The organism is Geitlerinema sp. CS-897 (genome assembly GCF_028368005.1).
In the GTDB taxonomy this organism is placed as follows: Bacteria; Cyanobacteriota; Cyanobacteriia; order Cyanobacteriales; family Geitlerinemataceae; genus Baaleninema; species Baaleninema simplex.
The window spans coordinates 1-51,786 of sequence record NZ_JAQNCQ010000294.1; the positions used below are offsets into that span (position 1 = coordinate 1).

39 protein-coding genes, 1 tRNA gene and 1 pseudogene are annotated in these 51,786 nt (G+C 52.8%); 19 read left to right on the forward strand and 22 right to left on the reverse strand.

The window, feature by feature from the left end; translation table 11 throughout:
- Positions 1-138: 138 nt before the first annotated feature.
- Positions 139-336, reverse strand: coding sequence for a hypothetical protein (locus POG22_RS18405; protein ID WP_017663244.1), 198 nt, complete (start codon positions 334-336; stop codon positions 139-141).
- 371 nt (positions 337-707) lie between these two features.
- Between POG22_RS18405 and glyA the strand changes: the two genes are divergently transcribed.
- Positions 708-1,991, forward strand: coding sequence for a serine hydroxymethyltransferase (glyA, locus tag POG22_RS18410; protein WP_063719586.1), 1,284 nt, complete (start codon positions 708-710; stop codon positions 1,989-1,991).
- A gap of 172 nt (positions 1,992-2,163) precedes the next feature.
- Entirely contained in the window at positions 2,164-3,225 is a 1,062-nt protein-coding gene (locus tag POG22_RS18415) for a glycosyltransferase family 4 protein (RefSeq protein ID WP_063719587.1), read from the forward strand.
- Between the two features lie 9 nt (positions 3,226-3,234).
- On the opposite strand, the gene POG22_RS18420 is transcribed toward POG22_RS18415, so the two are convergent.
- From POG22_RS18420 to POG22_RS18435, 4 genes are all read right to left on the reverse strand, one after another.
- Positions 3,235-3,306: transfer RNA gene (locus POG22_RS18420), tRNA-Cys, on the reverse strand.
- Positions 3,307-3,347: 41 nt separating this feature from the next.
- Entirely contained in the window at positions 3,348-4,358 is a 1,011-nt protein-coding gene (gene cofG, locus POG22_RS18425; RefSeq protein WP_498906745.1) for a 7,8-didemethyl-8-hydroxy-5-deazariboflavin synthase subunit CofG, read from the reverse strand.
- Between the two features lie 63 nt (positions 4,359-4,421).
- Positions 4,422-5,489, reverse strand: coding sequence for a CAF17-like 4Fe-4S cluster assembly/insertion protein YgfZ (gene ygfZ / locus POG22_RS18430; RefSeq protein WP_498906746.1), 1,068 nt, complete (start codon positions 5,487-5,489; stop codon positions 4,422-4,424).
- Between the two features lie 126 nt (positions 5,490-5,615).
- Entirely contained in the window at positions 5,616-8,978 is a 3,363-nt protein-coding gene (locus POG22_RS18435) for a HEAT repeat domain-containing protein (protein WP_498906747.1), read from the reverse strand.
- Positions 8,979-9,007: 29 nt separating this feature from the next.
- On the opposite strand from POG22_RS18435, the gene POG22_RS18440 reads away from it, so the two are divergent.
- Positions 9,008-9,136 carry a hypothetical protein gene (locus tag POG22_RS18440; RefSeq protein WP_498906748.1) on the forward strand — a complete coding sequence of 43 codons (129 nt, stop codon included), beginning with the start codon at positions 9,008-9,010 and terminating at the stop codon, positions 9,134-9,136.
- 103 nt (positions 9,137-9,239) lie between these two features.
- On the opposite strand, the gene POG22_RS18445 is transcribed toward POG22_RS18440, so the two are convergent.
- The 4 genes from POG22_RS18445 to POG22_RS18460 form a co-directional block, all read right to left on the reverse strand.
- Positions 9,240-9,611: a hypothetical protein gene (locus tag POG22_RS18445; RefSeq protein ID WP_063719591.1), complete on the reverse strand. Its 372-nt coding sequence runs from the start codon at positions 9,609-9,611 to the stop codon at positions 9,240-9,242.
- A 268-nt stretch (positions 9,612-9,879) separates the two neighbouring features.
- Positions 9,880-10,680: a hypothetical protein gene (locus tag POG22_RS18450; protein WP_498906749.1), complete on the reverse strand. Its 801-nt coding sequence runs from the start codon at positions 10,678-10,680 to the stop codon at positions 9,880-9,882.
- A 256-nt stretch (positions 10,681-10,936) separates the two neighbouring features.
- The gene (gene argH / locus POG22_RS18455; RefSeq protein WP_498906750.1) at positions 10,937-12,334 is read right to left on the reverse strand and encodes an argininosuccinate lyase; all 1,398 of its coding nucleotides are present in this window, start codon (positions 12,332-12,334) and stop codon (positions 10,937-10,939) included.
- Positions 12,335-12,406: 72 nt separating this feature from the next.
- Entirely contained in the window at positions 12,407-13,822 is a 1,416-nt protein-coding gene (locus POG22_RS18460; RefSeq protein WP_498906751.1) for a PP2C family protein-serine/threonine phosphatase, read from the reverse strand.
- A 334-nt stretch (positions 13,823-14,156) separates the two neighbouring features.
- Here POG22_RS18460 and speB point away from each other — a divergent pair, with 334 nt between their 5' ends.
- The 5 genes from speB to POG22_RS18485 all read left to right on the forward strand — a co-directional run bounded on the left by speB (position 14,157) and on the right by POG22_RS18485 (position 18,382).
- Positions 14,157-15,131 carry an agmatinase gene (gene speB / locus POG22_RS18465; protein ID WP_498906764.1) on the forward strand — a complete coding sequence of 325 codons (975 nt, stop codon included), beginning with the start codon at positions 14,157-14,159 and terminating at the stop codon, positions 15,129-15,131.
- A 10-nt stretch (positions 15,132-15,141) separates the two neighbouring features.
- A complete protein-coding gene (locus tag POG22_RS18470) occupies positions 15,142-15,687 on the forward strand; it encodes a thioredoxin family protein (RefSeq protein WP_498906752.1) in 546 nt (181 codons plus the stop codon).
- A 193-nt stretch (positions 15,688-15,880) separates the two neighbouring features.
- Positions 15,881-16,609: a uridine monophosphate kinase gene (gene pyrH / locus POG22_RS18475; RefSeq protein ID WP_498906753.1), complete on the forward strand. Its 729-nt coding sequence runs from the start codon at positions 15,881-15,883 to the stop codon at positions 16,607-16,609.
- Positions 16,599-17,144, forward strand: coding sequence for a ribosome recycling factor (frr, locus tag POG22_RS18480; protein WP_498906754.1), 546 nt, complete (start codon positions 16,599-16,601; stop codon positions 17,142-17,144). Before pyrH ends, frr begins: the two co-directional genes overlap by 11 nt.
- 110 nt (positions 17,145-17,254) lie before the next feature.
- Positions 17,255-18,382, forward strand: coding sequence for a geranylgeranyl reductase family protein (locus POG22_RS18485; RefSeq protein ID WP_498906755.1), 1,128 nt, complete (start codon positions 17,255-17,257; stop codon positions 18,380-18,382).
- Positions 18,383-18,459: 77 nt separating this feature from the next.
- Here POG22_RS18485 and POG22_RS18490 read toward each other — a convergent pair whose 3' ends face one another.
- The 3 genes from POG22_RS18490 to POG22_RS18500 form a co-directional block, all read right to left on the reverse strand.
- Entirely contained in the window at positions 18,460-19,098 is a 639-nt protein-coding gene (locus POG22_RS18490; protein ID WP_017663259.1) for an L-threonylcarbamoyladenylate synthase, read from the reverse strand.
- A 177-nt stretch (positions 19,099-19,275) separates the two neighbouring features.
- Complete coding sequence (locus POG22_RS18495) at positions 19,276-20,349, reverse strand: chemotaxis protein CheW (RefSeq protein ID WP_063716041.1); 1,074 nt, start codon at positions 20,347-20,349, stop codon at positions 19,276-19,278.
- A 21-nt stretch (positions 20,350-20,370) separates the two neighbouring features.
- Positions 20,371-21,942, reverse strand: coding sequence for a CheR family methyltransferase (locus POG22_RS18500; RefSeq protein ID WP_063716040.1), 1,572 nt, complete (start codon positions 21,940-21,942; stop codon positions 20,371-20,373).
- 238 nt (positions 21,943-22,180) lie between these two features.
- Between POG22_RS18500 and POG22_RS18505 the strand changes: the two genes are divergently transcribed.
- Positions 22,181-22,816, forward strand: coding sequence for a chorismate lyase (locus POG22_RS18505; protein ID WP_063716039.1), 636 nt, complete (start codon positions 22,181-22,183; stop codon positions 22,814-22,816).
- Here POG22_RS18505 and POG22_RS18510 read toward each other — a convergent pair.
- The 6 genes and pseudogenes from POG22_RS18510 to POG22_RS18535 form a co-directional block, all read right to left on the reverse strand.
- Positions 22,813-23,388 carry a DUF924 family protein gene (locus tag POG22_RS18510; RefSeq protein ID WP_063716038.1) on the reverse strand — a complete coding sequence of 192 codons (576 nt, stop codon included), beginning with the start codon at positions 23,386-23,388 and terminating at the stop codon, positions 22,813-22,815. The genes POG22_RS18505 and POG22_RS18510 overlap by 4 nt on opposite strands.
- Positions 23,389-23,709: 321 nt before the next feature.
- The gene (gene cheB / locus POG22_RS18515) at positions 23,710-24,747 is read right to left on the reverse strand and encodes a chemotaxis-specific protein-glutamate methyltransferase CheB (RefSeq protein WP_063716037.1); all 1,038 of its coding nucleotides are present in this window, start codon (positions 24,745-24,747) and stop codon (positions 23,710-23,712) included.
- A gap of 172 nt (positions 24,748-24,919) precedes the next feature.
- A complete protein-coding gene (locus tag POG22_RS18520; RefSeq protein WP_498906765.1) occupies positions 24,920-27,628 on the reverse strand; it encodes a hybrid sensor histidine kinase/response regulator in 2,709 nt (902 codons plus the stop codon).
- Between the two features lie 171 nt (positions 27,629-27,799).
- A pseudogene (locus POG22_RS18525) lies at positions 27,800-28,570 on the reverse strand (Hpt domain-containing protein); the annotation flags it as partial.
- 303 nt (positions 28,571-28,873) lie between these two features.
- A complete protein-coding gene (locus POG22_RS18530; RefSeq protein WP_063716036.1) occupies positions 28,874-29,941 on the reverse strand; it encodes a coiled-coil domain-containing protein in 1,068 nt (355 codons plus the stop codon).
- A 240-nt stretch (positions 29,942-30,181) separates the two neighbouring features.
- Positions 30,182-31,156 (reverse strand): coiled-coil domain-containing protein, encoded by a 975-nt coding sequence (locus tag POG22_RS18535; protein WP_063716035.1) that lies wholly within the window; start codon positions 31,154-31,156, stop codon positions 30,182-30,184.
- Between the two features lie 278 nt (positions 31,157-31,434).
- On the opposite strand from POG22_RS18535, the gene POG22_RS18540 reads away from it, so the two are divergent.
- The 3 genes from POG22_RS18540 to msrA are packed head-to-tail and all read left to right on the forward strand — an operon-like array spanning position 31,435 to position 33,088.
- Positions 31,435-31,782: a helix-turn-helix domain-containing protein gene (locus POG22_RS18540; RefSeq protein ID WP_063716034.1), complete on the forward strand. Its 348-nt coding sequence runs from the start codon at positions 31,435-31,437 to the stop codon at positions 31,780-31,782.
- Positions 31,783-31,839: 57 nt separating this feature from the next.
- Positions 31,840-32,613, forward strand: a complete 774-nt coding sequence (locus POG22_RS18545) for a sulfite exporter TauE/SafE family protein (protein ID WP_063716033.1) — start codon at positions 31,840-31,842, stop codon at positions 32,611-32,613.
- A gap of 7 nt (positions 32,614-32,620) precedes the next feature.
- Complete coding sequence (msrA, locus tag POG22_RS18550) at positions 32,621-33,088, forward strand: peptide-methionine (S)-S-oxide reductase MsrA (RefSeq protein ID WP_498906756.1); 468 nt, start codon at positions 32,621-32,623, stop codon at positions 33,086-33,088.
- A gap of 244 nt (positions 33,089-33,332) precedes the next feature.
- Here the strand turns inward: msrA and POG22_RS18555 are convergent, their stop codons facing one another.
- Both POG22_RS18555 and POG22_RS18560 read right to left on the reverse strand, forming a co-directional pair.
- Positions 33,333-36,176, reverse strand: coding sequence for a DUF4347 domain-containing protein (locus POG22_RS18555; RefSeq protein WP_498906757.1), 2,844 nt, complete (start codon positions 36,174-36,176; stop codon positions 33,333-33,335).
- A 59-nt stretch (positions 36,177-36,235) separates the two neighbouring features.
- Positions 36,236-36,430 (reverse strand): hypothetical protein, encoded by a 195-nt coding sequence (locus tag POG22_RS18560; protein ID WP_017663188.1) that lies wholly within the window; start codon positions 36,428-36,430, stop codon positions 36,236-36,238.
- Positions 36,431-36,553: 123 nt separating this feature from the next.
- On the opposite strand from POG22_RS18560, the gene POG22_RS18565 reads away from it, so the two are divergent.
- Entirely contained in the window at positions 36,554-38,410 is a 1,857-nt protein-coding gene (locus tag POG22_RS18565) for an ABC transporter ATP-binding protein (RefSeq protein WP_498906758.1), read from the forward strand.
- 337 nt (positions 38,411-38,747) lie between these two features.
- On the opposite strand, the gene POG22_RS18570 is transcribed toward POG22_RS18565, so the two are convergent.
- Both POG22_RS18570 and POG22_RS18575 read right to left on the reverse strand, forming a co-directional pair.
- Complete coding sequence (locus POG22_RS18570; protein ID WP_063716030.1) at positions 38,748-39,227, reverse strand: tellurite resistance TerB family protein; 480 nt, start codon at positions 39,225-39,227, stop codon at positions 38,748-38,750.
- 458 nt (positions 39,228-39,685) lie between these two features.
- Positions 39,686-41,395, reverse strand: a complete 1,710-nt coding sequence (locus POG22_RS18575; RefSeq protein WP_498906759.1) for a CAP domain-containing protein — start codon at positions 41,393-41,395, stop codon at positions 39,686-39,688.
- A gap of 740 nt (positions 41,396-42,135) precedes the next feature.
- Between POG22_RS18575 and POG22_RS18580 the strand changes: the two genes are divergently transcribed.
- From POG22_RS18580 to POG22_RS18605, 6 genes are all read left to right on the forward strand, one after another.
- Positions 42,136-43,116: a metal ABC transporter solute-binding protein, Zn/Mn family gene (locus tag POG22_RS18580; RefSeq protein WP_498906760.1), complete on the forward strand. Its 981-nt coding sequence runs from the start codon at positions 42,136-42,138 to the stop codon at positions 43,114-43,116.
- A 237-nt stretch (positions 43,117-43,353) separates the two neighbouring features.
- Positions 43,354-44,148 carry a metal ABC transporter ATP-binding protein gene (locus POG22_RS18585; protein ID WP_063719723.1) on the forward strand — a complete coding sequence of 265 codons (795 nt, stop codon included), beginning with the start codon at positions 43,354-43,356 and terminating at the stop codon, positions 44,146-44,148.
- 610 nt (positions 44,149-44,758) lie between these two features.
- Positions 44,759-50,047, forward strand: a complete 5,289-nt coding sequence (locus tag POG22_RS18590; protein ID WP_498906761.1) for a PAS domain S-box protein — start codon at positions 44,759-44,761, stop codon at positions 50,045-50,047.
- 111 nt (positions 50,048-50,158) lie between these two features.
- Entirely contained in the window at positions 50,159-50,293 is a 135-nt protein-coding gene (locus POG22_RS18595) for a hypothetical protein (protein ID WP_498906762.1), read from the forward strand.
- A 103-nt stretch (positions 50,294-50,396) separates the two neighbouring features.
- Positions 50,397-51,494 carry an ATP-binding response regulator gene (locus POG22_RS18600; RefSeq protein ID WP_063719725.1) on the forward strand — a complete coding sequence of 366 codons (1,098 nt, stop codon included), beginning with the start codon at positions 50,397-50,399 and terminating at the stop codon, positions 51,492-51,494.
- 108 nt (positions 51,495-51,602) lie between these two features.
- A partial coding sequence (locus POG22_RS18605) for a hypothetical protein (RefSeq protein WP_498906763.1) occupies positions 51,603-51,786 on the forward strand: 184 nt, incomplete at its 3' end.

A 51,786-nucleotide genomic window follows, 5' to 3' on the forward strand; every position in this document is an offset into this window, starting at 1 on the left:
AGCTTCCCCATTAAATCGGCCATCGCCGACGAAAATGCAAGGTTTTTGAGCGTCTCGATGGGAAAACCTTGCACTAGCGGGTCAAAAAAATCCTCAAAACCCTTTCCGGGTCTGCATTTCAGTTTTATACAGCAAGCCCTAGTTAATATTGGCGATCGAAAATCCCATCACGCACTCGTATCGGTTGGGATGTTTATCAGTGAGCTTCCCGACGGCGTGTCCGCAATCGAGTTTTCCGTGATGCCAACGAGGTTGTCCGTTGCGATCGGCGAGCAAACAACCTTGGCACACTTGACAGGGGGGAAGCACTCGATCCTCCATCAGAACGACTAGCATTTCTGCAACACCTCCAAGAATTGCCTAAATTGCCCTATTTCCATTGTAGACGCAGTGTTTCAGTCACCAGTCGCCAGTCACCAGTCACCAGTGAAGACAGTTGATGGTTGATAGGGAATCGGGAACAGGGAATCGGGAACGGGGAACAGTTTCTTCCCGATCTCCCTTGTCTCCGCTGCTCCATTGCTCCCCCTTCTTCCCCGCGACGCCCAAACGCGGTAAGATAAGAAATTTGGAGGCGTTGAGAAGGTTGGAGAGTTTCGATCGCTCCAAACTGGTTCTCTGCAAGATCTCAACCCCGAATTTTTGTCTCGATCGCACTGTCTCGTCCGCAACACCTTCCTCTGCCCAACCGTCAGATACCCTAAACTATGACTCAGACGAACTTAGACTTCCTCGCTACCACCGATCCCGCCGTCTCCGATCTCATCGGACGCGAACTCCAACGCCAACGGGATCACCTCGAACTCATTGCCAGCGAAAACTTCACCTCGGCCGCCGTTCTCGCCGCCCAGGGATCGGTACTGACGAACAAATACGCCGAAGGACTGCCGAAAAAACGCTACTACGGCGGTTGCGAATTTATCGACGGTATCGAACAACTGGCGATCGATCGCGCGAAAGAACTCTTCGGAGCCGCCCACGCCAGCGTTCAACCCCACTCCGGCGCCCAAGCCAACTTCGCCGTTTTCCTCGCTCTCCTCAAACCCGGCGACACCATCATGGGGATGGACTTGTCGCACGGCGGACACCTGACTCACGGCTCTCCCGTCAACGTTTCGGGGAAATGGTTTAACGTCCAACACTACGGCGTCAGCCAGGAAACCGAACAACTCGACTACGATCGCATTCGCGAACTAGCCTTAGAACACCGCCCCAAACTCATCATCTGCGGTTACTCGGCGTACCCGCGCACCATTCACTTCGATAAATTCCGTGAAATTGCGGACGAAGTGGGAGCGTACCTCCTCGCCGACATCGCCCACATCGCAGGGTTAGTCGCCACTGGACATCACCCCAACCCCATCCCCTACTGCGATGTCGTCACCACCACCACCCACAAAACCCTGCGCGGACCTCGCGGCGGCTTGATTTTGACTCGCGACGCCGATTTGGGTAAAAAATTCGACAAAGCGGTGTTCCCCGGTAGCCAAGGCGGTCCTCTCGAACACGTTATCGCCGGAAAAGCCGTGGCCTTTGGCGAAGCCCTGAAACCCGAATTCAAAACCTATTCCGCCCGAGTCATCGAAAACGCCAAAGCGATGGCGACTCAACTGCAAAATCGCGGGTTAAAAATCGTTTCAGATGGCACCGACAACCATTTAATGTTGCTAGACTTGAGATCGATCGGCATGACGGGTAAGAAGGCCGACGCCCTCGTTAGCGACATCCACATTACTGCCAACAAAAACACCGTTCCCTTCGATCCCGAATCGCCGTTCGTGACGAGCGGCCTGCGTCTGGGATCGCCTGCGATGACCACTCGGGGCATGGGCAGCGAAGAATTTACCGAAATCGCGAACATTATCGCCGATCGCCTGTCGAACCCCGAAGACGACGCGATCGCCCAACAGTGCCGCCAGCGGGTCGCTACCTTATGCGAGCGATTCCCGTTGTATCCACATTTACGGATTCCGGTTGCGGCTCTAGCGTAACCTAGATTCTCGCGATAACAGAGTTGTCGGGCAGTCTTGCGGGCTGCCCTTTTTTTGTCGCGAATTCGCCGCGAAAACGCCCACGTCCGAATTTTGAAGTCTATTTTTTTATAGCGCGATCTGCCTCGATCGCGGTACACTAAAGCGCGATCTCGTCCCCCCAACATTTCAGATGCCCCAACATCTGTATCACGTTCTCGCATTCCTAGTCTCGGCCGCTGTCGTTCTCGTTACAACGCCCATCGTCAAAGCGATCGGAGTGCGAAGCGGGCGAGTCGATCTCCCCGGCGATCGCAAAGTTCACGATCGCCCGATGGTTCGTTTGGGCGGCGTTTCGATTTTTCTCGGAACCCTCATCGCCCTGCTCCTCGTTTGGAGACTCGGGGGATTTATCGATACAGACGGACAAATTCTCGATCCCGCCACAGAATACGAAATTTGGGGCGTTACCATCGGCGGCTTATTCTTTTTCCTCATCGGCTTGGCGGACGACTTGTTCAGCCTCTCCCCCGTCACCCGTCTGTTACTGCAAGTTCTCGTTTCCAGTTTAGTCTGGTCGATTTGCGGCGTTCGCATCGAGTTTTTGTCGATCCCCTTCATGGGCGTTGTAGAACTCGCCGATGCGGTGAGTTTGCCCGTCACGGTAATCTGGTTGGTGGGCATGACGAACGCGATCAACTGGATCGACGGCTTAGACGGCTTAGCTGCGGGCGTCTCGGGAATTGCAGCGGTCGTCATGCTGGTGGTGAGTTTGTTTATGCAGCAACCCGCCGCCGCCTTAATCGCCGCCGCCTTAGCTGGTGGAGCGTTGGGATTTCTTCGCTATAACTTCAATCCCGCCCAGATTTTTATGGGAGACGGGGGAGCGTACTATCTCGGTTTTACGCTGGCGGGAGTCGGCGCGATCGGATTGGTAAAAACCACGGCAGTCACGGCGGTATTGCTACCGTATATTATTCTGGCGGTTCCCATTTTCGATATGTCGGCGGTCATCGTCGATCGCGTTCGCAACGGAATTTCGCCCTTCGCCGCAGACAAGCGACACCTCCACCACCGCTTGCTCGATGCGGGGTTGTCTCACCGTCTCACAGTACTGTTTATTTATGCGTTGACGCTGTGGGTGGGCGGTTTGGCGTTGGCGTTCGCGGGACTCCCCAGCGGACAAGCCTATGCGTTAGGCGCAACGTCGTTACTCGGATATGCTGTCTGGAAAGCCCGACAACACGCGAGATGAAGAACAAAAAGGGGACACCCGGATTCGAACCGGGGGATGGGAGATTTGCAGTCTCCTGCCTTACCGCTTGGCTATGTCCCCAAGACAATAACCTTCTCATTATAGCACATTTGCATGGAGTGTCAACCCGAAAAAATTGGATCGGCGAGATGCGATCGCCACCTCTCCACCTGTACCCGCAACCTCGGTGACAGCCACTCGTCGAACTGCGGATAAACCGGAAGTCGCCGCTGTAACTGCCACTGGGCGGGATCGAGAATTTCCCGCAAGGCGCGATCGTGGGAGTGAGGATAATCTGGGTTCACTTCGTCTCGCGGTCCGATTCCGCCCAAATCTCGCGCCCCCGCCTCGAGACAATCTAGGAGAATTTCGGGAGTTTGCACCAAATTCGGCGGAATTTGAATCGTCACCTCGTCGGGTAAAATCTCTCTCGCCAACGCCACCACCCGAGGGAGTTGCGCCGCCTCAAACGCCGTTCCAGCCTCCGCTTGCTGGGTTCCAATGCTGTGAGGCTGCAAAATGACTTCTTGAATATGTCCCCAGCGACGCTGAATCCGGGCGATTTCTTCTAACGTTTCTCGCCAATCTTCGGGGGTTTCGCCAATTCCCAACAGTAAACCCGTGGTAAAGGGAATTTTTAGACTTCCCGCCTGTTCGAGTTGCTGAATTCGCAATTCCGGGCGTTTGCTGGGGGCGTTTCGGTGAACGGTGTCGAGGAGTTTGGGCGTTATCTGTTCCAACATCAACCCCATCGAGACGTTGACGATTTTCAACATCGCCATTTCCTCGAGTGTCAGAGGTCCGACGTTGGTATGGGGGAGAAATCCCAGCGATAAGCCTAATTCGCACAAGTCGTAAATTCGTTCAAACCAGGTTTTTCGCCGGGGATGGTTGGGGTGAACTTCGCCGCTGAGAATCAGCAGTTCGATCGCCCCACTTTCGCGAAGTGAAATTAAAATCTCTTTTCCCCGTTCTAAACTCATCCACTCGTCGCTTCCGGGTTCGACGCGAAAGTTGCAGTAACTGCAACGGTTGAAACATTCGTAGGTGGGAACTAAGGTATAAGCGGGGCTGTAGGTGATGGGAATTTGAGAGGGGGAGAGGGGGAGATGGGGAGAGGGGGAGAAAGACATTTTCAGCCAACAGCGAACAGCAAACTGTGAAAACGGCGATCGGGTTACAGTGTCTTTATCTCATCACCCGATCGCCTCGGCTAGATATCCTCGGGAGAGAAAGGGTACGTCTACCACCTCGGCGATCGCATCGCCAATGGTGACGGATAAGCCTTTTCCTCCGGCTTTAGTTCGGATGTAGCCTAAACCCACGTACCCGTCTTCGGTAGACACGATACTGGTGAGTTTTCCGATTTTTGAATCTTCTAAGGTAATTGGCGTTCCGGGTTCGGCGGCGGAATTCAGACGCAATCCCCAAAGTTGCTGTTTGACGCCTTTGTAGGTGTTGAGACGGGCGATGGTTTCTTGTCCGATGTAACAGCCTTTGTCAAAGGAGATGGTATGCCACAATCCCGCTTCTAAAGGATTGTAATCGTCGGTGAGTTCGGCGTCGGGGGCGGGGCGTCCTCGTTCGATGCGAAGGCGGTTCCAGAGGGTTTCGCCGAGGGGAGTCGCACCGGCGTCGTACAGTGTTTTCCAAAGTTCGGCGGCGGCGTCGGCGTTGCAGATGAGGGTGTAGCCGGGAAGGGCTAAGCCGCTTCCGGCGGCGATGCGGATTTCGTGGGTGTTGAGGGTGACGAGGCGGTGGGTTGCGGGGGAAATGTCGTCGGAGATCCCCAGTTTTTGGAGGAGCGATCGACTCTCTTCGCCAATGAGGGTCAAACAGGCGGTGTCGTCGGTGCGATCGCTCAATTCGACTTTATCGGCGGGGAAGATGTAGCGATCGAGCAGTTTCATGAGAGTTTCGCGACGACTGGGGGAAACGAGGAGTAATAGGGCGTCGTCGGTGATGTAGGCGGTGGCGAGATCGAGGGTTCTCGCGGTGTTGGTGAGGAAGACGGTATCGCACGCTTCACCGGGTTGGCGCGAGTTGAATTCGTTGGTACTTTGGTTGTGAACGAAACGCAGGCGATCGCCCTGTGTCAGTTGTAAGCGTCCCCAAGCGGTGCGATCGTACAGTGCGACACCGGTTCTCGCGGCGTTGAGGGCGTCGGCGTCGTTTCCGAAACTCAAAGGTGCCTCGACTCCCGGCGCAATTTCGCCGAATTTCGCTCCTAATGCGGTTTGGATCTCCCGTAAAGCCTGATTCATGACAAGTCGTAGCCGAGTTGAATACGGATTTGTCTTATTAGCTTAATCGGAAGGAGACAGGGGAGACAAGGAAAGTGCGGTAAACTGCCCCCTGTCTTTAGTGCGATCGTTCTGAAGTGTTCTGAATTATTGGAGAAGAGCCTGTTTTTCGCGAAAGAGTTCGTGGCGATAGTATCCACAGCGTTGTTGAATGGCCGCCAACATCTCGAACAAGCTACTGTTCGAGAAAAGGAGATCGGTATGCTGGTTAATTTCCGGAAGATGGTATCCTTTCGCACATTTCCTAAGCGCGTTAGAAGCACTTTCAAATATCTCGAAGTCTTCTTCCTCTAGTGAATAAGTCAAAACGCTAGCTGCTGCGTCACCTCCAACATTTCCTAACGCCTCAGCCACTCGATCTCGGGAATAAAAGCCTTTATCTCTCGATAATCCTTCTTCATCTTTAAATAAATCGATAAGAGCCTCTACAGCAGCATCACTACCGATATTTTCTAGCGCTTTAATTGAAGATTCAAAAACATCGCAACAATAATCATATGAACTTTCATCTTCACAATCTAAGCAAGTCTCTTCATCATGCAGTGCGCGAACGATTGCAGAAACAGCCCGATTGTCACCAATTTTTCCCAATACTTCAATAAGATCGCTGCGAAGGTATTGATAATCGTCAAGATCGAGAAAGTCAAGAAAAGAAGAAACGACTCGATCGTCCCCAATATTTCCTAATTTCTTGATAATTTCTCTACATAAGTAGCTGTTTTCCGCATCAAATGCACGATTGAGGTCATCAATTAAGTCAGAAATCGATCGATTGTCTTGATTTTTTTCTTCACGATTGAGAGAGCTGAGTAGAGAATCGGCTGTTGAGTTTTCACGAATTTCTCCTAATGCCAAAGCAACATTGCGACGAACTTGACTATCTTCATGGTTTAAAGCTGTAGTGAGAGTCTCGATCGCTGCTTTGTTTTTGACTTCTCTTAAGGCTCTGATAGCAACTTGACGATCTTCGGACTTTTTATTGTTGCAGATGTCGAGTAGAACGTTTACAGCTTCCTGACTGCCAATTTTCGCCAAAGCGTTGATGACAACTTTACGAAATTTCGCGTCTTCTTCATTGAGTGCGTTAATGAGATCGGGAACCGCTATATCACTACCGATATCACCTAATGTAGAAGCAGCTTCTTTTCGTAAAATATCATCTTTAAACCCGAATCGAATACACTCCTTCACATACAGCGCCTCTTGCCCAAAAATAGAAGTGTCAAGGCTATTTACTCTTTCTAAAAGATTTCTATCGTTGAGAATTCTAACAAGAGACGGAATAGCCGACTCATTACCCATCTTTCCTAAAGTAGAAACAATCGCCCAATGCAATACATAGGGACCTCTTTTTAAAAACTCTTGAAATGCTTTCTCTAAAGTCATTTCTTGGTGAAAATCAGGAAGGATTGGATACTGGAGTTTATCGACTAGCTGAGGAACGACAGAATCGCTGCCAATTTTCTGCAAGGCTTCAATGACACAAAGTTTATCGACATAGGAGCTTTCACGATCGAGCAGATCTAAAAGGATAGGAATCGCTGATTTAGCATAAGAATTTCCTAATTGTTTTAAAATTTGGTTGCGAAGTCCAAAGAAAATATTTTCATAATTCAAGAATTCACATAAAGCGTTGACAGCCAGTTGGCTCTCAATTTTTCCTAACACTGAAATCGTTGAGTCTATAATAGTAGAGTTATTCGTTAGATCGATATCTTCCTGAAATTTAATATTGAAAATTTGTATCAAGGTATTCACAGCAGCCGAACTTCCGATATTCCCTAAAGCACTCAGAGCCACCCAACAATCCTGTAGAACCACTTTACGATCGCGAGTTGCTGTCAATTTCGTTTCCCAATTGAGTACTGCATCCAAGAGAGGAGGAATTGCCGCATGACTTTCAATGTTTTCGATCGCCGACTTCGCCACTTCTTTCACCACGTCTTTACGAACCCGATCTGGAGCTGGCAACATTTCAAGGAGAGTTCGTGTTTCAGCTTCACCCGCTCGACGTGCGAGCTTTTGCAAGGATTTAACCACCGCTTCGCGACTCCGGGAACTCCATTGTGGGCTATCTAGCGTTTCATTGAGAGCCAAAATAGAAGCGTTCGAGCTAATCTCTCCTAAAGCTAAAGCCGCACGTCCGCTTACATTTAAAGATTGACTGTTGAGGTAATCTTGTAGAAAGGGAACCGCAGCAACCGATTTTGTTGTTTTCAGCAGCTCGATCGAACCCTCTGACGAACATTCCCACTCGGCGATCGATCTCACGATTTGCGCTTGAAACGGCTCCCGAACCGCTCCCGCTAACCGCGCCCCCAACATCCAATCTACCTGCACGAACGCCAACCACACTACTCGCACCGCCAGCGCCTCATCCTCCAGCAATCCCAACGCCAGCACCATTGGCTCCGTCCATTTGAGAAAATTGAGATAATCCCGCGTCAGCACCTCATCGCTCAAATGCGGCAACCGCTCTAACAAGACTTCGGCGGCGAAATACGACTGTAACAGTGAATGGCGAAACTCAATTTGTCCATCTACCGGTTCTCGTAACAGGCGATGGCGTAAAAAACGATTCAGCCAAGATGTCGCTGCTTCCTGGGATTCCGAAACTCCCACTTCTCTGAAACATTCCGCGAATCCAATCAAAACTTGCTGGCGAGACATCACCCTCGTTCGCGCCGTCAGTCCATCTCCTTCGAGGCTTTGAGATGCCAACTGCTTCAACAGTCGATTCCCAGCTTCCCGCTCCGACTCGTCTGTTTGTTCGTCATCGTAACGTGCGAAAGCTCGCAACATCTGCCCGAGATTTTCGGGAACGGCGCGGAGTCGATCGAATGCGACACAGAGCATTTGCAATTGCAGCGGCGTTTCGGCGAACTCCTGCGATCGCCCGTACAATTGGGGCAACAACTGCGCCGCAATTTCAGGAAAATATTCCTCAATAAAATCGCTCGCCTGGGACGTTCTGAGCCGTTGTACCGTCAGCTTTTTCTCGATGCCAAACTCTCTCTGAGTCGGGAAATCCTGCATCGCCAACACCGTCGGCATGGTGTGATATCGATCGAGAAATTCCCACAAATCCTGTTGCGCTGCTTCCGTTGGTAACGCCTCCACGTCGTCGAACAGCAGGAAAAACCGCCCCGCTTGCAACTGCTGTGTCAGTTCCTCCACTGACAGAGATAGGCCATGTCGCGCCAATTCTCCCAGCAGCAAATCGATGACAGACTCGCGATACAGCCGTAACTTCACCAATACGGGAATTTTGACCGTCGAGTCGGTATTCTCCCGCGCAGTTTCAGCTAACTCCAGCAACAGGCGCACGAGTGCCGTGGACTTTCCCGATCCCGGCGCACCGCACAGTAAAACGCGATCGCGAGCGTAGGCTCGCAATGCCTCTGACAAATCCAACAACCGAGCTTTCGGACTGCGATCGGAGGCTTGCACTTTCAACTCGAGATTCAGCCAAGACTCTTGTGACGGTTGTGCCTCTCGATCGCGCCTGGCTAAATCCACGAGCGCGTCACGCTCCCACCAGCGATCGAACTCCCGTTCGATGGAATTCAGGTAGCTTTGCCAGTCCGTCACGGCACTTCTCCTGTTAGATCTCGAAAAATCGATGTTTCTATTTTAGAGGGAAGAGAAGATCTGAAAAACCGCGATCGCCAGGTTTAAGTCCCCAGTGAAGACAGAAATAACTGCTTGTCCTTACTCTTCCCCAAACACCCCTCGAGCGATCGCTTTGGCTTTTTCGTCGAGACGTTCCCAGTCAATTTCGTTTCCGTCAAACAGGCTGGTATCGATTTCGACTTCCTGGGTTTCGTTGGGGGTGTGAGTGGGTTGATAGTCGAGGAAGCACACTTGATAGCAGAGTTCCCAAATATCGATAGTTTTCTCGGAACCGTTGCGTTCTAATCGCAATTGATACCCCGGAATCGGAACTTGGATTTCGTGATACGTCCCTTTCCACGACGATTGTTCGAGAAGTTTTCGTAAATTGTCGAGAATGCGAATTAAGGCAGGTTGCATGAGGGCTTGTGCTTGATGCCACGCCAGTTGGCTGGTAAATTTGGGTTTCATATCCTTGTAAATTGAAGGCAATAAATATCATTGTTCGATCGCGAGTTGGTACGGCTGTCGATCGTCTCAAACGCTCGGTCAATATTGCGATCGATTATTCGGAATCCCACCCATCCTCCCCGCGAGTTCGGGGAGGTGCCGGAGGACGTTCGGCGAGGCGTTCGGCGAGGCGTTCGACGATCGCTCAGCCGAGAGTCGCGCTCAGTTGAGGCGCGGAGGAGTCATGCTACGAAATTGAGAAGCACCTTCGAGAATTCAGATCGGCACTTTAGTTAGGATAAAGAACTTCCGTTCCAGCAATCTCTCCAAAAATTTGTTGAGAGAGATCCCAAACTTCAGTATCTTCAAACAAAGAGCGATAATTCGCATTATTTTGCATTGCTTTCCATCGCTCAAAAACTTTCATTTTGGATGCTTTTTTAGCAAATTCAAACCGATCGAAGGAACTTCCCGTTCCTTTCCCTTCTTTACCTACAACTTTTTGTAGTGTTTCTTCTTGATAAGACAGCTCTAAGTCCGATGCAATTTTTATTCGGTAATCTCTGTCAGTCACCCAACGATTATAGTTAATGAGAACTTTAGGTTGGCTTAAGTAAGACGTAATTCCCAAAAACTCGCGAGCATGTTCTTTCCAAACTTTAACAAATTCAGAAGGAGTACTTTGTCCGTATTGGTAAGAGGGATGTCCCATAACAAAACCCGTTTTCAATTCATCTAATCCTTGGTTCCAGACTTGCTTTAAACGGCTTGCAAATAAATTAAACGGATCTCGAAGGAGCAATACATTGAAACGTTTACGAGATTTTCCAAAATAATTATCGTGTTCTTTTTCTAAAAAATTCTGACTCATTTCGGAAAGAGATCTGTTTTCGTGGCTGCGAAGTAAGATTTGCTTCTTTCTAAAAAATATTTTTTTAGGACAATTGGCGACATTATTCCAGTAGTCTACAGGATGAGGACTCATGCCAATTATCCAATCGATCGCTGCATGATTTCCACTACGAGCCATGCCATGAAAGCAAATTTCAATTTCGTTAACGATTAGAAAGAACGGTACGATTGTGTTCATTTGCGTATTTACATTTTTTCAAAACAATGTCTATGTCTGTTTTTTTATATTTAATAATGAGCGATCGCTTGCCAGAGATACTGAAAATTAAAGTATTCATAAATTTTCGAGAAAATATTTTCGATCTTTTAGATCTTTAAAGATCTAATTTATGGCATTGTTTTTTTGCTCGATCTTATTTTGTTTTTTATAATTTAGATCGAGCTTTGAACGATTGAAAAAAATAGCTTAAGAGCGATCTTGTCATCGATCTCGTCTAATTCACCTCCTCTAAATTCATTAGTTCTCGTGCAACGTTTAACGCCTCGCGAACTCTGTCAAACCCAGTTCCGCCGAAGCTGTTTCGGGCAGAAATCACCTGTTGCGGCGCGATCGCATCGTAAATATCCGCCTCGAATTTCGGATGCAAGTCTTGCCATTCTTCTAGCGTCAAGTCTTTGAGTAACTTATCCGACGCTAAACAGGTACGAACCACTTTTCCAACTAGGTTATAAGCTTCGCGGAAGGGAACCCCTTTCGCCGCCAAGTAATCGGCGACATCAGTGGCGTTGGAGAAATCTTCGGCGACGGCGTCTTCAAGGCGTTGGCGGCGAAATTCTAACCCCTCGCGAAACAGAATCGTCATTGATTCTAAGCAACCGCTGACAGTTTTTACGGCGTCGAAGAGGGCTTCTTTATCTTCCTGTAAATCCTTGTTGTACGCCAAAGGCAGGGATTTCATTAACACTAACATTCCCTGCAAATGTCCGAAGACGCGCCCAGTTTTTCCGCGAACCAGTTCGGGAATGTCGGGGTTTTTCTTCTGGGGCATAATGCTCGAACCTGTCGAACAGTTATCTTTTAACTGAACGAAATTGAATTCTTGCGACGCCCAGAGAATCACTTCTTCAGAAAGGCGACTCAAATGCACCATAATTAAACTGGCAGCGTTGAGGAATTCTACGGCGAAGTCGCGATCGCTCACGCCGTCTAAGCTGTTAGCGTAGGGGCGATCGAATCCCAGGAGTTCGGCGGTATAGTGGCGATCGATAGGAAATGTCGTTCCGGCTAACGCCCCGCATCCTAACGGCGAAACGTTGACTCGCTGGTAGATTTCCCCCAACCGTTCCCAATCTCGCTGGAACATCTCGAAATAGGCGAGGAGGTGATGGGCGAGACTGAGAGGCTGAGCGCGTTGTAGGTGTGTATAGCCGGGAATGGGCGTCTCGACGTGGTTCTCGGCTAAGTTGACCAGAACGGCTTGAAAATCTCGCAAATATTGGCGAATTTTCGTAATTTTATCCCGCAGGTACAGCCGGGTATCGGTTCCCACTTGATCGTTGCGCGATCGCGCGGTGTGGAGTTTTTTTCCGGCATCGCCAACGAGTTCTGTTAATCTTCGCTCGACAGCAAAATGTACGTCTTCGGCATCGATTCCAGGCTTGAATTCACCGTTTCGATATTCTTGACGAATTTGCTCGAGTCCCGAAACAAGGTTTTCTTTATCTTCTTCCGAAATAATTCCTGTTTTTGCCAACATTTTGGCGTGGGCGATCGATCCCGTCAAATCGTACTCGATCAGTTCGATGTCGAAACCGATACTGGCGTTAAAACGAGCGATCGTCGGATCGAGAGCAGTTTCAAATCGTTGGCTCCACGTATTTGGATTAGTCATAAGAACGAGGAATTAAACGGTTAAAAAACAGACAGGAAGAAGGAAAAAAGAAAAAAGAAAAAAGAAAAACGATTATGACGGTTCGTTTTTTTGTAACACAACTAGCGTCATATCGTCGTCGTTGGACTTGTGGGGGCCGATAAACTCGTGGACGCGATCGAACATATAATTTAAGATCTCTTCTGGAGTTTGGCGACGCTGACAGATGGTGTGAAACGCCTCCACTAAATTTTCTTCATCGAAGCGATCGCCGTGTTGGTTTGAGGCTTCAGTAAAGCCATCCGTATAAAACAAAATCGTATCGCCGTCTTCTAACACGACGCTGTCTTCTTCGTACTCCGTTTCCGCATCCAACCCCACTAACATTCCCCAGGTATCCAACCGAGACATTTCGTCCGTTTTCGACGTCCACAGTAACGGTGGATTGTGAGCGGCGTTGCTGTAGGACAAGGTTTCCGTTTTCGGGTCGTACTCCGAATAGAATAACGTGACGAAACGGTGGGAATTTTCCAAATCCGCGTACATGGCACGGTTGAGATGTTGTAGAATCCGCGCGGGAGAATGTTGGTTCAACGCCTCCGATCGCAGCATTCCCCGCGTCAGGGTCATGATCAACCCAGCCGGAACCCCTTTTCCCATCACGTCGCCGATCGCGATTCCCCAACGTCCTCGTCCCGACGCTTCCGAGCGACGCGATCGCACCAAATCGTGACTCGTGGGAATAAAATCGTAATAATCGCCCCCGACACGGTTGGCAGTTTGACATCGCGCCGCCAGTCGAATTCCCTGAATCTCGGGACATTGACTCGGAAGCAAGCGCAACTGAATTTCCGCTCCGATTTCCAACTCGCGATCGAGCCGTTGTTTCTGTCGCAACTCCGCCGCCAGTTCGTCGTTGACGATCGCCACCGCCGTTTGATCGGCCACCAGTTGCACCAACTTACGCCGCGTTTCCGTCCATCGGTAATTGGGATCGCAACTAAAAACGTACAGCCGTCCCCGTTCCTTATCTTGAATCGAAATCGGCGTTCCGAACAAGCGCAACTCTTCTCCTAAATACTGAGCCACTCGTTCGTCGAGTTCTCCCGGCGTCGCACCTTCGGGTTCTAGCTGTCGCGTTACCGTCTCGATAGCGCGGCGCATATCCGTACAGGACTGGCCTTCTTGGCAGTGTAACCGTTGCAGGCGGATCTGACCGTCGGGTTTGAACAGGATCAGCGCACCTCCTTCAGCATCGGTTACGCGACTGGCGACTAAAGGAATCAGTTCGAGAAATTGATTGAGATTGTTAAAACTTCGCAGCGCGAACCCCAGAGAACTTAACAAATCTTGTGTTTTGTTTTGTTCCCGGTGCAATCGCGCCACTAACGCTTTGAGTGCAAACACGGGAGTCGGCTCGGAAGGTGGAGTCGGCTCGTTCGGTGTGGCAGGCTGTAACGACACAGACACAGCAGGTAAGGGATTTAAATCGGTTCGCTCGGGTGACATATCACAGCGAGCTGCCTTCTTGACAGGTTCGCCAAATCCTTGTTAACAGAATTTTTTAACAAAATTTTCGGGGCGTCCGGTGCGCCGCAACTCGAGACATTTCGCTCGAAGAACGAAATCCCAGTACGGAACTCGGACGGGACGACAAAGAATGCAGGTTTAGGGTTAGTATCGCAAAAGTGTACGGTGTTTGGATGAAATTAGCAATAAACTTTGGCAGTTGGCAACCGTCGCGCGATCGCCGCTTCCGAACGTCGCGACTTCCTCGATAATAGATTGGCGTCTAGCGTGGAAATCCAACGAAACTGTGCCTCAGTCTATACCTCGACCTGAAATGCTTCCGTTTATCGGTGAAGAAGTCGATGTGGGTTACGATAACGCCCGAGTCGTGATTTTACCAATTCCCTACGAAGCTACTACCACATATCGCGTCGGATGTCAACATGGGCCGGCAGCGTTGTTAGCGGCTTCAGATCAGTTGGAATATTACGATGTGGAACTGGGGCGCGAAACCTGTTTCGAGGTGGGAATTCACACCCACGCTCCCATCGCCGACACTCGCCAGGGAGCGGTCTCTGAAGTCGAGATGCTCGCAGCAGTCCGAGAGGCGATCGCCCGCTGCGTCAACGATGGTAAATTCGTCGTCAGCATCGGCGGCGAACACAGCATCACCGCAGGCGTCGTGGCAGGATACCGTCAAGCATTGGGGGACGATCCCTTTACTGTCGTGCAAATCGACGCTCACGGGGATTTACGCACCGAATACGAAGGCTCTCGCTACAACCACGCCTGCGTCATGCACCGGGTGTTAGAACTCGGCTGTCCCTCGTTACCCGTCGGCATTCGCAGTATCTGCCGCGAAGAAGCCGAACTGATCCGAGCGCGAAACATTCCAGTATTTTGGGACGACGACATCGCAGGCGATCCCAACTGGATCGATCGCGCGATCGACTGCATTGGCACCGAAAAGGTGTTTCTCACAGTCGATCTCGACGGACTCGATCCGAGCTTAGTACCGGGAGTGGGAACGCCGCAACCCGGAGGTCTCGGCTGGCACACTACCCTCGAATTTTTACGTCGCCTGTGTCGCGATCGCACCCTCATCGGCGCCGATATCATGGAACTATGTCCCGTCGCCGACTCTGTGGTATCGGAATTTACGGCAGCAAAATTGACCTATAAAATAGTGGGGTATCGCGAAATTGCGCGATCCCGACAGGGTGCATCCATCGAGAAAACGCCGTTAACTTCTACGCCAAACCCTCCGAACCAAAGTTCGGGGGAACCGTTCGAGCGCAAGACAGGTTGAAAAAACGTCTATGAGCGTCACAGGAACAGCCGTCGGGAATTACGCCCCCGACTTCGAGCTTCCCGGAACCCGAGGCGAGGTTCACCATCTCGCCCGCTATCTCGACACCCACCCGGCCGTCGTGGTGGTCTTTTTAGGAAACACTTGTCCCCACAGCCGCACCTATTTCGAGCGCCTCAAACAACTCCAAACCGACTATCGCGATCGCCGAGTGACCCTCATCGGCATCAACGCCAACGATTCCGAACAAAGCCAGGGCGATCGCTTTGATGACATGAAAGCCCTCGTCGAAGACGTTCGACTGAACTTTCCCTATTTGCGAGACGTGACTCAAGAAGTGGCTCAAAGTTTCGGAGCCAGCGTCACCCCCGAAGCCTTTCTCGTCGATCGCCATGGAGTCGTCCGCTATCACGGTTGCATCGACGACAACCCCGACAACCCACAGGCGATCGCCAACCCCTATCTTCAAACAGCTCTCGAGCGCCTCCTACAAAACCAACCCATCGATCCCGTCAGTACCCCACCCGTTGGCTGTCCCATCGTCTGGCGAAGCTAGAAAGAGAGGGGGAAAAGGGGAGAGGGGGAGAAACTGTCAACTGTTGCCACTGGTGACTGGCGACTGGTGACTGGTGACTGGTGACTGGTGACTGGCGACTGGTGACTGGTGACTGGCGACGGTTCGTCTCTCTTCCTCCCCTCAACACCTCGACCTGGTATAGTTGGAGGCGGTTCACTAGGGGAAGTAGGACATGGGAACGGCTTACCGACGAATACTACTCAAGTTAAGCGGTGAAGCATTAATGGGCAACCTGGGATATGGTATCGATCCCGTGGTGGTTCAAGACATCGCTCAGGAAGTCGCCGACGTCGTGGCAGAAGGCATAGAAGTGGCGATCGTCGTTGGAGGCGGAAACATCTTTCGCGGCATCAAAGCAGCCTCGGCGGGAATGGATCGCGCCACCGCCGATTACATCGGCATGATCGCGACGGTGATGAACGCGATGACCCTACAAGACGCCCTCGAACAAATTGGCGTTCCGACCCGCGTACAAACCGCGATCGCCATGCAGGAAGTGGCAGAACCCTACATTCGCCGCCGCGCCATGCGCCATCTCGAAAAAGGTCGCGTCGTGGTGTTCGGCGCGGGTTCGGGCAATCCCTTCTTTACCACCGACACCACAGCCGCACTGCGGGCGGCCGAAATCGATGCCGAAGCGATTTTCAAAGCCACAAAAGTCGATGGCATCTACGATCGCGATCCCACGGTCGATCCCGACGCTCACCTCTACCAAAGTTTGACGTACGCCCACGTCTTATCGAACGACTTGCGGGTGATGGACAGTACGGCGATCGCTTTATGTAAAGAGAACAATATCCCTATCATAGTGTTTAACCTATCCAAACACGGGAACATCCGTCGCGCCCTGACGGGCGAACCCGTTGGAACGATTGTAGGAGGATCTTGCGATGTTAACTGATGTAGAAGATCGAATGCAGAAAGCGGTTGAGGCAACGCAACGGGCGTTCAATACCGTTCGCACCGGCCGCGCCAACGCTTCGCTGCTCGATCGCGTCATGGTGGACTACTACAACACCCCCACCCCCCTAAAGAGCCTCGCCAGCATCAGTACCCCAGACGCCAGTACGATTATGATTCAACCCTTCGACCCCAGCAGCTTGGCAGGGGTCGAAAAGGCGATTTCCACCTCGGACGTGGGGTTGGTGCCGAACAACGACGGAAAAGTCATTCGCTTGAACGTTCCGCCGCTGACGAGCGAACGCCGTCAGGAATTCGTCAAAATGGCGTCGAAATACGCCGAAGAGGGCAAAGTCTCGATTCGTAACATTCGACGCGACGCCGTCGACGACGTGCGGAAACAGGAAAAAAACAGCGACATCTCCGAAGACGAGTCTCGCGACTTGCAAGACGAGATTCAAAAACTCACGGACAAATATACGGAGAAAATTGACAAACTCTTGGCTGCTAAAGAGAAAGATATTACTACCGTGTAAGTCGGCCTGAGTAGGCAGCTCTGAAAATCTGTGCTAGGGTTGCGTCCGTCAGGGTTTGCGCGTAATTGCCAGACTAATTGAACTTTGACGGATTTCAAGAAAAACACTCGATGACCGAACTCTACGATTGCATCGTTATCGGTGCAGGACCCGCTGGCGGTTCGGCCGCCTATCACCTCGCCAAACAGGGGCGATCGGTACTCGTCCTCGACAAGCAGCCTCAGCCGAGATATCGCCCTTGTGCCGGGGGCGTGTCCCCGGCGGTGGCGCAGTGGTTCGACTTCGATTTCTCCCCCGCCATTTCGCGGAAGGTGAAGACGGTTCGTTACACCTGGAAGTACGACGACCCGGTCGTCGTCGAACTCGAAACCCACGAGCCGATGTGGATGGTTCGACGCGATCGCTTCGACGATTTCTTAATCGCGCAGGCTAAGTCTCAAGGGGCCAGACTGCGGGACGGGACGACGGTAACGGGAATTCGCTTCGAGAGCGATCGCGTGTGGGTCGAAACGGACACCGAGCCGGTCGCCGGTCGCTATCTCATCGCGGCAGACGGCTCGAACGGCGTCTGTGCTAAATGGCTCAAGCTCAAAACCCCGAAAACGCGATCGGCAGCCACGTTAGAAGTGACGATGGAACCTTCGGCAGAAGCTCCCATCGATTTCGCCTTCGGACAGGTGAAAAACGGCTTTATCTGGCAGTTTCCCAAAGCAGACGGCGTTTCGGTTTCCACGAGTACGTTTATCGGGGGGAACGGCAAAAACCTCTCGAAAACCCTCTCGGAATACGCCGATCGCGTCGGACTTCCCGCCGAAAACCGCCAAATTACCGAAGGAGCGGTCTTGTTGTGGGACGGCGATCGCCAGCTCCACAGCCAAAATGCCCTGCTCGCTGGCGAAGCAGCGGGATTCGTCGATCCCCTCACCGCTGAAGGCATCCGCCCATCGATGTTTAGTGGTCTCAAAGCCGCCGAAGCGATCGATCTCGCCTTGTCTGGCGATACCGACGCACTCGAAGGCTACACGCAAACGGTTCGCGACAGTTGGGGGGCTGACATGACCTGGGCGTCGCGGTTGGCCGGCGCCCTCTACCGCTTTCCCGGCCTCGCCTACAAAGTCGCCATCAAACAACCCATCGCCACCCAGATCATGCTGAAAATCCTCTGCGGCGAACTTCGTTATTCCGACGTAGCCGACCGAGCCATCCGCAAACTCAGCGGCGGTCTCATGGGACGGTAAGGATAGTTAACAGAAAACCGCAAACGGGTAAACAGTATCTCCCTCGTTCCCTCACCTCACTGCTGCCAGCGCGATCGTCACTTCCGCATATGGGATGGAAGTTCCACATTCGGAACGATGGGACGCAAATCGTCAACGGACACCGGGCCGTATTTGAGGATAGTCGGACGATCGAGGGTGCAATCGACCATCGTTCCACCTCGACCGTACTTGGACGAACCGCCATCGACAATAAAGGACACGCGATCGCCAAACAGTTGTACGGCTGCCCGACAGTTCGTCGCTTTTAGGTCAGACGAGATGCTAGCAGAGGCGCAGGCGAGGGGAAACGGACTTTCGCCGACAAGCTGATAGATGAATTCGTCGGGACAGCAAACGAGGAGCGAGTCGAAGCCTGCCGTGACGCCTTCGGGGGCTTCATCCGTTTTGGGTAAAACCAAAGTCACGGGATAGGGAAATTTCGCGATTAACGCTCTGGCGTCGGCATTGGGGCGAGCAAAGCGATCGATCGTATCCAAGCGAGCGAACAACGCCAAAGGCTCGGAAGACGATTGCTGTTTGAGTTGGCGAATCCGAGCGATCGCACCCATGTCTGAGGCATTACCGACCAGGGCATAAGTCGTCGCAGTCGGTAAAAGGACGACCTCTCCCCCTTGGAGTCGGTGCAAAATTTCAGGAATTAAACGGACACTAAGTTTCGGGTTTCGAGCGGACATCCGACAACCTCACTAGCAATAATCTCGAAAACAATCTGTTGTCCTCGATACCGTTTATGCTACCAGGCAGTCACCAGTCACCAGTGAAAACAGGGAACGGGGAACAGGGAACAGTTAATAGTTTCTCCCCCTCTCCCCTTCTCCCCTTCTCCCCCTCTCCCCTTCTCCCCCTCTCGACTAAGGTTCTTCGTTGACGACGAGTTCTCCCTTGGTGAGAATCTTGTGCATATCTAAAACCGTTAGAGCTTTACCCCGATAAGGAGCGGTTCCCCGTAAATATTCATCACCAGTCCGTCGCGCCGCCGTCGGGATCGCCGACATCGTAACGGGATTGACGCGAACGACATCGAACACTTCATCGACAGCGATTCCCGCGACGATATCGTCCACTTGGACGACGACCGCTTTCTTTGCCTGACGCTCGACGTTCGGCAGGTTTAGCAGTTCGTCAACGGCGACGAGGGTTAAAATTTCGCCCCGTAAGTTCATATTCCCCACGATGCGAGGGGGACAGCAGGGAACCGGCGTCACCTTGCCGACGGTGGCAAACTCGCGCACCATCTGTAAATCGATGCCGAAATACTCTTCGTGCAGGCCGACGACTGCCAGAGACACGACGTTCTGTACGTCTGGAGCCTCTGCGACCATCCGCAATTGAGCCGCTCGTTGGCGGAAAATCTCCCGCTCTTCGGGGGTGGCGTTGGGGCAAAATACTGGCAGGTCGGGGGTTTCTGAGGTCGAGATGTCTTCTTCTTCTTCGGCTTCGGGCGTATCTCGCGCGTCCGCAGCGCGATCGCGGGTGTCTCTGACTAAGGCTTCGCAATCGAGGAGTGCGACGAGATCGGTTTCGACTTGGGCGACTCCCTTAATGAAACGCTGTTCGGGAGAGTTTTCTCGACCGTAAGACAAGTCAGAGGTGACGTCTCGGGTCTCGACTGCGACGACTTCACGCACGCGATCGACCACCATTCCCAGACGAAAGCCTTTCCATTCGACGATCGCGACGCTATCGCTGAGTCGGTAGTCCCGTCGGAGAACGCCGTGACGTTGACGGAACCTCCGGCCGAGGCGAAAGTTGAGATCCATCACCGGCACGATCGCGCCCCGCAGGTTGAGAACGCCGACGATATCGGGGGGCGCTTCAGCGATGGGAGTCACTTCGGGTAGAAAAAAGACTTCTCGAACGACGCGAGCGTCGAGTCCGTAGCGAGTCTCGTTGAGATCGAACAGTAGATAGTGATAAGTCTCCATGATGCGATCGGCTGCAAAGGATTACCGGGACTGGCCGCGAACGTGTTGTAACAACTCTCCGGCGGTCAAGTGTCGTTCGGCATCGACCACCGTTTGGGGGGGGAGTGTTTGCAAAATTTCGACAGCCGTACTTTGCATTTTACGAGCGCGATGTCGGTCGCCTTCGGCTCGATACAGTTGTGCCAGTTCTAGATAGGCGATCGCCGCGTGGGGGTCGATATACACGATCTTTTTCAAAAAGCTTTTGGCCCGTTCGGGTTTGCCTTGTAGTTCGCCCAAGTGTGCCAAAAGATAGTACGGTTCGACGGCCAGAGAATCGATTCCGAGGGCTTGCATACAGTAATAAGTGGCTTTTTGGTAATCGCCGAGGTTGGCATAGGCGCGGGCGATGAGGGTGTAGGCGTCGAGATGCTGCGGTTCGTCAGACAGGACGATTTCGGCGCGGGCGATCGCGTCGGCGTAGTCCTGGTGTTGGTAGCAGGCGAGCGCTTGAGTCCAAGCCGGGGAGAGTTCGCGAGGGGAGGGTCGATCGGGGCGATCGCGCCGCAGTTTAACGCTCGGACGGGAGGGGGAGAGTTCCGCTCGAGAGGTAACGGCGGGAACGGTGGGAGAAGAGGGCCGATCGCGGGTTTGAGATGGAACGGACGACCGTTCGAGGATGCTGACGCGATCGCCACGGGCGATACTGTCTCCGGCGAGGCGATCGCACCGCTGGTACACCACAGACTGGGGAAACAGTTGAGTATGAAAGGGCTGGGTCGCTTGTCCTTGCAGTTCGGCGTGCGCGGCGATGAGATATCCTCCAGGGGCGAGGGTACGGTGAAACTTTTGTAGAACGCGGTCGATCGAGGCGCGATCGAAATAAATGAAAACGTTGCGACAGAGAATGAGGTCGATCTCTGCGAGGGCGAGATCGGCATCGGGCAACTCGTGACGAACGAGATTGAGTCGATGGAACTGCACCATCCGACGCACGCGAGGGTCGATCTGATAGCGATCGTGGCGAGTTTGGAAATATTGCTGTTGAATGCGAGGTTCGACTTGGCGGAACGACCAGGCGTTGTATTCGCCCTGTCGAGCGCGTTCTAACACTGACTCGTTAATGTCGGTGCCAAAAATAACGAGGTTCCAGTCGTATAAATCCTGTAGGAGTTCCCGCAGTAAAATTGCTAGCGAATAGGCTTCTTCTCCCGAAGCACAAGCCGCACTCCAAATTTTGAGGGTGGGTTTCGCGCCGTTGGCTTTTTGGGCGGCGAGGTTGCGGTTTTTGACGATAAGTTCTGGTAGGATGCGAGTCCGCAGGAGGTCGAACTGACCGCGATCGCGAAAAAAATAACTTTCCGTCACGACCAAGAGTTTGACGAGTTCTCGCCATTCCCGTTCGCTACGGAGGCGATCGCTCGGTGCGACGACAGCATCCGAACGTCCGGCATCGAGGAGTTGATAGTAAGAGTCTAGGGAAGATATCCCCAGTGCTTTCATACGAGCTTGCAGCTTCGCGAGCAGTCCGTTTTCGTCTTGAGGACGAACGCACAAACCTGTTTGCTGCGAAATGAGTCGGACGAACTTTCGGACGAGATCGGAATCGAACATCAGCTTAAACAGGGCGAACTGAATGCAAACGGACTCCGTCCGGCTTGCGCGAACGAGATCGGCTGCCTTTCTCTGTCGCTCGGCGTTTCCAAGGACTTCTCGAGCCGCAATCGCCCAACCCTACCATCGGGATCGTTTTTGACAGGATGTCTATAGCCTAGCTCAGATCGAAGCCGGAGCTAGGGAGAACGGGGATCGGCGCTATGATAAGAGAGTTGGTTAAGTTCTGTTAAGACCATTGACTGCGACGTTTAGACATCCCGACCGCGTCACTCAATCCCTCGCCTGGCACGCCCTCGATCCCCTGTGGCAAGGCGACGAAACTGCTGTTCGAGACGGTTTGCCCCACGAACAACTCGCACCGGCTTGGCAAATCCTACTGCTCGGAGACGGCTCTCCGACGCGTCACCTGAAGTTGCTGACGGGAGAACCCACCGAAGTCGATGTGACCGATATGTCCGCCATCGGCACCGACACCGACGGAGCGCCGTCTTTAATTCAAGAGATTCCGACGCCGCGACTGCGACGACAGGTTTGGTTGAGAACGGCGTCGGGTCAACGTCTGGCCTATGCAGCGTCGTGGTGGGAAGCCAGCCACATCGACGACTATTTACAAAATCGAGCGCTGCCGATTTGGGAAAATCTCTCGCGCATTCATGCGGAGTTATATCGCGACATTCGCGGTCTTTACTACGGTCGATCGCCTGCGTTGGAAGAGGCGTTTGAGGAAGCCGGGCCGTTTTGGGGTCGTCACTATCTGTTTTGGCATCACGGTAAACCGCTGACGCTCATTTACGAGGTTTTTTCGCCCTATTTACAAAGGTATCTCGGGTCGGTTCGAGGGACAGAAGACGACCGAGATCGCAACGGCTAAAACGACGATCCGGGCTGTTGGAGAAATTCTCGTTCTGCTGGGGTACTTTCGCGACCTAAAATCTCGTTTCGGTGGGGAAAACGCCCGAATTTTTCGATGACGTTCCGGTGCTGGTCTGCGTAATCGAGGGTGCTGGCACTGTCGGGATCGTCTTTTAATGTCTCGAACAGGCGCACGGATTGGTGTTGATGTTCGAGATTTTCTGAATGCTCGAAGGGTAGATAGAAAAACCAACGTTGGACGGGAAGTACTTGTCGGTCGAACTGGCGATCGATGGCTGTTTCGGCGACGTGCAAGGCTTTATTGTCAGTGGCAAAGGCTCGCGGCATATTGCGAAATAGATTCCGAGGAAATTGGTCGAGGGCGATCGCTAATGCCAAACAACTGAGGGGTTCGGCTTGCCAACTGTCGAGATCGCCAGATGCCGCTCGGGAATAAGTATCGAGAAACTGCGATCGCACGCGATCGTCAAACGCACGATCTTTAACAAACCATTGTTTTCGCGGTTTCCCGTATTCGGAACTCTCGAATTTTCCAAACCAAAACTGAATCACATCTTGCCAAGTTTTCATCGCAATTAAAAAAATATAGCAACTCTAAATCAGTTGTGTAACAAAATAGGGAACAGGGAACAGCGGAACAGGGAACAGGGAACTGTAAATCGGATTTTGTCTGGTGTTTTAATTTTCAACGACTCATACGAAATACGTTTCCGATAGGCTGGGTTTTAAGAAGTTTTCACCACAGAGACACAGAGGACACAGAGAGGAGCTTTTTGGGTTAGGTAAAACCAGTATTTGAAATTAAGATTCGTATCGTTTTTATTTGAAACTGTCATTAAAGTTTTACAATTTAAATCATTCAAACCTTGAATTCAAACGATCGAATTATAGTCAGCGAAACACCCGTTGCAACAACAGCGGTGAAATCTCGTTTAACGGCAAAACGTAGTGTGCTGCCTTGAGCGCGATCGCCTCTTTCGGCATCCCAAACACGACGCTACTGGCTTCGTCTTGTGCGATCGTCAATCCGCCGCTGCGTTCGATTTCTAACATTCCTACCGCACCATCTTTCCCCATTCCTGTTAACAAAACGCCCACAGCACGGCGACCGTAACACCGAGCGACAGACTCGAACAAAACCGTTACCGACGGGCGATGTCCCGACAGAGGCGGCAGGTTAGAATACCCAAAACGTCCAGCACGATCGAAGATTAAATGCTTGTCTTCAGGCGGAAAATAGGCCGTTCCCGGTCGGGCGATCGCGCCAGCCGAGGCAATTTCGACGGAAATTGTGGTTTCTGAATTCAACCACGCCACCAATCCCTGTAAAAATCCCCGACTAATATGTTGAACGCAGACGATGGGAACGGGAAAGTTGTGCGGAATCGTCGATAAAATTGACAGTAACGCTTGCGGTCCGCCCGTAGACGCTCCCACCGCCAAGATTTGATAAGCACGCTGGCGTTCTTCGTGAGTTATCGTCGGAACCCTTACCGCAGGCGTCGTCCGTCGTCGGTGGGTAAACACAGCCACCCCAGACAAAATCCGAATTTTCATGAGGAGTTCGTGTTTTAAATCGTCCCAGTTGCCCACGGAACTGTCGATGGGTTTGGGTAAAACGTCCACCGCCCCGGCGTTGAGTACCCGAAATACGTTTTGAGTATCTTCGGCTTGAACCGACGCACTCAAGACGAGAATCGGACGGGGCATCGTTGCCATAATCTCTTCAGTCAGTTCTAACCCGTCCATTTCGGGCATATGGAGATCGGTGCAGACGACATCGGGGCGTACCCGAGGTAAGAGGTCTAACGCCTCTTTTCCCGTGCGTGCCATACCGACGAGTTCGATATCGTCACATCCTGTAAAAATTCGCCTGAGAACGATTTGAACGACGGGGGAATCTTCAGCAACGAGAACGCGAATAGGCATCTTTTGAAAGGAACGGCGAGCAGCACGATCTATTTTTCAAACAACTTTTTAAAACAGTGTTTTATCGTTTGAGAAGTGGTAAGACAAACCTTGCCCACCCTCCCAGTTTACAGTTTTTAACAGATTCTCGAAAGCGAAACGATACGTTTGAAACCCCAGTCCGATCGGAAATCTATACTAAACGTCTCAACGTTTCAACTAATACCTCTCGATCGAAACTGCTTTTTGTGATATAAGCGTTCGCTCCTGCTTCAGCCCCTTTGCGGCGGTCTTCGTCGGTACCCAGGGAGGTGACGAGGACGATGGGAAGTTCGCTGTACTGCTGGTGCGATCGAATCCGTTCGGTCATTTTGAGACCGTCGAGGTTGGGCATTTGAATGTCGGACACCACGGCGTCGAACGGCTGGGCGCGAAGTTTGTTGTATCCGTCTAACCCGTCAACAGCCGTGACGACTTCGTAACCCGCCGCTTCTAAAATCCGTTTTTCTTGGGTGCGAGTGGTGATGGAATCTTCGACTAACAACACGACAGCTCGAGGTCGGTCTTCGGGAGGTTCGACACCGATGTCTTCGGAGGCGACCGATACGGAGGTCGTATCTCGCGTCAGTGCAGACAAGCGGCGGGTGCTATGCAGCGACTGGACTAAATCGACGGGGTTGAGAACGATACAAACTTCTCCGGTTCCCAAAATCGTCGCCCCCGAAACGTTGCGAACGCGAGCGAGTAGTTTGCTTTGGGGCTTGAGGATGGCGTCTTGTTCGTCGATGAGGCGATCGACGATGACTCCGAGCCAATCGTCGCCGACTTTCAAAATAATGCAGGACAGAGCGCTCGATCGCGCCTCGCGCTTTTCCGAAGCCTCTGGGAGTTCTAACAAGTCTGCCAACGTCGCGACGGAAATGGGGCGATCGCCGAAGAGAATCGTTTCTCGACCCTCGATGGCGAAAATATCGCTTGGGTCGATCGTACAAGCGGTCTGCACGAACTCGACTGGCAAAGCGTAAGGTTGTCCGTTGACTTCGACGAGCAGCACGTGGGCGGTGGCTAAAGTCGTCCCCAAGTGCAGTCGGATGGTACAGCCTTTTCCGGGTTCGGATTCGACTTGAATCGAGCCTTTGAGCCGTTCGACATTGGCGTGGACGACGTCTAGCCCCACGCCGCGCCCCGAGACTTCCGTAACGAACGATCGCGTGGAAAATCCGGGCATGAAGATCAGCGATCGAATCTGGTTCGGCGTCATCGTTTCTAAGTCTTCGGGACGACACACGCCGTTTTTGAGGGCGGTTTTCTTAATTTTTTCGAGATCCAATCCCCGGCCGTCGTCGGAGACTTCGATCGCGACGGTACTGGCAGTTTGATATCCTCGCAGCGTCACGGTGGCGCGTTCGGGTTTTCCCAGCCTCACCCGTTCTTCGGGCAGTTCGATGCCGTGATCGATGGCGTTGCGAATAATATGGGTGAGGGGATCTTTCATCTCTTCGAGGATGCGCTTGTCGGCGCGGGTGTCTCCTCCCCAAATCGACAGTCGAACGTTTTTGTTTTGCGATCGCGCTAAGTCTCGCACCAAACGCGGGTACAGGTTGAAAATCGTCGACAGTGGCAACAGTCGCAACGTCCGCACGCCGTCTTCAATTTCGTCGGAAATGGTATCGAGTCGCGCGGTATCTTCGGCGATGGCGTTTCGCAGGCGGTTGACCAGGTTTCCCATGCGTTCGAGACGATCGCGGGACAGTTGCTGAAACGACTGCATCTGTTCGAGAACGTTAGCCCGAGTTCCGTTTCCGTTTTCGCGACCGTTGACTCGGAACTCTTCCCACAGAAATCGCGAGGCGTTGGTGTCGCGACTCCACTCTTCCCAGAGGCTGACGATTTCTTCGATTTCGGAGAGTCGGTGAGCGATGCGAATTTTCGTGACGGTGAGTTCTCCGGTTTGGGTCATCAAGGCGTCGAGGTTGTGGGTGGCGACGCGGATGGTATCGATGCGATAGTTTCCGTCTAGATCGTTTTGGACGTTGCCGTTGGGGGAACTGTCAGACGACGGGTTGGGGGAGGTCGCAGCGGGTGCAGGAGCGATCGCGGCGGTTTGGGTTGGGGACTGCGGGCCGCTGTCGGGGCGATCGACGGCGGTGTCGGGTTCGACTGGACTCCGACGGCCGGTTACGGCTTCGTTGACGAGTTGGCGAATTCTGTCTAATTCTCGGTAGAGGCGATCGCACAGTTGGGGGGTTAGCGGGACGTTGTCCTGTTTGATGGGAACGAGGTGTTGTTCCCAGTCGTGGGCTAGTCGAGCGATGGTGTCGATCCCCAACATTCCCGCATCGCCTTTGATGCTGTGGATTTCTCGCAAAACCCGATCGAGGCGATCGCCATCGTCGGGATGCTCTTCGAGATGCAGCAATCCGTCCTCGAGTTGTTGTAAGTGGTCGTCGCAGGCGATGCGGAAGGTATGGCGGAGTTCGTCGTCCTCGATATACGGGATTTCGCTGGAAGGGACGCTGCGATCGTCGGCCGCTGAGGCGGTGTCTGAGGAGCCGTTTGAGGTGGAATCCGGTCGCTCTAGAGGAGGGGTGACGGCATCGCTAATCTGTTGGCGGATGGTGTCGAGGTCGCGAAACAGGCGATCGCAGAGGTCGTCGGTGAGGTCGGTTTTTCCCTCTTTAACGGGTGTGAGTTGGTGTTCCCAAGCGTGGGAGAGACGTGCGATGTTCTCGACGCCTAACATTCCCGCATCGCCTTTGAGACTGTGGATTTCTCGCAAAATATCGTCGAGGCGATCGCGATCGTCGGGATGCTGTTCGAGGTGCAACAGACCGTCGTACAGTTGTTGTAAGTGGTCTTCGCTGGCCAGTTTGAAGGTTCGACGGAGTTCTTCGTCCTCGATGTAAGGCGTCGCGGGTTCGGTCGAGGAGGGTGGCGGCGTCGCGGGTTCGGTCGGGGATGGGTCGGGCGTCGAAACGGACGGTTCCTCACCCCGCAATACATGGCACGCGGTTTCGAGGGATAGAGACCCGACTTCTCCGCTCACGGCGTTGTTGACGAACTGGCGGATCGCATCTAAGCCCCCGTACAGGCGATCGAACAGTTGTGGGGACAGATCGAGGGTTTTCTCTTTGACCGGTGCGAGTTGCTGCTCCCAGAGGTGAGCCAGTTGCGCTACGGATTCGACGCCCAGCATTCCCGCATCGCCTTTGAGACTGTGGATTTCTCGCAAAATATCGTCGAGGCGATCGCCGTCGTCGGGATGTTGTTCGAGATGTAATAGTCCGTCGTCGAGTTTTTGTAGGTGGTCTTCGCTGGCAATTTGGAAGGTTTGACGGAGTTCCTCGTCGTCGAGGTACGTCTGGCTGGGATCGCTGTGGGAAACCCGAGGACTCGGGGACGCTGGCGGCGGCGGTGGAGATTCTGGCAGCGTTTCGGGGGGGGCGTCAGAGGGAGGCGGCGAGGCGTGTCCTCCCATCAAAGCCGCTAAGACGTAGAAGGTTTGTACGCCTGAAGGTTCGCCGGTAATGGCCTCGTTTACCAGTTTTTCGATCGCTTCGAGACCTTGCTGGAGTCGTGCAAATACATCTTCTGACGGGGAAGTGTCGCTCTGTTTGAGCGTTTCGAGAACGTGTTCCCACTGGTTCGTCAGCATGGCGAGGTCTTTGAGACCCAGCATTCCCGCATTGCCTTTGAGGGAATGAACGTTTCTTAATAGATCTTCGAGAACGTCGCGATCGCTGGGATGCTGCTGCCATACAGACAAGCCATTCTTAATATTTCTTAACTCTTCTTCGCTTGCTTCTTTAAAGATGCCTTGCAGTTCTTCGTCTTCGATCGTCATAGCGATCCGACTCCCAAATTCTAAGCTAATGTCATACGATATTTCGATCCGATCGGCGTTGGAAAGCCTCTTGCGCTTTCCTTATTTTAGCCGATCGCATTTTCAGCATTTTTACCGATCGCATTCCTTCAAAGCGATTTCGCAACGATTAAAACGGATCGATCTCGTGTTTGTTTTCGAGACTCCCACTTGAAATTTCCAATTCAAAACTGCTCGAAAAAAATCTCGGCATCTTCAAGACGCCGAGACTCGGAGCGATCGCGTACTTTAAGTCAGTTCGTTCGATCGAACAGGTGCGATCGCTTACTTCCCACGTTGCTGGTTTTTAGCTTGTTCTAACGCAATATCTTTCACCGCTTGCAAAGATTTCTCGTTTGCCGTACCTTCGATCGCCTTGACTGCCAACTCTTGCGTTTGCTTGAGGGTGGTTTCTAACTGCTGCGTCAAATTGGCAATGCGAATTTCGCGATCGTGAATCGTTTCTTCTAACGCTCGAACTTGCAACTCGTACCGCTGCTTCTCACCCTCAATTTCTTTCTGCCGCAACTCTGCATTCGCCTTCGTTTGAGCGATCGCGATGTTGCGTCCGACTTCTTTTCCACGTTCGATCTGTGCTTCTTTCTCCGCCGGGAACGCTTCGACTTTCGCCATCACTTCTTCAAACTCAGTTTCGCGTTCGGAAATTGCTTTTTCCCGGTCTTCCCAAGCTTTTTCTTGCTGTTGGCGAGTTTCGTCGAGTTGGCGATATAACTCTGCCTGCTGCTGCTGATATGCTTCAGCGTCTGTCTGGCGTTGTAAATCGCGATCGTAACGATACTCTCGCTCGTCTCGCTCGCAGGCTTTACGATACTCTGCATTGCGTTCTGCGATCGCTTCGTGGCGATCTTCTCGTTCTTTCTGCCACGCCGTTTCTTCTTCAAAAAATGCTTGTTCTAGAGTTTCCCGTTCTGTTTCAAACACATCGGAAAACTGTTTTTCACTCTCTTCGTACTCGCGAATCAAGTTGTCGAGCGTCTCGTCTTGGATATCTGAAAGATCGTACAGTTGCGTCAGGCGAGCGATCGCTTCGGAAACTTGACTTTGAACCTCTCCCAACTGCGAGGCTTCGCGGGTAAGCTGTTCGGAAAGCTGGCTCACCGAACTGCCAAATCCCAACTTCAATCCGGTTAACTGTGCGATAGTGTCTTGCATCCGTTCCTGTTCGGTTTTTGCAGAAGCTCGAGTGCGATTGGATTCGACCGTTGACGGGGTTGAATTTTCAGACTGAGATTTCGTGCCTTGTTTGATTTTAGCCTCCAACGATTTTTTTTCTTTTTGAAGTTCTTTGTATGCAGCGAGAATTTCCGATTTGGTGTTGCGAGAATTGACCACAGTTCTAACCTCAAAGAATGAAAAATTTGCAAAAAATCCAGTAATTTTTTTGTAGGTTGGTTTGAGTGAAACGAAACCCAACAGAACGAAACTCTCAAAAAAATCGGCTATTGAATTTCATTCCGTCCGATTCAACTTATACCGAACGAAGGTCTTGAAAAATTCACGCGTTAACCTCATCGATCTTTTTAAAGAGATCTGACGGTTGGATTTCACTTCGTTCGACTCAACCTACAGCCATTAAGAACGATTGCCAAACGCCTGAATCGCTAACTCTCGAGATTGCTGAGCGGCAGCTTGTAACTGTGCCGAAATTTCAGCAATTTGCTCGTTTTGACGCTGGATCGTCGTCTCTAATGCCGAAATTTTAACCTCGTAACCTTGTTGAAGACCTTCCCACTCTTTCTCGACTAAATTCGCCTTCACGGACGCCTCTCGATTGACCTTGCGAATCGTCTCTTCCTTGGCGCGATCGAAAGCTTGTTGCAACTCTGCCTCGAAGGTGGCAACGCGCTGTTTTTTCTCGTCAAATTCTTCTTGGCGATCGCTTAAAAACGCTTCCCGTTCCGTCCAATCTTTCTCTTTTTCGCGGTTTTGTTGCGACAGTTGCGCTTCCAACTCCCGACGCTGGCGTTCGTACTCGTCGGCATCGATTTTCCGTTGGCGTTGTAACTCGTATTGGAAGTCAGCCGCTTCCTGTTGCCGCTGTTTCTGCAACATTGCCTCGGTTTCCGCCACCTGCGTCTCGAACGCTTGTCGTTCTTTTTCCCAGGCTTTGCGGGTTTGAGTGCGTTCTTTTTCCAAGGCTTCCTGCTGACGCGCCAGTTTGTCTTCCAAGGCGCGGCGTTGTTCTTGGTGTTCCCGGCGCAGTAGGTGCAACGCGTCGGCGACGATACCGACTTTTTGCAACTGCTGTAGGGTCTCAGTTTCGATTTCGATGGATTTGCGGAGTTCGTCCAGTTTCTTGGCTTCGGTTTCGAGGCGATCGGCGAGGCTGGTAACGGTGGTGTCGAACTCCAGTTGTAAGTCCGCAAAGCCGCGAACGATGCTGTCTGGGGTGTAGGTGGAGGCAATTTCGAGGAGTTCTCGGTTTTTCTGAGTTTCGGCTTCTTCTTCTTTGGTGGCGACACGGTACTCCTGACGCTTGCGTTCGGCCAAAACCTGTTGGAATTGCTCGAGTAACTGGGATTTGTTGTCGAAAGACGCTTGAGTCACGGTTGGAAACCTCCGGTGGGGAACGGTTGGTGGGATAACGCAGGATGTTTCGGAAAAGTCAGGCCAGGCGCAGTGAGAACGTCTGACCTGACAGTCTGCTGCGTCGTTCTCGCGTGAGTTGACTAAAAAGTCAACTACTTTCAGTGTAGCGGTCGTTGATTTTTTTGTCAAGCATTCGCTAAAATGCGCGTAGGAAGGAGGATCGACCTCAACGCACTCCGTTAGGCGTCACGCGATCGCCTGTCGTTCGACCGAGTTGTACAAAAGAGGAGCCAACCGTGGAAGAAAGCTTTGGAACCGTCATTCGCCGCGCGCGCACCGATTTAGGCTTGTCTCAGCGCGAGTTAGCGAAAATGCTGCGCGTGGATTTCACGTATTTATCGAAGTTAGAGAACGATCGCGCCGACTACGCGGCCAAAGAAGACGTGATCCGCTCGATCGCGCAACATTTAGAGTTAGACGAAGAGTCCCTCGTGTTTCTAGCGGGACGCACACCGCAGCGATACGAGCAGTTTCTGAAAAAGCACCATCGAGAAATGCCAAAGCTATTCCAGCGCATGGCAGAAAACCCCGCCTTCGCCGAACAAGTCTTTCGCGCCGCGTCGGGAGAGGAGAAGTTGAGGTGATGGGATGATGAGATGATGAGAAGGGACAAATCGCTTACATCCACTCTTGTTAATTGAATGTCGATCGAACTGCTTTCGTTGCTGCTGGTGGGAATCTTCACCGGAATCGCCGCAGGTGTTTTGGGAATTGGCGGCGGCTTGCTCATGGTTCCCGCGTTGATGGTGGGTGGCTTGACGATCCTGCAAGCAACGGCGACGAGTTTGGTGGGAGTCGTTCTCAGCGCCACCTCGGGAAGCGTGCGAAATTGGCGCACTGGCGATCTCAACCTTACAGCGTCGTTGGGATTGGCGCTGGGTGGAATTCCCTTGGCACAGGTGGGAGCGTGGCTAGGAAACCAGCTTCCTGCTGCGATTTTGGCCTTTTGCTTTGCTGCGTTGCAACTTGCGGCAATTTACTTAATGGGATTGCGCCGTTACCTGGCGACGCAAGAACTCGAGGATATTTCCACGCAACATCAGTATCGTGTCAAAACAATCGGAATTGGCAGTTTAGCGGGGTTGTTGTCGGGATTGTTTGGGGTTGGCGGCGGTTTGGTGATGGTTCCCTTGCAAATGCTACTGTTACAGTCACCGATCAAATTCGCAATTCGTACCAGTTTGGGAGCGATCGTCTTGATTGCGATTTCGGGATTAGTGCGCCACGGAATGCAGGGGAACGTGTTGTGGTTGCAAGGTGTGTCTCTCGGCGTTGGCGGGATTCTCGGCGCTCAGTTGGGAACGCGCGTTTTACCCAAACTTCCCGAACGTTGGGTGAATTTACTCTTTCGGCTCTTGCTGTTGGCGATGGCAGGGTATACGATCGCCGAAGGACTCGATGCCATACCAGAGTGAGGACAACATGACTGAAATTGCGACCTTTGGAGCGGGCTGTTTTTGGGGTATCGAAGCAGCATTTCGTCGCGTTAACGGCGTTGTTTCGACCTCTGTGGGATATATGGGTGGAGATTTCCCAAATCCGTCTTATTTAGATGTCTGCGCTCGAATCACGGGACACGCGGAAGTGACACAGGTTGAATACGATCCAGACATCGTTTCTTACGAGGACTTGTTAAACGTTTTTTGGGAAATTCACGATCCCACCTCTTTAAACCGTCAAGGTCCCGATCGCGGCGACCAATATCGATCGGTCGTTTTTTATCATACTCCCGAGCAAGAAAAAATCGCCCGACAATCGAAGCTAAAGTTACAACAATCTCAGAAGTTCGATCGAGATATTGTCACGTTTATCGAACCTGCAAAAGACTATTATATCGCCGAAGAAGAACACCAGCAGTATTACGAAAAACATCGTGTAAAAAAGTTTTAAATCATAAAAATAAATCCTCTATAAAATCTCTATAAGATCCCCGGCATTTTAGAAATTCCGGGGATCTAGACAGCAGCACCCACTGTTTATAAAATTGATGGGCTGTAAAAGATCGGCAAATTCAACTCGATCTCGAACTCTCTTGAAAGAGTCTGGTGGGCATTGCCCACCCTACTAAATCCAACTCTGTGTTCTCTGTGTTTCTGTGGTGAGACCGATTGAAGCAATGTTAGGTTTACCGGCTTCAAATAAAATCAATTTCCGACAAAAACGAAGGATTAATTCCTACTAAAATCGCGATCGCCTCTCCCGTCACCCCGTCGCGAACCAGAGTTTCGAGTTGTGAATTAGAACCGACTTGTCGCACGAATTCCAAATCCTCAAACCTCAAACCGTTGGTCAAACTCAGTTTGTCCTGTAAAACCTGGAAATCGTTAATCGTATCCGGTGCGCCGTTGCGTTCGAGAACGAAGATATCGTTTCCGTCGCCGCCGCTGAGGATATCGCTCCCCGAACCGCCAATTAACTCGTCGTCGCCGAGTCCGCCGAACAACCAATCGATATCTGCTCCCCCTCGCAGGCGATCGCTTCCCTCACCGCCAAACAGAACATCGATCCCAGACTCTCCATCGAGGTCGTCGTCGCCGAGTCCACCGTTGAGATAGTCCGTCGCTTCACCGCCGTTGAGATAGTCGTCGTCGTTGCCACCGTAAAGGCGATCGACGTCCCCGTTCCCGAAGGCGGCGTCGTTTCCCCCACGGAGATAGAGATCGTCACGGCCGTTACTCCCGGCGATCGCGTCGTCTCCCTCGCTAAATCCTAAGATGGAAGCCTCATCGATCGCGACATCCTCCCCCGGAAAACTCATGGGATTTGTCACGGTGACAGAAACGTCCTCGAGGAACAGACCATCAAAGACTAAATCTTCGCTGGTGACGGTGTGAGTAATCGCGAAGGTTCCCGCAGCCGTCTCTAACGGTGCGGTGACCGTAACCAATTGCGGGACGTTCCAGTTTGCTGGGGTAAACGTCAGTTGCGAAGCATCGAAGGTCAGAGTATCCGCCGACAAAGTCACGGTCACGTCCTCAGACGGAGACAGCAGAAGTTGGATTTCGTAGGTATCGAAACCGTAACCGCTGCGAAAGCGAGTATTTCCCGCCGATTCGACGAGGGCGATCGCGTCGCCAGTTTGCACTTCCACCGCTCCGATATCCATCGCCGATCCCGCCAGACGCGGAAATCCTCGCTGATCCCTCAAAAGCGGTTGCGAGGTCGTCGGATCGATCGCCAACGCGATGTTTCCACCATCGATAGCGAGGCTGTCGTCGAGGGGAAGGTGAGTCAGCGTCGGCCCGCCGTTGTCTTGAAGCGGACTCAAAAGAGGATCGAGCGGAGCGATCGCAGTTCCCGCGCGATCGCCAGTCGCGTTGAAAACCCCTTCCGGATCGACGCCAACGAGATTGAATCCCAGACTGATTCCGGGCGGAAGCGTCGAAAAACTCGCAATATCGTCCTCGTCGGTCGCATTGCGGTTGTTTGCCACGATCGAGTTGGCGATCGCGAGACTGCCACCATCGAGTCCGATTCCCCCACCAAAGTCCGTGGCTTCGTTCTCGACGATGGTACTGTTGCGAATTGAAAGCGTGCCGATGATGTTAGCAATGCCGCCGCCAAAGGTGGGAGACGACGGCATTTGATTGCCTGAAATCGTGCTGTTGGTGATTTCGACAGTACTGTCAAAAGCATTCAATCCACCGCCACCCGTTTCACCCCCAAAACCTCGGTTGTTCGATACGGTGCTGTTTAGCAGTTGCAGCAATCCCGAATCGATCGCGATACCACCGCCGCCGAATCCCGCTTCGTTGCCGTCGATCGCACTGTTGAAGATGGCGATCGCACTGCCACTCTCGCTCGCAATTCCACCACCGTCCTCGCTGGCTTGGTTGTCTGAAATTTGACTGTTAAACAGACGTAACGTTGCCCCAAAGTCGTAAATCCCGCCGCCAAATTCCGCTTCGTTGTCTTCGATGACACTGTTCGAGACGTTCGCGGTTCCCCGGTTGAAAATCGCGCCGCCATCACTGGCTGCGACGTTGGCAAAAAAGCGACTGTCCTCAACGAACAGCGTCGCACCGGCCACATTTTCGATCGCCCCTCCATCATCGATCGATTCGTTTTCCGTTATCGTCACGTTCGCCAGCGTCACCGTCCCGCGATTGAACAGCGCACCACCACCGTCTATGGTGCTAGAACCGCCCCGCAAGGTTAAATCTGCAAGCGTGAGATTGCCGTCGTTGATGACGTGAAACAGGCGAAAATCTTCAATGCTACTCCGTTCGATGGTGGCGTCGTTCCCCTCGATGGTGAGGGTTCCTCCCACGGCGACGTTGACGATGGACGGAAGGGCGTTATCGCCGTTTCCTCCCGTACCGTTGTTCGAGGTTGTGATGGTATAGGTTCCGCCCTCGAGTACGATCGTATCGTTTTCTGGGGTACTGTTGGCGAGGGCGATCGCGTCGATGAGGGCGGTTTTGTCTCCAGCGGGAACGGGAATCGTGGCGAAGTTGTGGCGGTAGTTCTCTCGGGTGACGCGATCGATCGCCACCGCTGTTTCGAGATCGCCCCAGCGGACTTCCAACGCCCAATCGCCGCCGTATCCGGTTAAATCGTCCGACGCCGCAACATCTGCGTTCGTGAGGGTGGCAAATGTTTCGATAAATTCGCGGCCGCGCGTTCCGGCGGCGACGTTACAGCCGTAAAGGAGAAAATCGCCGTCGGCGTCGAGAGCGTTTCCCCAGTCCGTGAGGATATCGGCGAAGTCGTCGAGGTGATGTCCGTCGAGACTCGCGTTACCGAGTTGGAGGCGTCCGGCGTCTCCGTGTGTAATCAGGTGAACCGCGTCGAGGTCGTTTCGATCGGCGAGAACCTCAGAAATTTGTTGGAGGCCGTCGGTGGTGGTGTCGAGAACGACGGTTTCGATGCGGGGATCGAGACCGGAAAGGAGAGTTTGGCGATCGGCGATCGCCCCGTCGATAATAACGAGCGTGCGATCGCTCGCGTCGGAAAACGCAACAGTTGGGTCGAACATGACAAATTAAACGAGCGTCCTCGCGCCTCGCGTCCTGGGAATTCATTCGAGCGATCGCCTCAACCGTCGGGAAACTGCCAACAGGCGATAGATTCGACTTGGCGACTCCCGCAAGAACAAGGTTCCCGACGAGACGACACCCATTCGCGATCGCAGCTTTTGCAATGACACAACAGGTTGTTGCGGTTGGCTTGTTCGATTTTGGCTTGCCAAATACGAATTTCGTCGGGATCGATCGCAGACGAGTCGGACATACAAACGCGACAACAAATTATAGAGATTCAGAGATGCCTCGATTCTAGCCTGAAGAACTTGGCGACTCGACGGAACCGAAGAACCCGTTAAGCTGAAAGACTAGAACGATCGCCGTCCCCCCCATGTCCCCGAAACGCCGTCCCGAAGCTACCACACCGCCGCCCCGTCCGAGCCTTTCCACGGGCTTCTTCAGCGTTCTGGCGAACACGCCGCGACTCGTCAAACTGGTGTGGAACGCCGCACCGGGATATCTTCTGACCTCCGTGACCGTGACGTTCTTACAGGGCTTGCTTCCCGTCACCGAACTGTACGTCACGAAATTACTGGTCGATCGCGTCGTCGCCAACCTCGGACGACCTGACATCGAATGGATGGTGATTTTCAGTTTAGTGGGGTTGCGCTTCGGCGTGAATTTCCTCTTTGAAGTCAGCGGCCAACTCAACATTTACACTCTGCAAGTTCTCAAAGATCGCTTTTCAATTTACGCCAACCGCGTGTTAATCGAGCAGGCGGTTCGTCTGGATTTATCGCACTACGAACTCCCCGAATTTCACGACACCCTCAATCGAGCGCAACAAAGCGGAAGTGACTACCCCGTGCGGCTGTTGGGAACGTTGACGAACCTGTTGGGGCAAATCGTCAGTTTTCTCAGTTCGATCGCCTTGCTGCTGAGTTTCAGCCCGCTGGTGATGCTGTTGCTGTTGCTGACTTCCGCACCCGCTCTGTGGGTGGGCGTTCGATTTTCCGGGCGTCGGTTTTGGCTGTCGCGATCGCAAACTCAAGCGGGACGACGGGCGGATTATTTACAGCGAGTATTGACGCAAAACACCTTCGCCAAAGAAGTGAGGCTGTTTCGCTTGGGCGAATACCTACTGAGTCAGTGGACGGAGATTCGATCGACATTCAACCGACAATCGGCGCATTTAGCCCGACGCTTCGCCACCGTGCGCGGTTTCGCGGGAACCTTGGCGACGTTGGGCTATTACGGGGCGTACGGTTGGACGATCGCCCGCACGGTACAAGGTCGCATTTCCATCGGCGACTTTACCATGTATTCCGGTGCGTTTGCCCAAGCTCAATCTGTCTTAGAGCAAATCTTACAAAGCATCACCCAAACCTACGAATACAATCTCTACGTTTCTCAATATTTCGAATTTCTCAACCTACAGCCGCAAGTCAGCGATCCCCCCAAACCGACGCCGTTTCCCGATCCCATCGAACAGGGGTTAGAACTGCGAAACGTCAGCTTTACCTATCCCGAAGCTGCCAAACCCACCTTGCAAGATCTGAATTTGACTGTGAAACCCGGTGAAAGTATCGCCCTGGTGGGGGTGAACGGGGCGGGAAAAACCACGCTATTGAAGTTGATTACGCGGCTGTACGATGTCAGCGAGGGCGAAATTACCCTCGACGGAATTGCGATCGATCGCTTTTCCCTGGAAGACTTGCGCCAAAACATCGGCGTAATTTTCCAAGATTTCGCCCGGTACAGCCTCACCGCCCAAGACAACATCGGCTTTGGAGATTTGTCGAAACGGGACGATCTCGATCGCATCCAACAAGCCACCGCCGACGGGGGCGCAACGGAAGTCATCGATTCTCTCGAATACGGTTACGACACGATTTTAGGAAAAATCTTTTCCAGCGGCACGGATTTATCTGGGGGACAGTGGCAGAAAATCGGTATGGCGAGAGCGTTTATGAGTTCCGCCCCGATTTTGATTCTCGACGAACCCACAGCGGCGTTAGATGCGATCGCCGAAGCGGAATTGTTCGATCGCTTTCGCCGCTTAACCGCCGGAAAAATGACCTTTTTCGTCAGTCACCGTTTTTCCACCGTCCGCATGGCCGATCGCATTGTCGTCCTCGACAACAGCCACATCGTCGAAGTAGGAAGTCACGAGGAACTGATGCAAAACGACGGACTTTACGCCCAGATGTTTCGCTTACAAGCCTCAAGTTACGTCGAGGAATATTGAGAGACAAAGGGAAAACAATCGAAACGCGATCGATGCTTTCAAAAAATGTCATACATTGCGACTCGGTAGTCATGCACTGTTGGGTTTCGCGATCGCTCCACCCATGGACTGAGCAAAGCCGAAGTCCAACCTACCCCAGACTCATATTTAAAAAAAGTAAGATGCACCCGATCTTTTCTGGGTCTTCGGGAATTGCGGTGTAATTTGTTATTTTAAATACGAAATCGAATCGGGGCGCATTGCCATCCCCCCCAACCCCCCTTGCGAAGGGGGGCTAAGGGGAGATGACCGGGTATAAAATCCGCTTATCACCTCAAACTTTGAAGACCCAGTCAAACTAATCGTTGAAAAAATTATCGAGGGATTCGGAAAGGCTTTCGACAATAGAGCGATCGCCGCTGTGTTCTCGCTCGACAGTGGCTTCGATCTCTTTGACGACGGTTTCCGGTAAATCGAGCAGTTCGACGAGTTTTTGATACGCCGTCGCTTCTTCTTCATTGATCTTGGGTTCGTCGGGGGTACGAGAACTCGAGGCGATGGTTTCGTAACCGAGTTTCAAAACGAGTTCTCGCTCTTCTTGGCTTTGGAGTTTGGGAACCAAATCTTCGAGAGGAATATTTTGAACCAAATACTCCCGCAGCTCTTGCTGAAGCTTTTGTTGTTGTTCGGCGTTTTTGGCGAAAATCAGGCTGAAGCGATCGAGCATTAAATCGACTTCTTCTTTCGCCAGTTGTCCGTCAGCCCAAGCCATAGACGCGACGACTCGCAACAGGTTCATCTGACGGGGAGAAATGGGAGGAGGGGACGGAGGAGTCATAACAGTGAGCCGTCAACAGTGAACAGTGAGTAGTAGGGTGCGTGACTTGAAAAATTGGGTGTCGAACGTGAGACCGATCGATCGGCACGCTCCGCCAACATATTGGTTCCCACGAAGTTAACACGCGATCGCACGTCGGTTTTTGGGCTGTAAGGTTTTTTGAAGAATCGGTGACGTTCTGTGTCGCTCTGGTCTGGGTTTGCAACTCCCTCCTTGTCCGATAGTTGGGCTTCAAGAAGTCTTCACCACATCCCCCCAACCCCCCTTGGGTACGGGGGCTAAGGGGGGATAGAGGGTCTTACCGGCTTCGGAGAAACTGCTATTTGAGTCCTCGACTCCACTCGGAATCAACGCTGAGCGAAGTCGAAGCGAGCGAAGTCGAAACGTTCGGCGAGCGCTCAGTCGAGCCGCTGAGCGGAGTCGAGGCGTTGGGATTCGGATTCCGTAGGAAGCGAGCGTTAGACGGATAGAAAATCGGTCTCGTCGAGTTGGAGACGATCGCAGTTTTGCAAGGTCAAACTGAGATGTCCCGCCACCAGTTGCAGGTCGTTTCCTACCTCGAACACCGTAAAGTCCTGGTACTCCAGCCCGTCCGAGACGACAATGCGATCGACGTCGTCGGAGAAGTCAGCGATCGTGAGAGTTTCGGCCTCGGGTTTCACCCAGAAGCGATCGCGTCCCTCACCGCCGACGAGCAGGTCGTTTCCACGATCGCCGACGAGGTCGTCGTCCCCCGGCCCGCCAAACAGCGTATCGTCGCCGAGACCACCAAACAGCGTATCGTTGTCGAAACCGCCATCGATGAGGTCGTCGCCAGCATTTCCGTAGAGGAGGTCGTGTCCCGAATCTCCCGTTACCGTATCCTCTCCGAAATCGCCCATCACTGCATCGTTTCCGCCGCCGCTGACGATGAGGTCGTCCTCACGACCGCCATAGAGATCGTCGTTGTCGAGACCGCCATCGAGGGTGTCGCGGCCGGTGTTTCCGAAGATCGAGTCGTCACCCTCGTTTCCATCGAGGCGATCGCGATCGCTGCGTCCGACGAGAACGTCGTTACCAGCATTTCCTTCTAAAGCGTCGTCGATGTCGCTTCCCAGGAGAGTGTCTGACCCGCTGTGTCCTTCGAGCCAATCCCCGGACACGCTGCGACCGGAAAACGGCGTGAGGGAGAGGGTCAGTTCGCGGTCAAAGGCGATTTCACCGTGGGAGTTTGCGGTTTGCGTGTTGCTATTGCTGGGTTCGCCGTCGTCGATGCTATCGTCAACGCTCTCGAGAGTCGCCGCCACAGAGGTGGACAGGTCGAGGCTGTCTGTTATCAGATCGAGTTTTATGTTTTCGTCTCGTACCGCGATCCGCTGAGACACAGTATCGTTGCGTCCGTCGCGATCGAAGTCTCCTTTAAAGGTAGCGGTGTACGTTCCAGCGGGAAGTTGCAACTGGTAGCCCCCAGAACGCCAGCTTTGGGTCTGGTAGGTTTCTCCCGTTTCGCGGTTTTTGACCTCTACGGTGACGGCTTCGAGACCTTCGCCAGGTGTATAAAAGTTATCGTTGCGACGGCTATCGTCGTAGACGACTCCCAACAACCAAGGATCGGCGTTCGACCGAGCTGCTTGGCGATCGAGTCCGAAATGTTGGGTAATCAGTAACGAGCCGACCGTGGTGTTGGGATCGTTTTCTTCGATGATGGAAATTCCCAGTTCCCGATAGTCTTCGTTGAGCAGGGTAATACGATGTCCCGGTGGATTTTGGATTCCCGTTTCGGTATTGCCCCAGTCTATGGCGAATCCAGCGTGTCCGGCAAAAACGGATTCGGGATAGGCGAAAATATTTTCAGCAACTTTTGCTGCTTCGTATCCAGTCTTTTCGATGCGATCGAGCAAACGCGGTTCGTTCGGAAGATTGTGCGATTGGCGATCGTAATACACCATCAATTCGTTATGGGTTCGGGCTGAATCTTGGAGTTTTTCCGACCAAGCTACGGGCGCGACTGCTTTTAAGTCACGCCATTGTTCTTCTAATATTTTTCGATCGACATCAAAATAACTTAAGGCTTCTCGGACTTCCGAACTCGGACTATTGAGGAGTAAATTGAGTTCTGACACTGGAACTTGTCGCATCCGATTGACAAGTTCCAGCATATATTGTTCGTCAGCACTGGGCTTAGACATTATTTTGCTCCGCCTAAAAAAACTTAAGATCGATGATTTTTTTGGCAGGAACACCCATTATTTTAAGGCTCGAAAAGTATTCTCGTTGTGTTTGAGTCTGGGTTTTCATATGGTCGAGCTGGACGAAAATTTTCAATTTCAAGTATTTCAATGAAAAACAAGTAATTGAAAATCGCAATCTTATCGAACAACGTAGCTTCAAAAAATCCTGGGTGTGTTTTTTGAAGTCGAACTGATTTCTTCGCCTTTCCAGCTTTAATATAGTGAAGTTCTTGTGGATCTGTCTTGAGTTAAAACACTGAACTTTACAAAAACTTTAACGAGTGTTTTTCAAACAGACTTCGGAAATTGCTTAAGCAATTTGAGTGCATCGTAATGTTATTTTTAAAATTTCGGTAAAATCACAGATTTTTCGGTGATCGCCTTTGACAAACCGTATTTGAGTAGAGGGTTTCACCCCTCACCCATCAGCCGTTCTGGCGATCGCGCCCCTATTGTGAAGACACGGTTCATAATTCAGTTACAAGAGGGTTTTGGGGAAAACTAGCGTCACAGAAACGGCAATTTTACAACTTTTGTACAGATCGTGAAGATTTCCTTCACAATTCAAGCCTCGGGATTGCCAGAATCTTTCCACCTCCCTAGTCAAGACCCGCATTCTATGTTATTTAAATGATTATCGTTATCAAAACTGACGATCGCATCGGTCGCGATCGCCAGGCCACAGGAGAAAAGCTTAGATGAGGGTATCTCTTCCCACAGCCGTTGTATCCCTAGGACTCAGTGCGATCGTCGGGTGCAGCAACATCCCGACGTCCAACGACACGACCCCCGAGAACTCCCCCGAGAACTCCCCCGATACCACCCTCGACATCACCGTCAGCATCGTTCCGCAGGAGTACTTCGTCGAAAAAATTGGTGGGGACAATGTTAACGTAAACGTGATGGTGCAACCCGGTGCATCTCCGGCTACCTACGAGCCACGCCCCGAACAACTCCGCGCCCTCAACGAAGCCGAAGCCTACATTAGTATTGGTGTCCCTTACGAACGAGCCTGGATGGAACGCATCCGAAGTGCTAATTCCGAAATGCTCGTCGTCGATTCCACCCAAGGCATCGACAAAATGGAAATGGCAGCTCACCACCACGAGGACGAACACCAACACCAACACCAACACGAAGACGCAGACGAACACCAACACCAACACGAAGACGCACAGGACGGCGAAACCTTAGATCCTCACGTTTGGCTGTCTCCCACTCTCGTTAAAATCCAAGCCCGAAATATCCACGACGCCCTCACACAACTCGATCCCGAAAACCGAGCCGAATACGACACCAACTTCGCTAACTTTCTCGAAGAACTCGACAAACTCGACACGCAAATTCGCGACAATCTAGCCGGACTCGAAAATCGAAAATTCATCGTATTTCATCCGTCCTGGGGCTACTTTGCCCGAGACTACGATCTCGAACAAGTTCCCATCGAAGTTGGAGGACAAGAACCGAGTGCTGCCGAACTGGCCGAACTCGTCAGCGAAGCCCAAGCTGAAAATATTAAAATTGTCTTCACTCAACCCGAATTCAATACCCAGTCAGCCGAACTCATCGCTCGCGAAATCGACGGAGAAGTAATACCAATTACTCCCCTCGCCCGCGATTGGTCTGATAACCTACTCGAAGTGTCTCAAATCTTCTCGGAAGTCTTGGGAACTGATTAGAGGAAGATCGAGGGAGCGGGGGAGCGTCTTTCAGTGTAGAGGTAAGAGTGAAGAGTCAAGAGTGAAGATATTCGGTTTTAAAATTCAGGTAGCAATGAGGAGTAATGCTACTTTGGCTTTCAAATCCTGGCCACAGAAGGATTGTGTCCGACCAGCATTATTAGAGTGCAGCACTACCCCCCGTTCCCCGTTCCCTGTTCCCCGTTCCCTATCAAACTATCAATTATCAACTCAAAAATGTCTGAGTCTTCCCCTGCCATCTTAGTACGTCATCTTTGGGCTGGATACGATCGCGATCCCGTTCTCGAAGACATTAACTTAAGTGTTGAAGCAGGAGATTTTATCGGCATTATCGGCCCCAACGGCGGCGGCAAAACGACGTTTTTAAAAGTATTGTTAGGATCGATCGCACCGATGCGCGGTCGTGTCGAGATCTTCGGCCGTCCCGTCAAACAGGGGCGTCGGTTTATCGGTTACGTCCCGCAAAGTATCGATTTCGATCGCGAGTTTCCCGTACGCGTGCGAGATGTCGTACGAATGGGTCGTCTCGGAAAGCGGCGACTGCTCAAACGCTATAACGCCAAGGACGATGACATCGTCGATCGCGCCTTAGAACAATTAGAAATGTTAGACTTTGTTCGCACCCCCATCGGGGAACTGTCCGGCGGACAACGACAGCGGGTTTACATCGCTCGTGCCTTAGCCAGCGAGCCACGGGTGTTGCTCCTCGACGAACCCACTGCCAGCATCGATCCGAAAATGCAAACGAACGTTTACGAACTGCTACGCCAGCTCAACGAAACAATTCCCATCGTGTTGGTCTCTCACGATCTCGGTGCAGTTTCAACTTACGTGAAAACGATCGGCTGTCTCAACCGTCACTTGTTTTACCACGGAGAAAAGCAGATTTCGGCAGAAATGCTCGAAAAAACCTACCAATGTCCCGTCGATCTGATCGCGCACGGCGTTCCCCATCGCGTCTTCCCCGAACATCACAGTCATCACGACTGTCAAAACCCCGATAAAACTTAAAGTTTCGCGAGATAAAAGTCGATAGACTCGACGATCGCACACAGTCAGAGCAGAACGCAATCTCATCTAAGCTGAGCCGAGCCGAGCCTCTGTTTTCTAAAAAATTAGAAAGTATTTTCACAGTAAATCAGACCGATCGCAAAAAGAATCGAGTGCAACTGGCGTAAAAAACTGTAGCGATCGCTATCGAAATTGTAGAGTGAAGCCATAAAATCGACATTTCTGCATTGATTTTAAACACAGCTAATTTTCGATTTGCGTGCTATCACAGAAAAGGAAAACTTTTAGGACTTTGGAGAGGTCTTCTCACCCCTCCTAAATTCGACGCGAGCGACCTCAATTCCCTCGCTCTCCGTTTGCGTCCCGAGCGATCCCAGAAACCCCAGGCTGCGAAAAACGTTCGTGCCTCGCGCGAAAACGACTCGTTTTGTTCGCACGCCCGTCCCTCACCCCCCAAGCGAGATCCCAGGACGAACGGCTTCGGCGAAGGAATTCCCGTGGCTCGACTTTCCCTCTCCACACACCGATTCTCCAATCTGCTCCCTGCTGTGGCGAAAGGGCTACGTACTGCTTCTGCGAGCGTACCGACCCGGTGCAACCGAAAACAACCGTGACTCATTCCCTTACTGTTCTACTCATCGATAACTCTCTCGAGACTCGAACCGTCTGTCGCCAACGGGTGCAACAACATCTACCTCCCTGTCGCGTTGTTGAATTCGCAAGAGTTGCCGATGCTTTAGCATGGTGTGGCAACGAAACCGACGATCGCTGTGTGCCACCTCCCGATCCCGCCCAGATCGCCGCAGAAATGGCGCTGCGCGTGGGGCGATCGCTCGAACTCGAAGACATCTTACAGGCAGCCGTCGAAGAAATACAGCGTTGGCTCGAGGGCGATCGCGTGGCGATCGTGCGTTACGACACAGACGGAAGCACACGCATCGTTGCCGCCTTCCCCCAACCCCAGATTGCAGACACCGACCTCACCGTTCCCCTTCACAGGTCCGACGCTCGCCAATGGGGAGCGATCCGGGTCGGAAACTGCCCTCAACAGAAACAACGGAACGACGCCGAGCGAGCCGTCCTGCACCACTTCGCGGTTCACCTCAGCACCGCCATCGATCGCGCCGAACGCGTGCGCGACCTCGAAACCCGCAACCGCCAGCTCCAAGAGCGCTTGCACCGCAGCCAGCAACGAGTGCGTACCCTCATCGATAACTTTCCCGAGGGTGCCGTCCTCCTGTTCGATCGCCACTTGCGCTATCAAGCCGTCGGCGGTTGGAACTGCCAAACCCGAGGCTTTCAAAAAGACGAACTCGAAGGAAAAACGATCTGGGACGTCTTACCCCCCGACACCTGTGCGGCGATCGAACCCCTGTACCGTCAAGCCCTGGCGGGCGATCGAGCCTGTGACGACCTTTTCTTCGGCTGTCGTCACTACAACATCTGCGTCGTCCCCATCGGAGACGAAAACGAACCTATCGAAGCCGGTGTGGCGATCGTGCGAGATCTGACCGAACACCGAGCCGCCCAAACTGCCGCCCGCAACAGCCAAGCCTTTTTGCGCCTCGTTCTCGATACCGTCCCCCAACCCATTTTTTGGAAAGATCGCGACGGTCGCTTTCTCGGATGTAACCGAAAACTCGCCGAACTTGCGGGACGCGACGATCCCGACGACCTCGTCGGAGCGAGCGACTTCGACTGTCCCTGGTATCGCGAAGCCCCTCTCTACCGAGCCGACGACCTCGAAATCATGGCCTCGGGACGGGACAAACTCCACCTCGAAGAACCCATTACCATCGTCGAAGGTCGCGGCGAGGCGTCCTCGCGTCACACTCGCTGGATACGTACCCACAAAGTCCCGCTGCTCGATCCCGACGGAAACATCATCGGTATTTTAGGCACCTTCGAGGACATCACCGATCGCAAACACGCCGAAGAACACCTGCGCCAGAACGAAACCCTCCTGCAAGAAACCCAACGTCTCAGTCGAGTTGGAGGGTGGTCGATCGACCTGCGAGCGGGCAAAGTCATCTGGACTGAGGAAATGTATCGCATTCACGAACTTCCCTGCGATGTTTCCCCCCATCCCCTGCTCGATATCGACCGATTGCTCGAATTCTATCCCGACGAGGCTCGAGATACTGTCTGCGAGGCGTTTGCCCTCGCTCTCGAAAGCGGTCGGGGTTACGATCTCGAAGTTCCCTTTCTCACCGCGACCGGGCGATCGCGCTGGGTGAGAACCACCGCTCGCGTCGTCTGCGAAAACGGTCAGCCCGTCAAACTCATCGGTGCGATCGCCGATATTACCGATCGCAAACAGGCCGAACTGGCCTTACAAGACCTCAACCGCACCCTCGAGAGCCAAGTCGAACAGCGCACCGCCCAACTGCGTGCCGAAACCGCCGAGCGATCGCAACTGCTCGACGTTCTCGAAGCCAGTCTCAACGAAATTTACATTATCGATGCCGAAACCCTGCAATTTCGTTACGTCAATCGCGGGGCGTTGCAAAACCTGGGCTACACGGCTGAAGAGATGGCGCGGGCGAGCGTTCTCGACATCACCCCCCATTTCACCCGCGATCGGTTTCGCCAGCACGTCGCCCCCCTGGTCGACGGTCGCGTCCCCCAACTCATCTTTGAAACCGTCCACCAACGGGCTGACGGCAGCACCTATCCCGTCGACGTTCGCCTCCAGCAAATCGAACAATCTGGAACATCGCTGTTTCTAGCCATCGCCCTCGACATCAGCTCTCGCAAAGCCGCCGAAGACGCCCTGCGAACCAGCCAGCAGCGATATGCCTTAGCCACCCGCGCCGCCCGAGTGGGGATTTGGGAGTGGAACCTTCAAACCGGCGAGTTTTACCTCGATCCCAACGTCAAAGCCCTTTTGGGGTACGAGGACGACGAAATCCCCAACGACATCGATCGCTGGGTGCAGTATGTCTATCCCGACGATCGCGACGCGGTCATGGAGGCCGCCACCGCTTGTTTCGACGGACGCACCCCCGAGTATGTCTTCGAGCATCGCATGGTTCACAAAGACGGCTCGTTGCGATGGATTCTCGTGCGGGGGCGAGTGTGGCTAGACGCGTCGGGAACGCCCCTGAAGATGATGGGAACCGATACCGACATTACCGATCGCAAACAGGCCGAACTGGCACTGCAAGCCAGCGAAGCCCGGTTTCAACGCATTGCCGCCAACGCACCGGGGGTCATTTATCAGTTCGTCCGCGATCTCGAGGGAAGGCAAACCTTTCTCTACGTCAGCGATCGCCTGCGAGATCTGCTCGAACTCGACCCCGAAGGCGTCTGTCGCGACGCGAGGACGTTGTTCGACCGGATTCACCCCGACGATCGCCCCAGCTTTGACACCTCGATCGACCGTTCGGTTCGCACTCGAAGCCGTTGGCATTGGGAAGGACGCTTTATCGCCCCTTCAGGTCGTCTCGTTTGGATTCAAGGACTCTCAGAACCCGAACGCCAACCGGACGGATCCCTCGTGTGGGATGGTATGTTTTTCGACATCACGGCTCGCAAAGCGACCGACGCGGCACTGAAAGAGAGCGAAGCCAAATTTCGGCAACTGGCCGAAACCATCGAGGACGTCTTTTCGATCGTCACCCCCGGATTCGAGGAACTGCTGTACGTCAGCCCGTCTTACGAGCGTCTGTGGGGGCCGGGATATCCCAAAACTCAGGAAGCGTGGGAAGCTTCGATTCACCCCGACGATCGCGATCGCGTTCTCGGTCTTTTTAAATCCTTTAACGGCGGAACTCTCGACGAAGAATATCGCATCGTGCGATCGGACGGACAACTGCGTTGGATTCGCGATCGCGCCTTTCCCGTAACCGACGAAACCGGCCAGATCGATCGCATCGTCGGCGTGGCAGAAGACATCACCGAGCGCAAGCACGTCGAACTCGATTTAGTCCAGAACCGCGACTTACGAGAGGCAATTTTCAACGAATCGACCGACGCCCTGTTTCTCGTCGATCCCGATTCGCTGTTGACCGTTGATTGCAACCGCCGCGCTTTAGAACTGTTCGAGGCCGAGTCGAAATGGGAACTCGTGGGTCTCGAAGGGAACAGCTTACAGCGCTATCCCTTTGCCCCCGAAGAAATTCGAGACATCGCCCGCGAGATTCGAGACCGGGGGTTTTGGAGTCGCGAAATCGAATACGTAACCTGTCGCGGTCGCTACTTCTGGGGTAATTTAGCCGCCAAAACCATCGAAGTGGCCGGAACCCGGTTTAACTTGGTTCGCGTCAGCGACATCAGCGATCGCAAAACGGCCGAAGTGCAACTTCGCAAGAGCCAAGCTCGGTTGCTGAGCGCCCAACGCATCGCCTGTTTGGGCAGTTGGGAATACCACCTCGACACCGGCCAGATCGAGTGGTCTGAGGAAACCTTCCGCATTTTCAAGCGCGATCTCCACCGAGGCGCTCCCACTTACGCCGAGTTAGACGCCTGCATCCACCCCGACGACCGCCCGCGTCACCGCGACACCGTCGAACAGGCTGTGGCCGCCCAACAATCGTTTGCCGTCGAGTATCGCTTCTACCGCGATACGGGGGAACTGGGCTATCTCTCCGCTCGCGGCGAACCGATTTTCGATGCCAACGGCCAGTTGTGGGGATTTTTAGGCACCGTTCTCGACATTACCGATCGCAAAGGCTTTGAAGAGACGCTCCGACGCACCAACGCCGAACTCGCCCGAGCCACCCGCCTCAAAGACGAATTTCTCGCCAACATGAGCCACGAGCTGAGAACGCCCCTCAACGCAATTTTAGGCATTTCCGAAGGCTTGTTAGAACAAGTTTACGGGGCGCTGGACGATCGGGAAATCAAAGCGATCGGCATCATCGAACGCAGCGGTCGGCATTTATTGGAATTAATTAACGACATCCTCGACTTATCCAAAATCGAAGCCGGACACCTCGAACTCCATCGATCGCCGACGACGCTATTACCGCTGTGCGAGTCGAGTCTCAGTTTCGTGAAACAGATGGCAGCGAAAAAAAACATCCACCTCCATCTCGAAGTGCGCGACAACTCGGTGGTGCTGGATATCGACGAACGACGGATGCGTCAGGTTTTGGTTAACCTACTCAGCAATGCCGTGAAGTTTACTCCCGAGGGCGGTCGCGTGAGTTTGGACGTCTCGTTGGTAAGCGAGAGTTCCGACGCCAACGATAAGTTTTACGCGGTCTTTGCCGTCAGCGATACGGGAATCGGCATCGCCCCGGAAGATTGCGATCGCCTGTTCGAGCCGTTCGTGCAGATCGATAGCCGTCTGTGTCGCACTTACAGCGGAACGGGTCTGGGGTTGTCGTTGGTGAAGCGGTTGACGGAACTTCACGGCGGTCGCATCGAGGTCGACAGTCGCGTCGGGGGTGGAAGTTGCTTTACGGTGTGGATTCCCGCCCAAATTTCTCAAGGACAACGTGCGATCGAAGAAGAGGACGTCGAGAATCTTTTGTCTTCCTCGCCCTCTATACCGGACGTTGAAAAACCTTTGGTTTTGTTAGCTGAAGACCACAAAGCCAGTGCTGAAATGTTGGTGAGTTTCCTCTGCGCCAACGGCTACCGCACGGCGATCGCCCAGAACGGTTTAGATGCCTTTCGCCAAACCAAACAACATCGACCGGACGTTATTTTGATGGACGTACAAATGCCGTTAGTCGATGGATTGGAGGCGATCGCTCGCATCCGAGGCGAAGCCGATATTGCCGACGTACCGATCGTCGCACTGACGGCGTTAGCGATGGCTGGCGATCGCGATCGCTGCCTCGAAGCTGGTGCAGACGATTACATTCCTAAGCCCGTGCGTTTAAAACTGTTGCTAGAGACCCTCGAACGGTTACTGTCTCCGACGGCCGAGTCAGAATCTATCCTTTAACGTCCTTCTCAGTTGGCAGGAGCTGAGATCGGACATTCCCAAACGTTACAGTTTGGGATCTCGATCTGGCGGGTACGTGAAGGCGATCTTGCTGTCGATCTCGAGAACGCGATGTCTTTTAACGCCGACGTTCGCTCGAGAGACGACAACGACAGTCCGGTCTTCGAGACTGCCGTTGTTTGGCAATCCCGTGGCGACAGTTGGCTGAGTGTTGGGGAACCCCGTGAAGCCACCGAACAGCTATGAGAACTTCGTCGTCCCCGTATCAATTTTCTTGTTGTTATTTGGAGGCCCGTCGCTCTCGATCGGTCGGTTTGGCAAAGGCTGAGACGGAACGACGCAAATGTTGATGAACGATACCCCGAAACTCTTAGTAGTAGACGACGAGCCAGACAATTTTGAAGTCGTCGAGATTTTGTTGTTTCGCGAAGGGTACGACCTGGTATTTGCCCAAAGCGGCCGGGAGGCGTTACAGGAAATCGAACGCCAGCTTCCCGATACGATCCTGCTCGATGCGATGATGCCGGAATTCGACGGGTTCGAGGTGTGTCGCTATATTCGATCGCGCTCCCAGTATCAGCACGTACCGATTTTAATGGTAACGGCACTCGATTCAAAGCTCGATTTAGCCAAGGGAATCGAAGCCGGTGCGAACGATTTTATTAGTAAGCCAGTTAACGCAGTGGAGTTGCGGGCGCGGGTGCGATCGCTACTGCGCGTCAAACAACAATACGACCAGTTAAAGGCATTATTAAAAGCCCGCGAAGAGTTATCGAACGCTTTAGTTCACGATTTCCGAAATCCCCTTAGCAGCATCGTGATGTCGGCAGATATGTTAGCCACGACTCCCCTCGACACCAAACAACGAAAATACGTCAAATACATCAGTAGTTCGGGGTTGCGGTTGCAGTCGATGGTCGATAGCTTGTTGATCGTGGCCAAAGTGTATGCCAATAAGTTACAGCTTCATTACCAACCCGTCGATTTCGTCAGTTTGGTTCGCACCACGTTGAGCGAGTTCGAGACTCTCGCCGAACGCAAACAAATCCAACTCGTCGTCCGTTTTCCCGACGTTCGACACACCATCGACGCCGACGAAACGATCTGTCGTCGGGTTCTCGATAATTTATTAGCCAACGCCATGAAGTTTTCGCCGAAAGGCTCGACTGTCGAAATCGCGATCGAATACGGGGACGAGGGCGACCTGTACGTTCGCGTTGCCGACGACGGCCCGGGCGTCAAGCCAGAAGTTCGACAGCAGATTTTCGAGCCTTTTGAAATCGGTCAAATCATGCAAGGAGTTTCTCAAACGGGATTGGGATTAGCGTTTTGCAAAACTGCCATCGAAGCCCACGGCGGCACGATTTCTGTGGAAAACCGAACGCCCCACGGAGCAGTATTTACATTGATCCTTCCGAGGAAGCGTGGTAATGGGATGACCGGATAATACTTAGTGGTGCAGAAAACTTTTCGAGATAGGGGATTGACAAAACACATAAAATATGTATTAGCACTCAGGTCAGATCCCCGGCATCTTGGCCGTATCTGTTTAGCGATGCTCACTCAGGTCGAAGCCTGCCAAGGCATGGCCTGGGCAATGAGGTCAATAAAGGAGTCGTCAGATTGGGCAGCCGTAGCCGCCAAGGAAGCTAAAATCTCCCAAGTGCGAGCGCCGGATTCGGTCTTGTTGCCGCAAGAGACCTTGCGAGCGATGACGGCGGGACGTAACTGTCGTTCGG

What these genes read in the sequence shown, in the direction of transcription:
- POG22_RS18405 (WP_017663244.1), bottom strand. Translation starts at nt 336, where the DNA reads ATGCTAGTCGTTCTGATGGAGGATCGAGTGCTTCCCCCCTGTCAAGTG.
- glyA (WP_063719586.1), top strand. Translation starts at nt 708, where the DNA reads ATGACTCAGACGAACTTAGACTTCCTCGCTACCACCGATCCCGCCGTC.
- POG22_RS18415 (WP_063719587.1), top strand. Translation starts at nt 2,164, where the DNA reads ATGCCCCAACATCTGTATCACGTTCTCGCATTCCTAGTCTCGGCCGCT.
- cofG (WP_498906745.1), bottom strand. Translation starts at nt 4,358, where the DNA reads ATGTCTTTCTCCCCCTCTCCCCATCTCCCCCTCTCCCCCTCTCAAATT.
- ygfZ (WP_498906746.1), bottom strand. Translation starts at nt 5,489, where the DNA reads ATGAATCAGGCTTTACGGGAGATCCAAACCGCATTAGGAGCGAAATTC.
- POG22_RS18445 (WP_063719591.1), bottom strand. Translation starts at nt 9,611, where the DNA reads ATGAAACCCAAATTTACCAGCCAACTGGCGTGGCATCAAGCACAAGCC.
- POG22_RS18450 (WP_498906749.1), bottom strand. Translation starts at nt 10,680, where the DNA reads ATGAACACAATCGTACCGTTCTTTCTAATCGTTAACGAAATTGAAATT.
- argH (WP_498906750.1), bottom strand. Translation starts at nt 12,334, where the DNA reads ATGACTAATCCAAATACGTGGAGCCAACGATTTGAAACTGCTCTCGAT.
- POG22_RS18460 (WP_498906751.1), bottom strand. Translation starts at nt 13,822, where the DNA reads ATGTCACCCGAGCGAACCGATTTAAATCCCTTACCTGCTGTGTCTGTG.
- speB (WP_498906764.1), top strand. Translation starts at nt 14,157, where the DNA reads ATGCTTCCGTTTATCGGTGAAGAAGTCGATGTGGGTTACGATAACGCC.
- POG22_RS18470 (WP_498906752.1), top strand. Translation starts at nt 15,142, where the DNA reads ATGAGCGTCACAGGAACAGCCGTCGGGAATTACGCCCCCGACTTCGAG.
- pyrH (WP_498906753.1), top strand. Translation starts at nt 15,881, where the DNA reads ATGGGAACGGCTTACCGACGAATACTACTCAAGTTAAGCGGTGAAGCA.
- frr (WP_498906754.1), top strand. Translation starts at nt 16,599, where the DNA reads ATGTTAACTGATGTAGAAGATCGAATGCAGAAAGCGGTTGAGGCAACG.
- POG22_RS18485 (WP_498906755.1), top strand. Translation starts at nt 17,255, where the DNA reads ATGACCGAACTCTACGATTGCATCGTTATCGGTGCAGGACCCGCTGGC.
- POG22_RS18490 (WP_017663259.1), bottom strand. Translation starts at nt 19,098, where the DNA reads ATGTCCGCTCGAAACCCGAAACTTAGTGTCCGTTTAATTCCTGAAATT.
- POG22_RS18495 (WP_063716041.1), bottom strand. Translation starts at nt 20,349, where the DNA reads ATGGAGACTTATCACTATCTACTGTTCGATCTCAACGAGACTCGCTAC.
- POG22_RS18500 (WP_063716040.1), bottom strand. Translation starts at nt 21,942, where the DNA reads ATGTTCGATTCCGATCTCGTCCGAAAGTTCGTCCGACTCATTTCGCAG.
- POG22_RS18510 (WP_063716038.1), bottom strand. Translation starts at nt 23,388, where the DNA reads ATGAAAACTTGGCAAGATGTGATTCAGTTTTGGTTTGGAAAATTCGAG.
- cheB (WP_063716037.1), bottom strand. Translation starts at nt 24,747, where the DNA reads ATGCCTATTCGCGTTCTCGTTGCTGAAGATTCCCCCGTCGTTCAAATC.
- POG22_RS18545 (WP_063716033.1), top strand. Translation starts at nt 31,840, where the DNA reads ATGTCGATCGAACTGCTTTCGTTGCTGCTGGTGGGAATCTTCACCGGA.
- msrA (WP_498906756.1), top strand. Translation starts at nt 32,621, where the DNA reads ATGACTGAAATTGCGACCTTTGGAGCGGGCTGTTTTTGGGGTATCGAA.
- POG22_RS18555 (WP_498906757.1), bottom strand. Translation starts at nt 36,176, where the DNA reads ATGTTCGACCCAACTGTTGCGTTTTCCGACGCGAGCGATCGCACGCTC.
- POG22_RS18560 (WP_017663188.1), bottom strand. Translation starts at nt 36,430, where the DNA reads ATGTCCGACTCGTCTGCGATCGATCCCGACGAAATTCGTATTTGGCAA.
- POG22_RS18565 (WP_498906758.1), top strand. Translation starts at nt 36,554, where the DNA reads ATGTCCCCGAAACGCCGTCCCGAAGCTACCACACCGCCGCCCCGTCCG.
- POG22_RS18570 (WP_063716030.1), bottom strand. Translation starts at nt 39,227, where the DNA reads ATGACTCCTCCGTCCCCTCCTCCCATTTCTCCCCGTCAGATGAACCTG.
- POG22_RS18575 (WP_498906759.1), bottom strand. Translation starts at nt 41,395, where the DNA reads ATGTCTAAGCCCAGTGCTGACGAACAATATATGCTGGAACTTGTCAAT.
- POG22_RS18580 (WP_498906760.1), top strand. Translation starts at nt 42,136, where the DNA reads ATGAGGGTATCTCTTCCCACAGCCGTTGTATCCCTAGGACTCAGTGCG.
- POG22_RS18585 (WP_063719723.1), top strand. Translation starts at nt 43,354, where the DNA reads ATGTCTGAGTCTTCCCCTGCCATCTTAGTACGTCATCTTTGGGCTGGA.
- POG22_RS18595 (WP_498906762.1), top strand. Translation starts at nt 50,159, where the DNA reads ATGTCTTTTAACGCCGACGTTCGCTCGAGAGACGACAACGACAGTCCG.
- POG22_RS18600 (WP_063719725.1), top strand. Translation starts at nt 50,397, where the DNA reads ATGAACGATACCCCGAAACTCTTAGTAGTAGACGACGAGCCAGACAAT.